The sequence below is a fragment of the Marinobacter sediminicola genome (assembly GCF_031157525.1).
Classification (GTDB): Bacteria; Pseudomonadota; Gammaproteobacteria; order Pseudomonadales; family Oleiphilaceae; genus Marinobacter; species Marinobacter sediminicola.
The window spans coordinates 287852-345522 of record NZ_JAVIXR010000001.1 but is presented as its reverse complement, the minus strand read 5'-3'; the positions used below and the strand labels follow the sequence as shown (position 1 = coordinate 345522).

Here is a 57671-nt window from a genome sequence, read left to right as displayed (position 1 = left end):
TGTCACCAATCATGGTGTCGAGCCCTTCAGGCATTCGGTCGATAAACTCCAATGCATGAGCTTTGGCCGCCGCTTCACGAATTTCTTCCCGACTGCAGTCCCGAAGCGCACCATAGGCAATATTGGCCGCAATAGTATCGTTAAACAGCACCACGTTCTGAGTCACCAGTGCAATCTGGCTTCGCAGTGCTTTAAGGGAGAAGTCTTTGAGGGAGCGCCCATCAATGCGGATATCGCCACCGGTATATTCATAAAACCGGGGCAGCAGGCTCACCAAGGTTGATTTACCGCTGCCAGAGCGCCCGACCAGCGCCACGCTCTGACCCGCAGGGATATCAATGGAAATACCTTCCAATACATTATCGAGCTGATCACGGTAGCGAAACGCGAGATCATCAAATTCAATGTTGCCTTCCACACGGTCAGGCGAAAAGGTACCGGGGTCCTGCTCCGGGGCCTCGTCGATGGTTTCAAACACATCGTAGGCCGCTGCCACACCCTTCTGAATTTGCGCGTGAACCGAGGTCACCTGACGAATCGGCTTGGCCATGGTGGTGGCGGCAGTAATGAAGGCCACCAACTGCCCTGTGCTCATCTCACCTCTAATTTCCGGGGACAACATGGTCCAGACCAACGCAGCTATTGCCACGGCCACCAACGTCTGAATCACCGGCACGCTGATTGCCTGGGTAGAGGCCATCTTCAGGCTTTGCTTCAGATTTCTATCGTTAACCTTTTGAAAACGCTGCTTTTCGTATTCCACACCACCAAACGTTCGGACAACCCGATACCCGGTGATGGACTCAGAGGCCACGTGGGTTATGTCGCCCATAGAGCCTTGAATGCGCTGGCTGATTTTGCGGAATCGCTTACTGGCGTAACTCACAACTGCCCCAATCAGTGGCCCAACCGCCAGAAATATCAGAGTCAACTTCCAGTTGGTATACAGCATAAAACTAAGAAGACCGACAATTGTAAGGCCTTCCCGCAAGGTTATGGTGACGGCATTTGTGGTGGCTTCCGCCACCTGCTCTACGTTAAAAGTCAGTTTGGAAACCAACCTACCGGCAGCATTTTCGTCAAAGTAACGGGATGGCAGAGTCATCAGGCGGTTGAACACATCTGTGCGAAGGGAGTTGATAACCTGTCGGCCGACGTAGCTGATGAAATATTGGCTTAGAAACGTCCCGATTCCACGGAAGGTAAACATGCCTATGATCAAGGCTGTCAGCAAAATCCGGTTTTGTTCAGTGGGGTTTTCGATGGCCGCGATAACATATTCCATCGCAGCGGCCATCCCCGTGGAGGCAGCCGCGTAAATGATGTTACCAACAACTGCAAGCGAGAACGCCAACCAAAACGGTTTTACATACGCAAGTAGGCGCTTGTAGGTCTCCCAGCTTTCGCCGGGTTTAACCGCTTGGGGTTCTGGTGGCGGTACGGCTTGGCTCACTGGGTTTCGGCCTCACGTTCTGTCGTAATACTCAGCTTGGCAAAACCAAGGCGCCCCGCAACATCCATAGCTCTGACCACATATTCATGGGGAGTCCGGGCATCTGCCGTAATCACGAATGGTAAGGCGGTGTCGCCTTCAGCCAGCTCACTCACCCCCCGTTCAAGCGTCTCACGGCGATTATTCACGAGCGCTTTATCGTTAAGGATATACTGGCCTTCAGCATTGATAACAACATCTATCTGCTTCACTTCGGATGCTGCAGACGGCTCGCCGCTGGCTTCTGGCAGCACCACCTGAAGGTGGCTTTCCCGGGTGAAAGTCGTTGAGACCATAAAGAAAATCAGCAGCAGGAACACCACATCGATCAGCGGCGTCAGGTCTACCCCAACTTCCTGGCTTCTCTGGCGTGTGAACTTCACGGCGTTCAGGCCCCTTCTACGTCGATTTCACGATCACCGTGAACAACTTCAACCAATTTGATGGCTTCTTGCTCCATACCTACCACCAGCTCGTCTACTCGCCGGATAAAATAGCGGTGACAAATCAGAGCAGGAATAGCAATGCTCAGTCCCGCTGCGGTGGTTATCAAAGCTTCGGAGATGCCGCCAGCAAGATTGCCGGCATTACCCACACCGGCAAGCTGGATTTCAGCAAACACCTTGATCATGCCGATCACAGTGCCAAGTAGGCCCAACAAGGGTGTTATGGTTGCAACGGTGCCCAGAGGGTTCAAAAAGCGTTCCAGCTCATGAATTACCTGGGTAGCCTCATGCTCAATACTCTCCTTCATAATCTCACGGCCATGCTTGGCATTCATGAGACCCGCCGCAAGAATACGACCCAAAGGTGATGAGCCTTGCAGTGCCTTCAGCTTGCGACTATTAAGCTCTTTTTTCTTGATCCAGCGCCAAAGTTCATTAATGGTCTGAGTCGGTGCAACACGTGACGCACGAAGCGTCCAGAAACGTTCCAGAATAATCGCGAGTGCCAGAATGGAACAGGCAATAATTGGCACCATGAGAATGCCACCAGCTTTCAACAGCTCGAACACGCTTGATCTCCCTGATTGTTAACAAGCCGCGCTACTTTAGCATAGCTGCAGGTCGAGGCCACACCCGCAATGTCACGGTATTTCACACTTGGCTCTGGTAAGGCCCGGGCCGCCAATCCAGAAGGGTACTGAGTGGCGGGCTTCTGTCGTTTTTACAGCGCCATTATCCACGGCCAACACCAGCCCGCCCGAACATGCCGTGTTAAACGCTGTGGCGCCTCCGCTCCGGTAGCGTGCGGTTACATCCCTGTGAGGATGTCCATATCGATGCCGGTAGCCGGCCGTATAGATCACTATGTCAAGCTTCAATTCCTCAACCCAGGCACTGGACGACGACGTTTTACTGCCATGATGCGGCGCAATAACAACGCGCTCACGGGGCTGACTTTCAGCCCGAAGGTTTCTGGACACTTTCAAATATTGAGCCTCGATAGGTGAACTGATATCGCCCGGAAACAGCCATTCCGCGGCGTGGCCCTGCCGGGCAGAAAGAACACAGGATGCATCATTGCCTTCGACCCTGCCCCCGGCACGCCAGAATGAAATCAACAGCTCACCTCCCAGTACCTCCTCGCCCGCACATCCAAGGACACTCACAGCCTCGGCATGCTCCAGCTTGGCACGAACAGCAGCTGGCTCACCGGTTACGACACGACCAACATCAAATTGCTCAAGGATCTGGCTGATCCCGCCGGAATGATCACCATCGGCATGGCTTATAACCAATGTATTGATGCGTTTTATCCCCAAGGCTTTGAGATTGGGTATCAGCACAGATTCCGCAGCTGAAAACACGCCTTTCACTTCAGGCCCTGTGTCATAGAGCAACACCTGGTCGCCCGCCCTCAACATAGCAGAGAGGCCTTGCCCAACATCCCAAACTCTGACTTCAGGCTGTGCAAGGCTTGGATTACCGGGCTTACCCGGAAAACTCGCGGCAACCCCCCAGCTCGCCAAAATAACTATCCCAACCGCCCGAAATGTCCGAATGGGCACCAATACAACCAACAACACCAACAAGGCAAACGCGACAATTTCAAAGGTGCTGCCATGAAGATCGGGCCAACTCATGCTGGCGACCACGCCAAGAAAGCTCCACAGAACTCCAAGCAAGGCATCCATCAACGGAATAACCAGATCGACCAAAGCCGGAAACACCGCGACAGCAATCCCACCTACGAGAAGCACCGGCATAAGTACGAGGGAAACCCAAGGGATAGCAACAATATTCGCGAGTAATCCCGCAACTGGCTGCCCCTGGCCTACCAGCTCAAGTAGCGGCCAAAGCCCGGCAAATACGGCTCCCTGAGCAATAAACAAGCCGGCCAGCCACCCTGTACCACCCAGGCGACCCGCAAACGTACACATGAGAATAGAGACGGCTCCAAACGACAGCCAGAACCCTTGATCCAGCGGAGCAAACGGATCGAACAGAAGCACAAGCCCAAGCGCGATCACAAGCGACTGCCAAACAGGCACCTGCCAGGCGTTCAGCAAAAACCAGCTACCGACCGCCACCATAATCAAGGCTCTGCGTGTTGGCACCGTGAACCCTGCCGCCAATGCATACAACAGACTACAAACAAGCACTACACTAAACACTGATACGCGGACGGATCGCTCACTGAACCGGGTAGAGGACACTGCCAATAGAACACGACGTGTCGCGAACCCTGTGCCCAGAGCAACCAACCCCAGATGAAGACCCGATATAGCAACCAGATGAATGGTTCCTGTCGCTTTTAGAACGCCCCAGTGCTCCGATGACAAATGGCCGCGGTTGCCAATCAGCAATGATGCAATCAACGGGTGGTGGCGGGCCTCGGCAAACTGCCTGTCTACCCATTCCGCCAGCTGGGCGTGAAGGCGATGATACCGGCACTCTAGCGCGCAAACGACGGATGGATCCGGAATCGCACTGCGCACGCTGCCTGTTGCGCGATACCCCTTTCGGAACAACCAGTCTTCGTAGCGAAACCCCTCGGGGTTCAGCGTACCGTGGGGCTGCTTCAGGACTACCTCAAGGCGCAGGCGATGATCCGGGAGCATAACTTCACGCTGACCATACCAAGCCAGACGCAATGTTGTGGGGAGTGAATCGTAGGCCTCTTGGGTTAGTGAAAGCCCGTACCAACGAGTCACGCAAAAGCTGAAGCGGATGCTGTTAAAGCTGCCGGCTGATGGAAGATTGCAGATATAACCTGAAACCTTGGCTCGCTCGCCCTCTAGGCCCTCGGGGAGCCCGTGCCCCAGGCGTTCACTGGCCCACATGGATGCCCAGGCGATACCCAATGCCAGGCCAATCACAAGCGCCCAAACCGATCCAGGCAACAACCTGCGAACGGGCAAAAACCACAATAAAGCCGGGACTATGGCCAGGAGCTGGCACACTTGAGCTGGCAACACCGCCAATCTATAAAGTAAGATGACGCCGCAGGAAAAAGCGAAAACGCCTATTGCTGTAGAGCTTCCGGACAATCCTTGTCCTCCCGATGTCTTTATCCGTCGGCGGCTTCCTTGACGCCGGATGTTTCATTCTACTTGAAGGTAGAGCATTCCCAATGCCGAAGAAGTTCATGAAACGTTATCTGCCAACACCTGAGAAGGTGCAAGCGATGCAATCGCTTGGTTTTCTTGGCGATATCCTGCATGAACCCAACCTGTGGCATATCAACCGTCACAGTGTTTCCCGGGCTTTTCTGATCGGTGTGTTTTTCGCTTTGATCCCCATGCCCTTCCAGATGATTGCCGCTGCCTTCTTTGCCATCTGGCTCAACGCCAACCTGCCGCTATCCGTGGTGCTGGTCTGGATCAGCAACCCGATTACCATGCCCCCCCTGTTCTATTTCAATTACAAGGTGGGCGCCTGGGCGCTAAATCGGCCCGTTCTAAGTTTTGACCTACATCTCTCATGGTCGTGGCTCAGTGAGCGCCTGGTGGATATCGGCATCCCCCTCTACCTGGGATCGCTGATAGTCGCCACGGTTTCCGCATGTATAGCGTATCTGGCGATTCAGTTTATCTGGCGTCGGAAAATTCGCACCGATTGGCAACTGCGCCGCCGGGTCCGCAGAGAGCTCCGGCGTTCCCGCGATCAGACCTCCTGAACCAACCGACCTTGCTCAAGCCTAAGCACCCGCCCCAGACTCCGCGCCATTTTCATATCGTGAGTTACCATGACAAACGCAATCCCCAACTGATCCCTCAAAGATTCTATAAGTGCCCGAACCCCTTCACCCGTGTGCTCATCAAGGTTGCCCGTGGGCTCATCCATCAACACACAATCCGGCTCGTTCACCAGCGCCCGGGCTATAGCAACACGCTGACGCTCACCGCCAGATAGCTCCCCAGGCTTATGTTCAAGACGCTCTGCCAGCCCAACCCTTTGCAAAATTGATTGCGCCCGGGCGCGGGCATCATTAACGGCCATCCCGCCAAGCGCGCAGGGCATCATGACGTTCTCAAGTGCAGTGAACTCTGGCAGCAGATGATGGAACTGATACACAAACCCCAGATGACGATTACGGAAACGGGCCCGACCTGATTCGGACAGGCGATGGATATCCTTGCCACAGATCGAAATCTGCCCGGTAGACGGCTTGTCGAGCCCGCCAAGGAGATTAAGCAGCGTTGTCTTGCCGGCACCACTACTCCCTACAATCGCTACCGTTTCGCCGGCTGTAACTTCCAGCGATATGTCGGAGAAAATTGTCAGCTTTTCCGGCCCCTGTGTGTAGGTGCGGGTAACCTGACGGCAGTCGATCACCAGAGGCGTATCCTTCATGGCTTCAGGTTCCTTATTCATATCGAAGAGCCTCCGCAGGATCCACTCTCGACGCTCTCCACGCCGGGTAGATAGTCGCCAACAAACTCATAGCAAGCCCTGCACCGCTGATTATGGCTACGTCATTCCATTGCAGCTGGGAAGGCAAGTAACTGATGAAATACACATCCGCACTCAGGAACTGCTGCCCAAGGGCGCCTTCAAGCCAGGAAATAAACGCACTGATATTGAGGGCACCCAAGACGCCAAGCGTGGTGCCAATCAGAATGCCAAACACACCGATGACCGCCCCCTGTACGATAAAAATCCGCATGATGTGCCCGGGCGTTGCGCCCATGGTACGGAGAATGGCGATATCCGCGGTTTTATCGGTCACCACCATCACGAGTGTGGACACGATGTTGAACGCCGCCACTGCCACAATAAACATCAGCAGTAAGCCGATCATGGTTTTTTCCATGCGAATGGCCTGGAACAGGTTTCCGTGGGTGCGGGTCCAATCTGAAATGTAATAACGGCCAGAGAGCTCTCTTGCAGCCTCTTCTGCAACCTTGGGGGCAGCAAAAAGATCATCAACCAATAGCCGAACACCCTGCGCCTTACCTCCGGTTCGCATCAGCTTCGCCGCATCATCCATGTGAATCAGCGTGTAATTGCCATCGAGTTCTGCGCCAACACTGAAAACGCCTTTTACGGTAAACCGTTTGAGGCGGGGCAGCACGCCGGCGGGGGTAACTGAAGCCTCAGGCAGCACCACGGTCACTTTATCGCCTAGCTGCAAACGCAAGCTCGCCGCCATGGTACGGCCCACAATAATGCCAAACTCACCGGAAACCAGATCGTCCAATTTGCCTTCAATCATGTGGTTTTCGATGATGGAGACAGAACGCTCTTCCTCCGGAAGTATGCCGTTGAGCATAACGCCCCGCACTTCACCACCGCCGGTAACCATGCCCTGCCCCTGAATGAACGGAGCCGCAGCCAGAACTCTCGGGTGCCGCTGCACCTGAGCATCCACTGATTCCCAGTCTGCAATCGGCCCACTGCCCTGAATGATTGCATGGGGTACCATGCCCAGGATGCGCTGCTTGAGCTCACGATCAAAACCATTCATTACGGACAGCACGATAATAAGTACGGCCACACCAAGCATCAGCCCGATCATGGAGGTGAGGGATATAAAGGAAATAAAATGATTACGCCTTTTGGCCGCGGTGTAACGCAAGCCGATATAAAACGATAAGGGTCTGAACATGGAGAGGTGCCTGTCGCTACCTTCAGATCGGTCGTGGTCTGGAATTCCCCTCGCAGCCTTTCAGTGCGGTGGGAAACTGCTAAACTTTTACTACTGGCTGAAATCCTTGCTCGCGGAGCCCTGAATGCACACCGAAGATACGCCTTTCGAACCGACAGACAATCTACCTGAGCGTCGGGAATTTTTCCGCATCGAAGACCGGATTGGCCTGGAAGTCCGGAAGCTGTCGCACTCAGCCGAGTTTAGCGACAACCCTTTCAACGACGACCATATCGAGACGCTGAAAGCAGACTTCAGACGACTGGATCAGGACATCAAATCTCAGCTCGCCAGTCTTGCCGACCAAGACCGCCTGCTTACCGGTCTGGTAAAGTCCTTGAATGGGAAGCTGGATACGCTAGCGCGCATTATGGCCTTTCAGCAAAATCCCTTGCAACCGGAGGACTGGCAAGACGTAACTCTGAGCGAGGGTGGTCTGGCCTTTTCGGGGAGCCCACAAGCATGGCAAACTGGCGATAAGCTTGCAGTCCGCATGACTTTGCCGCCAGAACTATTCCAGCCCCGAGCCGTGGCACAGGTTTTGGATGTGCAGGCCACCGAAACAGGCAGAGCAAGGGTTCATACGGGCTTTATCCAGATACAAGATGGGGATCGTCAGCAAATCGCCAGACATGTGATGCGTTGGCAGATTCGTCAGCGCCAAAAAGAGTAGACTGGCGAAAACATGTGACTTTTGCCTTTAATTCTCGGATATTACGTTTTATCCATGTCTCCGGAGTGCTTGCCGGAGGCTCAAGTATGAGTGGAGAACGATCAATGACAATGAAGCGAGTCCTGACCAGCACCCTGGTATCGGCACTATTTATTATGGCTTTCGCCCCGGTTACCGGCGCACTTGCGGAAGAACTCCGTGTACCTGTAGGCAGCCAAGCAGACAGAAGCGACCAAAGCGTGCCCCGGGTAGGTACCACACAGGCTTCGGTAAAAGCCTCATGGGGCCAGCCAGCTTCCATTGAGGGTCCTATCGGCCATCCGCCGATCAGCCAGTGGAATTACGGTAATTTTGTGGTCTATTTCGAAAATGATCGTGTCATACACTCGGTCCTGACACCTCAGCGCTGACATTTTTCGACACGGTGTTCTTCCCGCCCACCTGTTCAGGGCACACATTCAGACGACATGCCGCCTTTTTTATAGAATGGCGGCTTTTGCAATTTTAAGGTGACTGTAAAGTGACATCCCTACGCGTGTTGCCCGCTGAGTGGGCACCCCAAAGCGCCGTTGTACTTACCTGGCCTCACCCGGGTACCGACTGGGCAGGGATTATTGATGAGGTAGAGCCCGTATTTCTGGAAATTGCCCGCTCGGTTCTCTATTTCCAACATCTCGTAATCAGCTGTGAGCACGTGGTTCGACTGCAAGACCTTGAGCGCGAGCTAAACGCCTGGGCCAGCCAACAAAACCTGCCCGGACGGGTGCGCGCTGTCCCTGCGCCAGCAAACGACACCTGGGCTCGCGATCACGGCCCGATTACCGTAATAACCGATGGCGAGCCCACCCTGCTGGACTTTCGTTTCAACGCCTGGGGGGGCAAATTCCCCTGGGAGAAAGACGATGCACTCAACCGTCATATTGCGAATTTTGGAGTGTTTGGTACTACCCCCATGCAAGCGGTGGACTTTGTCCTGGAGGGTGGCTCCATCGAATCGGATGGTGAAGGCACCTTACTAGCCACCAGCGAATGCCTTTTGACCCCCTCACGCAATGCCTCCATGGACCGCGGTGCCATTGAGCAGCTGCTGACTGAAATGCTGGGGGCAGATCGGATTCTGTGGCTAAACCATGGTTATCTGGCCGGCGACGATACTGACAGCCATATTGATACTCTGGCCCGCTTTTGCGCCCCGGACCATATCTGCTACGTGGCCTGCCCGGACGTGGCAGATGAGCATTACAGTGCCCTCGCAGCCATGGAAGAAGACCTTCAGGAGTTCCGCCAGCGGGATGGTTCGCCCTACAAGCTCACAGCACTCCCCTGGCCTGACCCGGTATTCGGTGACGAAGGCGAACGCCTGCCAGCCACCTACGCTAACTTTCTGATCATTAATGGCGCGGTGCTATTACCTGTATACGATGTACCTCAGGATGAAGAAGCCACTCGAATTATGAGCGGGATATTTCCTGACCGGGAGATAATCCCGATTAACTGCCGCCCCTTGGTCAAACAGCACGGCAGCCTGCACTGCGTCACCATGCAGATCCCGGAAGGAGTTGTCACGCTATGAGTCATAACCCCGGCAGAACCCGGAATTCAAGCCAGCTTGTAGTAGCTGCAATTCAGCAGGCGTGCAGTGAAAACAAAGCCGCCAGCCTCGCCACCTCCGAAATGCTGATTCGCGAAGCGGCCGCCGGTGGCGCTGAGTTGGTTATTCTGCAAGAGCTTCACGCAACCCAGTATTTTTGCCAAATCGAAGATACAAGCATATTTGACCTGGCCGAACCCATTCCTGGGCCCACCAGCGAAAAGCTTTCAGACCTGGCTCGGGAACTGAACGTCGTTATTGTGGGCTCTGTGTTTGAGCGACGCATGAACGGTGTTTATCATAATACCGCTGTGGTCATCGAGACCGATGGGGCCATTGCTGGCCTGTATCGCAAAATGCACATTCCGGACGACCCGGGGTTCTACGAGAAATTTTACTTCACCCCGGGTGATGCCGAGTTCAACGACGGCCGCAGCGGGTTCTCCCCCATCGAAACCTCGGTAGGTAAGCTTGGGGTTCTCGTTTGCTGGGATCAGTGGTACCCGGAAGCGGCACGCCTGATGGCGCTCGCCGGCGCCGAAATTCTGATTTACCCCACCGCCATCGGCTGGGACATAACAGACACTCCGGATGAGCAAGCCCGTCAACTGGAAGCCTGGGTCACCGTTCAACGGGGCCACGCCGTGGCCAACAACCTCCCGGTAGTTGCGCCCAACCGGGTAGGCACTGAACCGGATCCCACCGGGCATTCCGACGGTATACTCTTCTGGGGCAATAGTTTTATCTGCGGTCCTCAAGGCGAGTTCCTCGCCCGGGCCGACGACAGCAGCGAATGCATATTGAGTGTCACCCTTGATCGCCATCGCACTGAATCTATTCGTCGCATCTGGCCGTACTTCAGAGACCGTCGCATCGACGCCTACGGCGACATTCTAAAAAGAGTGAGGGACTGAACCCGGCATGAAAAACCTGGTGGACAACGTAGTTACCGAACTGAACCAGATCCTGCTTGGCAAGGAGCACCAGGTTCGCTTGGCCCTCTGTGGCCTGCTCGCCAGTGGTCACTTGCTGATTGAAGACATTCCAGGCATGGGCAAAACCACCCTCTCCCATGCACTGGCCAAAGTGATGGGGCTTAGTTACCAGCGCATTCAGTTTACCAACGACTTGTTGCCCGCTGATGTGCTGGGCTATTCCATGTACGACAAACAAGCAGGGAGTCTGGTATTCCACCAGGGCCCTATTTTTGCCCAGGTGGTCCTGGCAGACGAAATCAACCGCGCGTCGCCACGAACACAGAGCGCACTGCTGGAAGCAATGGAAGAGCGCCAAGTATCCATTGAAGGCGAAACCCGACCACTACCCCATCCGTTTTTTGTAATTGCCACCCAGAATCCTACAGAACAAGGCGGCACCTACCCTCTGCCGGAATCCCAGCTTGATCGTTTTCTGATGCGTATTCGGCTTGGCTATCCCGACCCGAGAGCAGAGCGGGAGTTGTTGGAAGGCGAAGATCGCCGAGTAATGACAGACAGGCTCGGCACCCTGCTCTCCGAGACCGAGCTCGCCAAACTTCAGGAAGAGGTAACCCGCATAACCGCCAGCCCGGCACTGCTGGACTACATCCAACGCTTGCTGGAACAAAGCCGCCGCATGCCCGGACTGCTCTATGGTTTGTCACCCAGAGCCGGGCTTGGGTTGCTCAGAGCCACTAAAGCCTGGGCGTTGATGGAAGGCCGCCGCCACGCACTACCTGATGATATACAAGCAGTATTCCCGTCGATTGCCGAACACCGCCTCGAACAAGGCGAATCCGGAAAAAGTTCTGAACGCGTACGCCAACTGCTGGCCAGCGTTTCGGTACTGGAGTAACCGCATAGATAGCATTGCTTTATCGGAGGAATTGAGCAAAACAAATGGAAGCTTGCTGCTTTCGTGATAGCCTTTTGCCCTTCCTCGCAATACAGGCTCCCAATGAGCCCGACACGTACCGAACAAACGAGAGACACCCATGAGCGAAACCAAACATTCCCGGCTAATCATCCTCGGCTCCGGCCCCGCCGGATACACCGCCGCTGTCTACGCAGCCAGGGCAAACCTCAACCCGACCCTGATTACTGGCATTGAAGTCGGCGGCCAGCTCACCACCACCACCGACGTAGACAACTGGCCAGGCGATAACGACGGCGTACAAGGCCCGGAACTCATGCAGCGCATGCTCAAACACGCTGAGCGCTTCGAGACCAACATCGTATACGACACCATCAACGAAGCAGACCTACAGACCCGCCCCTTCCGCCTCAAAGGCGACAGCGGCGAATACACCTGCGATGCCCTCATCATCGCTACCGGTGCGTCTGCCATGTACCTCGGCCTGGAGTCGGAAGAAAAATTCAAAGGCCAGGGCGTATCCGCCTGCGCCACCTGCGATGGTTTTTTCTACAAAAAACAAAAAGTCGCCGTGATCGGTGGTGGCAACACTGCTGTTGAAGAGGCACTGTACCTCTCGAACATCGCCGCAGAAGTCACCCTGGTACACCGCCGCGACAGCCTCCGCGCAGAGAAAATCCTGCAGGACAAACTCTTCGACAAAGCGGAAAACGGCAACATCAACATCGTTTGGGATCACACCCTCGACGAAGTTCTGGGCGACGGCACCGGCGTAACCGGCATGCGTATCAGAAGCATGAAAGACGACTCCAAACAGGATCTCGACCTGGCGGGCGTGTTCATCGCCATCGGCCACAAGCCCAACACCGGCTTGTTCGAAGGCCAGCTGAACATGGAAAACGGCTACATCAAGATCCAGTCCGGCCTCGAAGGTATGGCCACACAAGCCAGCATCCCGGGCGTATTCGCCGCCGGCGACGTAGCCGACCACGTTTACCGCCAGGCCGTAACCTCCGCCGGTTTCGGTTGCATGGCTGCATTAGATGCCGAAAAGTTTCTGGATCAGCAAGCTTAAGAGTTATCGGCAAAAGACAGGATGACTTCACTACCCTGGCTAGACCCCGACCAGCTGTGGTTCCCCTCAGCCGATGAAGCCCTCGACGACCCCGATGGCCTCCTCGCGCTGGGTGGTGATCTCTCCACAGAACGGCTAATCCTCGCCTACCGCAGCGGCATCTTCCCCTGGTACAGCGACGACCAACCCATACTCTGGTGGTCCCCAGACCCCCGTTGCGTGCTCTTCCCCGAAAACATACACATATCCCGAAGCCTGCGCAGAACGCTCAACCAGAGGCGCTTCAGCGTCACTACAGACCAAGCCTTCAGCCGAATCATCCGCTTGTGCGCCTCCACCCGCAGCGAAGGCACCTGGATAACCGACGACATGATCGCAAGTTACTCAGCCCTGCACCGCCAGGGAGTCGCCCACTCCATCGAAGTATGGAACCAGAAAGGCGAGTTGGCGGGCGGCATGTACGGGCTGGCCATTGGGCAATGCTTCTTTGGCGAATCCATGTTTTCCCTGGAAACCAATGCATCCAAAGTGCTCATGGTCCATCTTGCCCACCAACTGCAAGACTGGGGCTATCGAATCATGGACTGCCAGGTAGAAAGCTCTCACCTTCTCAGCATGGGCGCACGCACCCTACCAAGAAACGAGTTCTTATCTATAATCAGTGAGTATGCGGACAAAAAACCGAACCAGAGCAACTGGACATTCGACTGGCAGTGGAACCGGCCGGAGGCGTAAATGAGTAGTCTGAGAACTCTGGTGTTCTACGCAACACCAGCCCACGACTGCAGCTATCTTCCAGATCGCGAAGCGACAACTATGTTTGTCGACCCGCGCGCCCAAATCGACAAAAAACTCTATAGCCAACTGACCGCACTGGGCTTCCGGCGCAGCGGCTCACATTATTATCGCCCGCACTGTGAAGCGTGCAACGCCTGTATCCCGGTGCGACTGAACGTGAATCACTTCCAACCGGATCGCAACCAACGCCGGGTCATGAAAAAGAACAGTGATCTGGAATGCACACTGGTGCCGGCCGCCTTCAATGAGAGCTACTATCGGCTTTATGCCAACTATGTGGAACTGCGCCATAAAGACGGTGACATGTACCCGCCCTCCCGTGAGCAGTTCATTTCCTTTCTGGTGGAAGGAAACTCCGACTCCTGGTTCCTGGAAATGCGCAAAGACGGAGAACTGCTAGCATTGGCCGCAGTCGACGTTCTGGATGACGGGCTCTCCGCCATCTATACCGTATTCGATCCGGCTCAAGAGGGCCGTAGTTTGGGCACCTTTGCCGTTCTCTGGCAAATTGAAGAGACGCAAAGACGCAAACAGCCGCACCTCTATCTTGGATACTGGATAAAGCAGTGCAACAAAATGAGTTATAAAACGCGGTTCAAGCCCCTGGAAGCGCTCCATGATGGTCAGTGGCGAGTCCTGACAACCGAATAACACGGCATGACACGTAAATACCGATATAAACCGGTAATAAGCGGCTTTATTTGCCGCCAATAATGAACTCACTTTGCCAAACGGCTACAAATAAGGCAGAATTGCGCAATTTAAAATTACGGAAAGTATTTTCAACAGAGGTTTTTACTGAATGGCGAAGACAGATGCTATTGAAATGGAAGGGGTTATTCTTGATACCCTTCCGAACACCATGTTTCGCGTTGAGCTGAGCAACGGGCACGTTGTTACCGCTCACATTTCCGGCAAGATGCGTAAAAACTACATCCGCATCCTGACCGGCGACAAGGTCAAGGTTGAATTGACGCCTTACGATCTGAGCAAAGGCCGAATTGTGTACCGCGCCCGTTAATATTACGGCCGACTTCGAAGACGAATAAAAAAACCGCTGCATCACTGCAGCGGTTTTTTTGTTAGTGCCTTTGCTTGGCTGGCCTGCCAGCCGCCTCAGACGGCTTCTGCAGGTTCATCCTCATAATCGAACACCAACTCATCATCCTTGAGGTGGATAAATACATCCCCGCCCTTCTCGGACAGCCTGCCAAACAGTATCTGCTCAGCAAGTGGGCGCTTGATCTTGTCCTGAATCAACCGCGCCATGGGGCGTGCACCCATCGCGACGTCATAACCCTTATCCGCAAGCCACAACTTGGCCGCATCATCCACATGCAGAACCACGTGCTTTTCATCCAGCTGCGCCTGCAACTCGGTGAGGAACTTGTCCACAACGTGAGTGATGGTGTCCCTCTGCAGGTCCCCGAACTGGATAATGCTATCCAGACGGTTGCGGAACTCCGGCGTGAAGGTCTTGCTGATAATTTCCATACCATCACTGCTGTGGTCTTGCTCGCTAAAGCCCATCGAGCGGCGAGCCATGCTTTCAGCTCCGGCGTTGGTGGTCATCACGAGAATCACGTGGCGGAAGTCAGCCTTGCGCCCGTTGTTATCGGTCAAGGTACCGTGGTCCATAACCTGCAGAAGCAGGTTGAACACTTCCGGGTGCGCCTTCTCGATTTCGTCCAGCAGCAGAACACAATGCGGGTGTTTGTTAACAGATTCCGTTAACAAACCGCCCTGGTCGTATCCTACATACCCCGGTGGGGCACCAATCAGACGAGAAACTGTGTGGCGCTCCATGTATTCCGACATATCGAACCGAACCAGTTCGACCCCAAGCGCTTTCGCAAGCTGCTTGGTCACCTCTGTCTTACCAACGCCCGTGGGCCCGGCAAACAGGAAGGAACCCTGGGGTTTCTCTGGCGCTTTCAAACCGGCACGGGCCAGCTTGATTGCCATTGTCAGCGATTCAATGGCGGGATCCTGTCCGAACACCACCATCTTGAGATCACGCTCCAGATTGCGCAGCAGATCCTTGTCGCTGGTAGACACGTTCTTCGGCGGAATACGAGCGATCTTCGCAACCACATCCTCAATCTCCGGGACATCCACCGTTTTCAGGCGTTTATCCTCAGGCATCAGACGCTGCCTTGCGCCAGCCTCATCAATTACGTCAATGGCTTTATCCGGCAGGTGGCGATCAGTGATGTAACGATCCGCCAGCTCTGCAGCGACGCGCAAAGCCCGATCTGTGTATTTCAGATCGTGGTGCTTTTCGAAGTTCGACTTGAGCCCCCTGAGAATCTGGTAGGTATCCTCAACGCTCGGCTCGTTCACATCGATCTTCTGAAAGCGACGGGCCAGCGCACTGTCTTTCTCGAAAATGCCACGGAATTCTTGATACGTCGTGGATCCAATACAACGAATCTCACCTGAGCTCAGCATTGGTTTTAGCAGGTTCGAGGCATCCATTACGCCACCAGATGCAGATCCCGCTCCAATAATGGTGTGAATCTCGTCGATAAACAGAATTGCGTGCTTTTGTTTTTTCAACTCCGCCAGCAGTGCCTTCAGGCGCTTCTCGAAGTCACCGCGATACTTGGTTCCTGCCAAAAGTGCGCCAAGATCCAGCGAATACACGACGCCGTCGGAAATAATATCCGGTACCTGACCATCGACGATGCGCTTGGCAAGTCCTTCTGCAATAGCAGTCTTGCCTACGCCAGCCTCACCGACCAACAAAGGGTTATTTTTGCGCCGGCGCACAAGAATCTGCACCACGCGTTCAACCTCATGTTCACGACCGATCAACGGATCAATCCGTCCTTGACGGGCTTGTTCATTCAGGTTGGTAGCGTATGTCTCCAAAGGTTTGGACTGCCCACCTTCTTCGCCAGAATCTTCAAGTGACGCCTGCTCAGTGCCATCCTGATCTTCAGCGCCTTGAACACGGGATATGCCATGGGACACGAAGTTGACGACATCAATGCGTGCAACGCTCTGTTTCTTGAGCACATACACGGCCTGGCTTTCCTGCTCACTGAAAATGGCGACCAGAACATTGGCACCGGTAACCTCTTTCTTGCCAGAAGATTGCACATGAAATACGGCGCGCTGCAATACTCGCTGAAACCCTAGTGTTGGCTGGGTCTCGCGCTCGTCATCGCTACCCGGAATCAATGGTGTTGTGGAGTCCACAAATTCAACCAGCTCATCATGAAGCTGCTTGAGGTCTGCACCACAGGCTTTGAGAACACCCACTGCAGATTCATTCTCCAGCAGAGCCAACAACAAATGCTCTACGGTCATGAACTCATGGCGCTTGTCGCGGGCACTTTTAAAGGCCGAATTCAGCGTAATTTCAAGATCTTTGCTCAGCATGGGCCACCCCAACTTGTATCAGTCTGCACATTCAATCTCGCAAAGGAGCGGATGGTCGCATTCAGAGGAATACTGGTTCACCTGTGCCGCCTTTGTTTCCGCGATGTCTCGGGTATACACCCCGCATACCGCCTTTCCCTGCGTATGGACGAGCAGCATCACCTGTGTCGCCTTTTCTTCATTCATACCGAAGAAGGTCATCAACACATCCACTACAAAATCCATGGGTGTGTAATCGTCGTTCAGAAGCATCACCTTATATTGTGCCGGACGCTTCAGTGCAGGCTTTTCGGGAGCAACGCTCAGATCGTCATGACGTCCTGGCAGTTCTTCCTCCCCCTGATTTAATACTAGTAGAGAATTTTCGATAGTCCGCATCATTCTTTACCGGTTATCGGTGTCCTTCATTAATGTGGTTGCCTGGTACCGGGTTTTCAAGTCAAATCCAAACCCGAGCGTGAGATAATTAACAATACGAACATGATACCGCTTCCGGACTGCGTTCAACCACACAATACCGCAATACAAGCTATTGACTCGACCCCGGGTTTCACCGACAGTTAACCTACCGTGTAAAATAATGTAAATATATGAGCAGTTCATGTAACTGTCTCGTAGAGCCAAAACCGGAAAAAAATATTCAAAGCTGGTTTTGAAGCTAACAACAACAAGTGACAGCAAAGGAACAAGGGAGTTCATCATGCCAAGAGGCAAGGTAAAGTGGTTCAACAATGCCAAAGGGTACGGTTTCATCATTGAAGATGGCTGCAGTGACGACCTGTTTGCCCACTTTTCATCCGTGCAGATAGATGGGTATAAAACGCTCAAAGCCGGCCAGACGGTCAGTTTCGAGAAGAAACCTAGCGACAAAGGCGTGCATGCCGTAAACATAGTGCCAGATGAGCATCCGGCTTCGTCAAACACAGCCGGGCAAGATACAGCCGAGCACGAGGACCACTCTCCTCGCGCCATGAACGGCTAAGGCGGCTTTGTCACACTAACCGTGCACATAGTGAGCCTTCCTGCCGGAGCAATCCGGCAGGCTCTTGTTTGTTTGTGCGCAGAGCACTCAACCTGCCTAGTGCTTCCAAACTCCGCCTTTTCTCCGTAACCTCCCTTCCTAACCTCATTTCCCCGCCTTGGAGACACCTCTGTGGCTGAACTTATTCTCTTTAACAAGCCCTTCCAAGTACTCTGCCAATTTACCGACGAGCCTATGGCTGATGGGCGAGCATCACGGGCCACCCTGGCCGACTGGATTCGCATTCCAGGCGTCTACCCTGCTGGCAGGCTGGATTACGATTCGGAGGGGCTACTATTACTTACAAGTGATGGGGCTCTTCAGCATCGAATTGCATCGCCCGGGCAAAATATGCCTAAAACCTATTTGGTTCAGGTTGAAGGCACTCTTTCTGCACGCGCCATAGAAAAGCTATCAGCAGGGGTGACACTCAAAGACGGCCCCACCAAGCCTGCAAAAGCACGCATAATCACGGAGCCAGAGCTTTGGCCCAGGACACCACCCGTGCGCCGCCGCGACACGGTACCCACCAGTTGGCTGGAACTGACCATCACCGAAGGGCGCAACCGACAGGTACGGCGCATGACTGCTGCTGTCGGGTTTCCAACGTTGCGACTGATCCGCTATCGTATCGGTGACTGGTCGTTGGATGGGCTTGAGCCGGGCAAATACCGAAAGATAGCCATCAACCTGCCCGCGGCATCACACCCTGGAAAACAACCGTTCCACAGACGTTCTGCCAAGACGCCAAGGAGAGGACGAAGCTCATGACCTGGACCCCACACGCCACCGTAGCAGTGGTTGTTGAAGATGCTCACGGTCGCTTCCTGATGGTTGAAGAGCGCAGCAGCGGCAAAGTTGTATTTAATCAGCCGGCTGGGCATGTTGAGGAAGACGAGGCCATTCTCGACGCGGTACGCCGGGAAGCTCTGGAAGAAACAGGCTGGGACATCGAGCCCGAGCACTTTCTCGGGCTGTATACCTACAAGGCGCCCGCTAACGGGGTGACCTACTACCGTTTCTGCTTCATTGGCAGAGCACGCAAACAGGTAACCCATGAGCTCGACACCGGTATTATTGCGGCCCACTGGTTGTCGCTGGAAGACATCCGGCAGCTGGGCGACAAACTTCGCAGCCCGCTCGTCATCAAAAGCATAGAGGATTACCGAAAGGGTCGGTGCTTTCCATTGGATGTCATCGCAGACTCGCAGACGTAACCAGCACAAAATGGTAAACTCTCGCGTTTTGCACCGGTGCCCAGAGCTGTCATGACAATTCCATCATTCGAAGCAAAGTCTCCCGAGAAAACCCACGTCATCGTTGGCATGTCCGGTGGTGTCGATTCATCGGTTGCTGCCTGGTTGCTCAAAGATCAGGGCTATCAGGTCGAAGGCCTGTTCATGAAGAATTGGGACGAGGACGACGGGACGGAATACTGTACCGCCATGACGGATCTGGCTGACGCCCAAACCGTGGCCGATGCAATCGGCATAAAGCTTCACACTGCAAGCTTTGCAGCCGAATACTGGGACCGCGTATTCGAACACTTCCTTTCCGAGTACAAAGCAGGCCGCACCCCCAATCCGGACATTCTGTGCAACAAAGAGGTGAAATTCCGGGCCTTTCTGGATTATGCGGTTACCCTGGGCGCGGACTACATTGCTACCGGGCACTACACCCGTCAGCGCCCGCTTTCGGATGGCTCAGGTAAAGCACACCTGCTGAAAGGTCTGGATGGCAACAAAGACCAGAGCTACTTCCTGCATGCGGTTTCAGGGGACCGAATCGCTCGCACCCTGTTCCCGGTGGGTGAGTTGGAAAAGCCCGAAGTTCGCCGGATCGCCGAGCAACAGGGGTTTATAACCCATGACAAGAAAGACTCCACCGGCATCTGCTTCATTGGCGAGCGCAAATTTACCGACTTCCTGAAGCAGTATTTACCAGCGCAGCCGGGTGATATCGAAACTCCGGATGGTATAAAAATCGGCCGACACCAAGGCCTGATGTATCACACCATAGGCCAGCGTCAGGGCCTTGGCATTGGTGGCTTGAGCGATTTTAATGACGAGCCCTGGTATGTGGCCGAGAAGGATCTTGAGCGCAATGTACTGCTTGCAGTACAAGGCAAACACCACCCTCTTCTATTTTCTCGCGGCCTGTTATCAGACCCAATTGACTGGGTTGCAGGTAAACCGCCAGCCAGTAGTTTCCGCTGCATGGCGAAAACTCGCTATCGCCAACCGGATCAGGCCTGTGACGTCACGGTTATTGATGGTGGTGTTCAAGTTGTTTTTGATAACGCCCAAAGAGCGGTGACGCCGGGGCAATCCGTGGTTTTCTATGACGGCGACATTTGCCTTGGGGGTGGCGTAATAACCGAAACCTGGCGTGATGGTGAAGCCCTGCCAGATCGTGTCCTGACAACACAGCGTACACAGGATGCACACCCATGAGCCGGTCGCTCCACGACCAGACCCTTGCATTGGCGGGCGTATTTCAAGCCGCCAATCTGGTTCAGCAAATTGCGAACAATGGCACCTGCAACACGGACAGCCTGGAAACCTGCCTGCGCTCTCTGTTTGCAACTGACCCGGCCAGCACCCTCGATGTTTATGGTGGCGAACTCGCCGATGTGCGTGAGGGGCTGGTTACGCTTTCTACAGTTATGAGCGAACAAAAGAAGCAGCAGGATATTGAGGTGCTGCGCTACGTACTGAACCTCATTCATCTGGAATCCAAGCTCAACCGTCACAACGACATGCTGGAAGTGATTGGCAGCCGAATTGATCAGGCCCGGCACACCGCCAGCCATTTTGGCTACGTGCATTCGAACCTGATCAGCAACCTGGCTTCCATTTACACAGACACCATCAGCACCTTCAGCCTGCGCATTCAGGTGAGCGGCAACCCTTCGCTACTACAACGGGATGAGAATGCCGCCAAAGTACGGGCACTTCTGCTGGCAGGCATTCGGTCCGCCGTGCTATGGCGACAGTCCGGCGGACGCCGATGGCAGCTGGTTTTATCCCGTCGGAAGGTGATTCAACATGCGCGAGAGCTCGCCGAGAAAGCGAACCGCTCGTTCGATAACTGATCTGTTGCCACTGATTCACCCGCCATGCTGGTGTATTATGGTCTATCCCTTTTTCTGAACCGATTCTTTGATTATTTGAGAGGTTTTCAATGGAACTCAACGCCCTGACCGCCATATCCCCGGTCGATGGACGCTATGGCAGCCGAGTCAGCGTTTTTCGTGATATTTTCAGTGAGTACGGCCTGATCAAGAACCGCGTGACGGTAGAAATCCGTTGGCTGCAACAATTGGCGGCGCACCCGCAGATCACCGAAGTTCCAGCATTCAGCCCAGAGGCAAACGCCTTTCTTGACGGTATGGTCAGCAACTTCAACCTGCAAAATGCCGAGCGCATCAAGGAAATCGAGCGCACCACGAACCACGACGTGAAAGCCGTTGAGTATTTTATCAAGGAACAAATTGCCGAGGTTCCGGAACTGCACGCAGTCACCGAATTTGTGCACTTTGCCTGCACCTCGGAAGACATCAACAACCTGTCGCACGCTCTGATGCTGCGGGAAGGCCTGGCCAAGGGCCTGCTACCTGCCATGAACCAGGTTGCCAACAAGCTGAGCGATCTTTCCCAAGAGCATGCTGAACAACCCATGTTGTCACGCACCCACGGCCAGACAGCCTCACCAACCACCGTCGGCAAAGAGTTTGCCAACGTGGTGTACCGCCTGCGCCGCCAAATCAAGCAGATCGGCAACATTGAAATTCTGGGTAAGATCAACGGCGCCGTAGGCAACTATAACGCTCACATCTCTGCTTATCCTGCAGTAGATTGGGCAGCCAATGCCAAAACGTTTATTGAAAACCTTGGTCTCGACTTCAATCCGTACACCACACAGATTGAACCCCATGACTACATCGCTGAGCTATACGACGCCGTTGCCCGCTTTAACACCATCGTGATTGATCTCGACCGGGATATCTGGGGTTATATCTCACTCGGTTACTTCAAGCAGAAAACCATTGAAGGCGAAGTGGGTTCGTCCACCATGCCCCACAAGGTTAACCCGATTGATTTCGAAAACTCCGAAGGCAACCTTGGGATTGCTAACGCAGTACTTGGCCACTTGTCTGCCAAGTTGCCGATTTCCCGCTGGCAGCGCGATCTGACCGACTCAACCGTGCTACGCAATCTGGGCGTTGGTTTTGCCCACAGCCTGATTGCCTACGAAGCCACCCTGAAGGGACTGGGCAAACTGGAGATCAACTCTTCGCGCCTGGATGAAGACCTCGACAACGCGTGGGAAGTGCTTGCGGAGCCGATCCAGACGGTGATGCGCCGGTACAACATCGAGAAGCCCTACGAAAAACTCAAGGCACTGACTCGCGGAAAAGCCATGACGCCAGAGGTGATCCAGAACTTTGTGGAAACCCTTGAGATGCCAGACAGTGCCAAAGCGGAACTGATGGCACTGACCCCAGGCAACTACATCGGCAACGCTGTTGATCAGGCCCGCAACATCTAACTTGAGGAAGCACACCATGGATATGCTTGGCGGACTTTCGCCTTCGGAATTTCTGAGGGACTACTGGCAGAAAAAGCCTCTGGTCATCCGCCAGGCATTTCCCGGCTTTCAATGCCCCGTTGACGCCAACGAACTCGCCGGCCTTGCCTGCGAGGAAGGCGTAGAATCCCGCATCATTATCGAAAACGATAACGGCAAGCCCTGGCAGCTGCACAACGGCCCCTTCCAGGAAGACCACTTCAGCAAACTGCCTGCACAAGATTGGACACTGCTGGTCCAGGGCCTGGACCACTGGGTTCCGGAGATCGCAGATCTGCTTGAGCATTTCCGTTTTGTGCCTAACTGGCGCCTGGACGACATCATGGCCAGCTATGCGCCCAAAGGCGGCAGCGTAGGGCCTCACTACGATCAGTATGATGTATTTCTGCTGCAGGCACAGGGGCACCGCCGCTGGACCTTCGGAGGCCGCTGCGATCAGACCTCGCCCCGGGTAGAAGGCACCCCCCTGCGCATACTTAGCAGCTGGGAAGGCGAAGAAACTGTAACACTTGAGCCTGGCGACATGCTGTACTTGCCACCGGGCATAGGTCATCACGGCATAGCCGAAGACGATTGCATCACCCTGTCAGTGGGCTTTCGAGCGCCGACCGTTGACGACCTGCTCACTGGCTTCACAGACTTCCTGTGTAACCAACCGGGGGCCGACGCTCACATGAACGACCCCGACTTGCAGGTTCAGGATAACCCCGGCACCATCGCGCCTGACGTCATCGACCGCTTGCAAACGGTGCTCAGAGAAAAGCTGGATGACAAACGTCAGCTGGCGCTATGGTTTGGCCAATACGCCACCGCACCCAAAAACACGGATGTGGTTGTGCCTGCGGACGAACCTGCTTCAGATGAAGATATCGCTGTGGCTATCCGAGCGGGTGAGCAACTGCGCTGGAACGAAGGCTCTCGCTTTGCGTACCATGAAGAAAGCGGCGAAACCGCTCTGTTTGCAGACGGCGAGCAGTTTCTACTCAAGGGTGATGCGCGCCCCCTGGCACCCTTGCTGTGTGCCGGATCGCGCATTGATATGACCGGGCTGAAGCAGTTCGCTGGCGACCCTGCCCTCCTCGGCTTGCTGACAAATCTCTATAATCAGGGCTCTGTGTATTTCGAGTGATGCCATGACCGTTCGGATTCGGAAATACAGCTGGCAACTTGCCCCAAGGCATATCCGGGATATTCGCCAAAAGGTGTTTGTTGACGAGCAGAACGTACCACCAGAACTCGAGTGGGACGACACCGACGAAATTGCAGATCATTATCTTGCGGTGCTTCCTGACAACACCCCGGTTGGCGTGGCCCGGCTGTTTTCAACCATGGACGAAACCGGCCATATCGGGCGCATGGCCATACTGCCAGCATTCCGTGGTCAAGGTATCGGAGAGGCATTGCTTCAACACTTGATCGCTGAGTCAGCCGGGCAATACCAGGAGCTAAAGCTATCTGCCCAGCAGCACGCCATTGCATTTTATGAACGGGCCGGCTTCCATGTCTGTTCCGAACCATACGACGATGCCGGCATACCTCATCTGGATATGCGCTGCCTGGCCCCAGCTCTACTTGAAGCACAGGCAAACTCTGGAAGGCTCACACCTCTGCAACTGGGCAAAGACGCTCAATCCTGGCTTTTTGAGGGTGAAAGCAGCCTGCTAGGCCTTATGGACTCAATGGTAGGGCAGACGAACCAACGACTGTGGCTGTATGACCGCATACTTGATCACGATCTATATGATCGCAGCAGGTTCCGGGAACTGGTGTCGGATCTTGCTCGCCGCCACAGACTTAGCGAAATCCGCCTGTTGATTCATGACGACCAGCCCTTGATAAAGCGCCGGCATCAACTGGTCGAGCTCATGCGGCGACTGCCTAGTAAAATTGATCTCAGGTTGATCAACAGCGACTACCCTCACGATGACCAGCCTTTCCTTATCTCAGATCGCGAAGGCGTGGTTTATCGAAACGACTTTATCCGACCTTCAGGGTTCGCCAGCTTCGCAGACAGCGGGCGTGTCAGGTTGCTGTCTGAAAACTTCCAACGCATGTGGAACGCCGGGCGCACCTCCCTTGAGCTGCGCGAGCTACCGATCTGACGAGGGCGTCAGCTGCGCGTCTCCCGATTCAAAACGGGCGCCAAAGGGAGCAAACTCCTCGTCTACTTCTTCCGCAACATCTGAAATCAACCTTCGTAGCCACTGATGATCCGAGTTGTGTTGCAATAACGGGCTCCAGGCCATCTTCAGTTCAAAAGGTGGTATCTCGAAAGGCGGAATTTTCACCACCAGATTGGCGTTGTCTTTTTGCAGCCAGGCAGCCCGGGATGGCAGCGTGGCGATCAAATCGTGTTGCTCAGCCAGAAGCATGGCCGACTGATAGTGCCGGGTGAATACTGAAATTTGCCGCTTGCTACCCATACGCGACAAGGCTTCATCAACCCACCCGAGCCGCTGGACGTCCTTTGGGTTTACTCCGACACCGACACCAAATCCAGTTTTACTGACCCATATATGACTGGCCCCCAAGTATGAATCCAGGGTGAAAGGCTCTTTCAGAATCGGGTTTCGGGCATTCATCAGGCAGGCAAAGTACTCAATCCAAAGTGTTTTCTGGTGAAACGACTGAGGAATCTTGTCAAACCGGTTAATCGCCATATCCAGACGACCCTGCTCAACATCGAGAAAACTCACATCACTCGGAGTGAGAACATCAAGCGTCACATAAGGTGCTTCCTGTCGGATTCGACGCAACACCCGTGGCATCAGGCAGGATTCTGCATAGTCACTGGCCATGATGCGAAACACTCGCTGGCTTTCCAGCGCCGCAAACGGCGTTTTTTCCTGCACAGCCTGCTCAATGTCTGAAAGGATACTCCGGACCAAAGGCTGTAATTCCTGCGCGCGCTCAGTAGCGGTCATTCCTTCGCTGGTTCGCACCAGCAAAGGGTCACCAAAAAGATCCCGTAAGCGGCGCAAGCTGTTGCTCATGGCCGGCTGGGTAATACTCAGATGGTTCGCGGCCTTGGTTACATTGCGCTCTCTAAGCAAGACATCCAGATAAACCAGAAGATTAAGATCAATACGGGAAAGATTCATGAACGCCTCCTGAGGATCCAAAACACTATTGACCGGGCGAAACCTTTCAGCCCCATTCACCAGCCTAATATACAGCACATAATCAATTCATAGAATTGATATACAATACGAACTTTCACATTTGATTCCGGTTTCGATGCAATATTTCTGCTAATCTTTCTGATACTTGCCGGATGTTTCAGTACATCGAGTCAGATTTCTGTCGCAGGCATGACTTGCCCAAAAGCTGGAGTCATTACATAACAAATGAATACCATCACAATTGTCCTTGCCCTGGCGGCCATCGTTGTCATATCGATCATCGTAATTGTCGCCACTCAAATGCGCGAAAAAGCCCGCATTGAGCGTGCTCGCAAAATCACAGCACTGGGGGACAGCTACAAGCGATGTGAACGCCTGCTCGCTGAAATTCCCGGTCAATATCTGACATCTGAGCTGAAGCTTTTGTTACTCAAGCGCATGTTGGACATCTGCAATGACTTGGCAGGACTTAAATCCAGCCTGCCCGTGAACCAGTGGCGCGAATCCACAGAGCAACGAAAAACACTGGTGCGAGAAAACCGCGATGAGATGAGTCAGATCAGAATTGACTCAGTAGAAAAGTCGAATGCCGCAAAAGATCTGCTTCAAAATTTGTTCAAGCTGATTGAATCCATGCACAAAAGTGGGCGCATCGATGCGGCAACCGCTAAAAAGAACCTTAAGTATGTGCTTTTTCTGGTGCACAAAACCCACGCAGATCTGCATGTATTTCAGGCGCGTGACCTCATCCGCCAGAACGAGATACGCAAAGCCATTCACGCCTATCATCTGGCCAGCACAGAAATGGGTAAATCACAGGATAATCCGCTTGCCATGAAAGCGGTCAAGAGCTTCCGGATTCGCATAAAGGAACTGGAAGCCATGATGGCAGAGGGTGGCAACGGGAGCCCTGCAGAGTCCGGTTCCAAGCTCGACAAACAATGGGACGACTTTCTTCACGATGAAGAGTGGAAGAAGAAAGCCGACTACGATGACTAAAGGCTTTAAACACCGCCTCTCCTATCGCCTCACCCGTGACACGGTTCTGATTGCGATGGTGTTAGGGGTTATTCTTAACGTTGTACAAATCACCCTCGATTACTTCTCTGCTCGCAAGTCAATGGAAGAGGACATACAGGCGCTGATTGAAATCAGCCACAACCCGGCCTCCCAGATTGCTTACAATATTGACGTGCGCTTGGCCGAGGAGCTTCTCGACGGCCTCCTTCAGCACCCTGCCACCATTGATGCGCGAATCGTAGACAGTGATGGCAGCACCATGGCGGCCGCCAGCAAAAGAAGCTCCGACTCACCCTATCGCTGGATCAGTGACCGATTGTTTGGTCCCAGTAAGGTATTCAGCCGCCAACTGCGCGTTACCCAGCTCAACAACCTCCCACTTGGTCAGCTTGCTGTAACGATTGACACATACCACTACGGCTTGCAGTTCCTGGAGCGCGCCAGTTACACGCTTCTGAGCGGCTTTCTGAAGAGCCTCATACTGTCAGCATCACTGCTCCTGATCTTCTACCTCATATTGACGCGACCCATGCTCAGCGTGATCAATGCTCTCAACGAAGTGAAAGCTGATTCACCGGAAAAAATCCGTCTGCCCGTGCCACCCGGTCACAGGCAAGATGAAATTGGCACAATGGTCGGGATTATCAACCAACATTTGAACACTATGGACACCACTCTTGCGCAGCTACGCAAGGCAGAAAGTGCCATGAAAAACTATTCCAGCGAGCTGGAACACGAAGTTGAAAGCCGCACACGGGAAATATCTGACAAGAACCAGGCGTTACAGCGTGGCAATCGGGCGCTGGTAAAAGCCAAAGAAGATGCCATGCGTCGGGCCAAGGCAAGAGCAAACTTCCTGGCCAGCATGAGCCATGAAATACGCACACCGCTGAATGGTGTGCTCGGGATGCTCGGGCTTGCCCTGGAGGCCGAGCAGGACCCTTCAAAACACCACAGCCTTGAAATTGCTTTGTCGGCAGGCGAAAGCCTGCTTGGCATACTCAACGACATTCTGGATATTTCCAAAGTTGAAGCGGGTAAACTCAACCTCGAAACCATTCCCTTTAGTATGCGCGGCCTGATTGAAGAGTGCGCCACCCTGCACACTCAGCAGGCTGGCAAAAAAGGCATTGAGTTAATCGCAGAAACAGCTCCTGAGTTTCCGGATCAGTTCCTGGGTGACCCAACGCGTGTAAGGCAGATTCTGAACAACCTGCTTAGCAACGCAATCAAGTTCACAGAGACAGGCAGCGTGCGTATAGACGCAACTTACTCCGCAGGTATCATGACCATCGAGGTGTCCGATACCGGCATAGGTATGAGCAAAGAAGGTCTGCGCCGGATATTTTCACCCTTCTCCCAAGCCGATACGCAAACCACACGCCTGTATGGTGGCACTGGGCTGGGCCTGACGCTCTGCCGCCAGTTAATAGAGCGCATGCATGGTGAAATATCAGTCGATTCGAAAGAACAGCATGGAACCCGCTTTACGGTCACTCTACCGCTGCCGATATACAGCAATCCCAACCTGACCAGCACCCCCGAGCCTTCCAAACCGGCCAGTTTAGCCAAGCTCACTGCAGCACCACAACCCGCTCTCCGGGTACTTTTGGTTGAAGATAACGAAGTAAACCAGATGGTGGCTTCTACACTGCTTAAGAAAATGGGGCACCGTGCCGACATCGCAGAAAATGGACAGTTGGCGCTAACAGCCCTGAAACAACAGCAGTACGACCTTGTGCTTATGGATTGCCAGATGCCTGTAATGGATGGCTACGAAACAACCCGGCGCATCCGAAAAAATCCGGACTGGCAGAACTTACCCGTGATTGCTGTTACGGCAAACGTAATGCAGGGTGACAGGGCCGACTGCTTTGCCAGCGGCATGAACGATTACATCACCAAACCATACAACCGTAAGCAGTTAGCCGAAGCAATTACCCGCTGGGCTCCTCCTCAACCTCCTGAGCCTCAATAGCCTTTAGCACCGCATTGAGCTCGTGCCTCAGGGCAAGCAACCGTTCCGGCGAAACATCCAGGCCGCATAGCAGTTTTTGCGGGACTTGCGCCGCCTGTTCCCTCAACCCTGCGCCCTCATCTGTCAGTGATATAGTGACCACTCGCTCGTCATCCTGACGTCGCTCCCTGTGAATCAGCCCCCGTAGAGCCAAGCGTTTCAATAGGGGCGTAAGCGTGCCCGAATCCAGCCGCAACCGTGTACCAAGATCGGAAACGCGGGTTGGCTGATTAGCACTGGCCCGCTCCCAGAGCACTAGCATTACGAGGTATTGGGGATAGGTAAGCCCGAGCTCGGCAAGCAATGGGCGATACCTTGAGGTAATTGCCCGGTTGGCCGCATACAGGCTAAAACAGATCTGGTTATCCAGTGCTAATAATTCGTTCAAAACCTGGCCTACAAGAGCTTTTCAATATCAGCTTTGATATCTTCAGGCTTGGTGGTGGGTGGATAACGGCGCAAAACCTTACCATCACGCCCCACCAGGAATTTCGTAAAGTTCCACTTCACTTTTTCTGAACCGAGAAGGCCTTTTGCCTCAGACTTCAGAAACTGGAACAAAGGATGTGCGCTGTCGCCATTTACATCAATTTTAGAAAACATCGGAAAATCCACACCGTAGTTCAGGCTGCAGAACTCGCTGATAGCCTTGTCATCGGCAGGGTCCTGATTCAAGAACTGGTTACACGGAAACCCGAGCACCTCGAGCCCCTGCGCCCCAAGCTCCTTATGCAATGTCTGCAAGCCTTCAAACTGCGGCGTTAATCCGCATTTACTGGCGGTATTCACAATCAGCAGAACCTGGCCCTGGTAATCGGCCATCGCCTTTTCATTACCTTTGATATCTCGAACAGTGAAGTCATATATAGAGCTGGTAGACACAAATTTCTCCCTGGCAAAATCATGAGCGCCTGCACATGCAGGCATTTTTACGATCAGACATTTATATTGCACACAACTTAATTTGACACTACCTTGAAAAACCTACCCATGCAACGATTCTCGAAGCGGAAATAAAGCCGATATAGTGCTAACCCGCCATAATTCATCACAATTCCCCTGTTGCCGTTGGCCTCGCCTCCGCTAGAATAGGGGTTTGCCTTTACGGCAGATGCCTGTTTTACGTTTATTGACTGAGGAAGCCCGGGTCTTATGCAGAACTACTACAAATCCGCCAAGCTGGATAACGTGTGCTATGAAATACGTGGCGTAGTTATGCGGGAAGCGCGCAGACTCGAGGAAGAAGGACACCGGGTACTCAAGCTCAATATTGGTAACCCTGCCTCTTTTGAACTGGATGTTCCCGAAGAGATCCAGCAAGACGTGATCTACAACATGCAACAGGCTCAGGGTTATGTGGAGTCAAAAGGCCTGTTTTCTGCGCGCAAGGCAGTCATGCACTACTGCCAGCAAAGAGGCATCGACAAGGTCGATATTGACGACATATTTCTGGGTAACGGTGTCAGCGAGCTGATTGTGATGACCATGCAAGCCATGCTCAACACCGGCGATGAAGTTCTGATTCCTGCACCAGACTACCCTTTGTGGACAGCTGCCGTGACACTCTCCAGTGGCAAACCTGTGCACTACCGTTGTGACGAGGAACAAAACTGGTTCCCGGACATCGACGATATCCGCAAAAAGATAACGAACCGCACCCGTGCAATCGTGCTGATTAACCCGAATAACCCTACAGGTGCGGTTTATAGTCAGGAACTGCTGGAACAAGTTATTGAGCTTGCCCGCAAGCACAACCTGATTGTGCTTTCAGACGAGATCTACGACAAGATTCTCTATGACGGTACGCAACACGTTTCTACTGCGTCACTGGCAGATGATGTGCTCTTCTTTACCTACAACGGGCTTTCCAAGAACTATCGGGCTGCCGGTTACCGTTCAGGCTGGATGATCATCAGCGGCGCCAAGCACCTGGCAAAAGACCTGATTGAAGGCATCGATATGCTTTCCAACATGCGCCTGTGCGCTAACGTACCTGCGCAGCTAGCGATACAAACAGCGCTGGGCGGCTATCAATCAATCAATGATCTGGTCGCACCTGGGGGCAGGCTATACGAACAGCGGGAAACTGCCTGGCGGATGCTCAATGACATCCCCGGTGTAAGCTGCGTTAAGCCTCAGGGCGCACTGTACTTGTTCCCGCGACTGGATCCGAAGATACATCCGGTTGTAAATGATGAAAAGCTGGTTCTGGATCTTCTCCTGCAAGAGAAAATCCTTCTGGTCCAGGGTTCAGCGTTCAATATTGATGACAAGCAACATCTCCGGGTCGTGTTCCTGCCCCGGAAAGACACGCTGGAGGATGCCATGACCAGACTGGGCAACTTCCTCAGCAAATACAGACAGTAAAACGGCAGGCAAGCAAGAAGTGATCTATGGCTGACATCCATATCGAAGAATTCTACAAAGACGCAGCTGTTGCCTTGGTGCAGCTTTACAACGCCTTTCCAAGGCGGGTAAACCTGTTTGTGGAAGATATTGCCGGCGCGGACCAGCCGGACGAGTTCGGGCTGCATAGCAAACGCCATATGGCGTGCTTTGGCACGCTATTATGGCTAGCAGAAGAAGGTTTTCTTCGCTATGTGGATACTATTCGGCAGGACGCTCTTGATCAGGCGGTTCTTACCCAAGAAGCCTTCATACGCTTGAGCGCACCTGCACCCGATGCGCTTGTGCAGGCGTTCGGCGACCCTGAAAATCTCACAGGCGCTCCCCTGCCACCGTCTCTAAAAGAAGACCTCTCCAGTCACATTCATCTTGTACGCACTGTGCTGAAAAGCCGTCACTCCTTGCGTATTGGCCAAGTCGTTCGAGCAACACTTTTTACTGAGAAATAAAGCCGTTGGGACTGATAGGGGGCAAATCAGATTTTCAACTTGAACCCAATCGCACGAAAACTGTCCTGAAGGGATTTACTGGTGCCTTTTAGCTGCACTTTCAGGCTGGAGCATTCCCTTCGTGTGGGATAGTCCTTCCGCATGCGGTCAAACGCGGCACCGCGCTCTTCGCTGGTTGGAAGCCCCATGATATGGCGCAGGCGCGCATCGTCCTGCCTCGGGTCGTAGCAGGCCCGCAGCGCTACGCGAATGGCCGCCTGCTCATCGGCTGCACTTGTAAATGACACCTTGCTGAGCGCAGGCTCAGGCAGGAACTGGCCCGCTTGCTTGCGCGCCGGCAGCCCCAGAAACCGGCTAACCGCCTGGTAGATCATCTCGGTGCCCTGAACTTTACCCTCAAGACTGTAGCCGGCAATGTGAGGGGTCGCTAGCCAAGTCTTTCCTACAAGCTCCTGGTCAACCCTAGGCTCTTCCTCCCAAACGTCAAGCGCTACCAGTGGCGCATTAGCCTGGCTCAGGCGCTCATTCAGTGCAGCGCCATCAATTACTTCACCGCGCCCGGTATTGATCAGCAACTGCTCGGAAGACAGCGAATCCAGCTCACGCTTGCCAATCAAATGCAGGGTGGGGTGAGCAGAGTCTCGAGTTAATGGTGTATGGAAGGTGACGACATCGCACGCAAGCACTTCATCCAGGCTCACGAAGGCAAGGTCTCCTTCGCGCTCTGCCCTGGGTGGATCGCAAAGCTTCACACTGAAGCCCAAGCGATCCAGCTTTTCCGCAAGCTCATTGCCAACATTGCCGGCGCCAACAATCCCAACTGTGAGTTGCGACCAATCATTCAGCACCTTGCGCTCTGCGTACAGAGACAAAACACTCAACACATATTCAACGACACTGTTAGCGTTGCAACCAGGTGCTGCTGAAAAACGGATGCCATTCTCTTCCAGCCAACTCAGGTCAATGTGATCGGTTCCAATTGTGGCCGTTCCGACAAAGCGAACAGAACTGCCTTCGAGTAATTCACGGTTAACTCGAGTAACCGACCGAACCAGCAATATGTCTGCATCACGAACATCGTTGGCACTCATCGTTCGGCCAGAGACACGCCGAATCTCACCTATGTCACCGAAAAACGCCTCCAACTGCGGAATGTTTTCATCTGCGACGATCAACATAATAAGCTCATGCCGCCTCAGTTTCTGCGTGGGCGGGGGCCACCACGACCACCCGGCCCGCGTCCGCCCTGTCCTTGCGACGGCCTGCGGCCACGCTTGCGGGTAATGGGCGGATTATCCATGTCAGCCATCAACTCTTCTTCCGGAACGGTTGTTTTGAGCTTTTGACCGATGTACTTCTCAATGGCCGGAAGACCAAATGAGTCGTCCTCTCCTGCAAAACTGACCGACACACCTGTCTTTCCGGCCCTGCCAGTGCGCCCAATGCGATGCACGTAATCTTCAGCGCTGTCCGGCAGATTGTAATTGAACACATGGGTAACGCCATCCACATGGATGCCGCGCCCGGCAACATCCGTAGCCACTAGCACCTGAATGCTTCCGGCCTTGAACTGTTCCAGAGTTTTCAGACGCTTGGCCTGGGCAATCTCTCCAGACATAAGAGCAACTTTAACGCCCTGGTTACGCAAATCCTCTTCGAGGTCCCGGCACTGGTCACGTCGATTGGCAAACACCAAAGCCTTTTCAACCTCAGGACGCTTGAGATAGTTCACCAACACCGGCAGTTTTTCGTCATCGCCAACCATGTAAACCGTCTGTTCGACCCGCTCGGCAGTTTTCTGCTCCGGCTCGATCTCCACAAACTCGGCATTATTGGTCCACATAGACGCCAGGTTCAGAACGTCCTGATTGAAAGTGGCGCTGAACAGCAGTGTTTGACGTTCATCTTTAGGAGTGCACTTGCGGATAATGCGCTTTACATCAGGAATGAATCCCATGTCGAGCATTCGGTCTGCCTCATCCAGAATGAGGATGTCGAGCTGATCAAGGAATACGTCCTGGGAGCCAAGGAAGTCAATCAGGCGACCCGGGGTGGCCACAAGAATATCAACAATGCCGTTGTGCAGCTGTTCGCGCTGCTTGTCATAATGCATACCACCCACTACGGTAACGACGTTGTGGCCCGTGTGTTTGCACAACTCTTCTGCATCCTTGGCAATCTGCATGGCCAGTTCGCGCGTAGGCGCCAGCGCCAGAACCCGAGGCTCAGATGCAAAGCGATCGCCCTCTGGTATTGGCGTTTCGAGCAGGCTCTGAATGGCGGTAATCAGAAACGCCGCTGTTTTCCCGGTTCCTGTTTGCGCCTGGCCTATCAAGTCCTGGCACGCCAGTGTCCAGGGCAGAGTTTCCGCCTGAATCGGCGTGCAGTATTCGAAACCAATGGCGGCAATGGCGTCCAGCAGGCGTTTGTCCAGATTCAGATCGCTGAATCTCAGATCGCCGGTGTGCTTTGAATCAGATGTCATGGAGTCTCAGTTTGCCTCATAATGTTCTTTTGCAGAATATAGCGGAACCACGCGCCGGACATCATCACGCCAGGCTGTACTGAAGTTATCGTCGGTTCCATAAAACGATTTCAACGTATCAAAAAAGGACTGTGCCCGCCGCGGCAGACCAGTCGTCAAATAATTTTCGGCCTGGCCAAGCACCCTGGAACGGAAACCGCATTCGTCAGACGCCCCCCCACCAGACAGGTTATCCACACTGATATGAAAATTCGAGCCAGCGGCCACTGAAAACAACCACTCGATAGCCTGTGGTTTGACCTCAACCTGTTCGAATGCCCGCTGCTGTGAAGGTGTCCGGCCGTCCGGGCAATACCAGTAACCATAGTCGTGAAGTGTGCGCCGGTGCTCACCTGCGACGCACCAGTGACTTATTTCGTGCAGAGCACTGGCATAATAGCCATGAGCAAAAACAATCTGCGCAAGCTCACTGGTGCCACCAGCAGGCAGGTATTCAGGTTCTTTGTCGCCTCTGACCAAAATAGTCCAGAATGCCTCCCGGAACAGGTCATTAAACAACATGATAAGATCGTTTGGGCTGTGATTCATTGGGAAGCTATTGTGCGACTTTAACGCGCCCAATGCCAGAGGGAACTTTCTTGCGGACCCTATGTCCATTCACTCGCAAAATACTACCGGAGCGCAGGCACCTTATTGTATCGCCAGCTCTCTTGTGCGCCATGACACTCACCGGGAAACTGCTTACTCCATGACAGTATTATCTACCACTTCCGGCAACGCTCGCCGCCTCCTCTCTCCAACCAGCTTGCTGTTCGTATTCGCCCTGCTGTTTACAGCTACAAATACGTCCTGGGCATTTGGCGGCGGTAACTCCCTGTTTGGCGGCCAGAGCAACCAGTTTCTTCCGGTAGATGAAGCCCTTCCCTTCAGCCACTCCATAGAAGGTGACGCAGTGCTGCTCCTCTGGGACATCACACCCGGGCACTATCTCTACAAGGATCGCGTCAGCATTAAATCGCTGAGTGAAGGTGTCAGTGCGGGCGTCCCTCAATATTCCAGCCCCGGCACAGAAACAGAAGACGAGTTTTTCGGGAAGACCACTGTCTTCTTTGATCCCGTTGAAGCCCGGGTTCACGTCACTCTGCCAGACAATGCCCGGGAAGCCCGCTTCGAGGTAACCTATCAGGGCTGTGCAGAAGCAGGATTATGCTATCCACCGCAGACCCGCGAAGTGCTCTTTTATCAAAGCAGTGACGCTGCCGGAGCACAAGGGGCCACGGGCTCAGCTGCGCCTACAAAGATAAAAACGGACACCAGCTCGGCAACCGGGCTTGCGGGCTTTCTCTCGGAGCAGTCGACGCTGGTTATAGCTGGCGTATTTCTGCTGCTCGGGCTTGGGCTAACCTTTACCCCTTGCGTACTGCCAATGGTTCCGATCATTTCCTCACTAGTGTCCGGACAAAACACCCGCACGACTGGCCAGGCAATTCTGCTTGCCAGCAGCTACGTGCTGGGCATGGCGCTAACCTATGCTGGCGCCGGAGTGCTTACAGGATTGCTTGGAGCCAGCTTCAACCTGCAGGCGCAGCTCCAGTCGCCCTGGGTGCTCGGTGTGTTTGCGGTGATGTTCGTGGTTTTTGCGCTGTCGATGTTTGATCTGTTTGAAATTCAGCTGCCGCGCGCCATCCGCGATTCATTAAACAATGCCAGCCAGCGCCTCACAGGTGGCCGGGTGATCAGCATTTTCGGCATAGGCGCGCTCTCTGCTCTTATTGTATCGCCCTGCGTGTCTGCACCCCTTGCAGGCAGCCTCCTTTACATCTCAACAACACAGGATGCAGTAATCGGTGGCATTGCTCTTTTTGCTCTAGGGCTGGGCATGGGGATCCCACTCATTCTGGTAGCGGTTGGTGGGCGCAAGCTTCTGCCAAGCACCGGGCACTGGATGACCACCGTCAAACACTTCTATGGTGTGATGCTGATTGCCGTCGCGATCTGGCTGATTGAGCGCCTGGTTCCAGGGTGGGTTGGGCTCACTTTATGGGGAATGCTGATTGCTATAACCGGCGTACAGCTGGGGGCTTTTGACGCCGCAAAGGCTGGCTGGGAACGGACCCGCAAAGGTCTGGGGCTGATCTTTTTCGCTTATGGCCTGGCATTGCTGGCCGGCGCCATTGCCGGTGCCAATAACCCCCTTGCACCACTGGACCCGTTCATCGCCAAAGCGCCTTTCAGCGGGAACCCAGGTGACACAGCTGGCAACGACATTAGCCACGCGGGCTTTACCCGGGTAGAAGCGCCCGCCGATATTGAAGCGATGCTCCTGCAAGCCCAACAGGAAGGTCGCCCTGTAATGCTGGACTTCTACGCCGACTGGTGCATTTCATGCAAAGTAATGGAGCGCAACGTATTTAGCGACGGGACTGTCATTAACTCGCTCAAGCCTTTTACGCTGCTACAAATTGACATGACGGACAACACACCTGCTCAACAGGCCATGCTGGACGAACTAGGGCTGTTCGGGCCACCGGCGATACTGTTTTACGATAGCAGCGGCGGTGAAATGAAACCACAGAGAGTGCTGGGTGAAATGAACCGCAGCCAGTTCCTCGATCACCTCAATGGGCTGACGCCCTCTATTTGACCACTCAAGCACCACAGCAGGATGACGTTACGGGCATTATTCGCCTCGGCGAATGAAGTAAACAAACTGGTCTTCCTGCTCTGTATGACTGATCAGCTCATGTCCTAAAAACTGACAAAACCGCGGTATATCACGGGTCGTTGATGGGTCTGTTGCTATCACCCGCAAAACCTTTCCAGGTTCAACATTATTGATGCCAGTGTGAAGCATCATCACTGGTTCAGGACAAAACAGGCCGCTGGCATCCAGTTCGGCATCAAAATCGGTAGCACTCACAAAATGTCTCCTTCTGGATGATCTGATTTTTCAGAAATACGTGCTAAATTACTGTTTATACCATTAAAACATCTGGAGGTTTGCATGATCCGGGTTCTGATCGAACGCCATATTGCTGAGTCACTTGAAACTGCCTATGAAGAGCGCTCCCGCAAAGTTCTGCAACGTGCTGTGGCAGCACCGGGGTTTATTTCCGGGGAAACACTGGTCGATAAAAACGATCCCAACCACCGGATCACCCTTGCAAACTGGCGCTCTGAAGCGGACTGGAACCGTTGGTATCTTTCAGACGACCGCCGCAACCTGATGGCAGAACTAGTGCCAATGATGGACAAAGATGAAGCTATAACGGTACTTGCACAGAGCGGCGTTTAATCCGTCCGGGCAAAGCCTGTGACGGCTTGCAGAATTTCAAACTGTTTTACAACACTGATTCTGCATTTTCGCTACACTTCCGAGTTCCAAGGCTCTGCCCCAAGCCAAGGCTCTCGGGAAATGCTGATGTCACTCGTAGCGCGCTTTATCGTTTTTCTGCTCTGCAGCCTAGTTCCGGCATTCGCTATTGCGAATATGGCTGCCCATGCCTCCCAGTGCCCAGCGATAGACGCCAACGATGTTTATGCACGCAGCTCGTTGATGCATTATGTTTGCTATTACCAAGCTTCTCCCGGTGAGCCAGCGCACTCCGCAAGGCGCCCTGACGAACTGCCAAAGAACCTTGAGTGGACCCCCTCTCGCGGACACGACCTGACATTTACTCAAACCCGGTCAGTGTACTGGATTCGCCTGAACATTCGAAATAGCGGCAGCGAGCGCGGGCTATGGTATCTCAACCTCAACTATCCTTTGCTTGACGAAGTCACCTACTGGTGGAGCAACAACTCCAGGGACGTCCTGGTCACTGGCGACCAGCACCGATTCGGCTCAAGGGCCATAGACTACCGATATTTCCTTTTTCCTATAAAACTCGACAGGGGTGAAACCCGCACGATTACACTTCGAGTGCACAGCAGTGGCGCGCTGAACATCCCCTTGAGGCTGGAATCTCCGAGAGAGCTCATTGCCTCAAGCAACCACCTATCTGTGACCCACGGGCTGTTTTACGGCGCCATTCTGGTGCTTGCGGCTTTTAACCTTCTGCTCTTTATCAGTTCCCGCACCGCCTATTACTTTCATAACGCACTTTATATGGTCGCCATGGGCCTTTTCCTGTTTACCATGGGTGGTTTTGCCAATCAGTATTTCTGGCCCGAGAGCCCCCAGTTTGCGAGCATATCCATTCCCCTCACGCTGGTACTCTGCGCTTTGGCGATGTCTCTCTTTGGCCGCTCATTCCTCGAAGTAGAGCAAGGCACACGTGCTGACAAAACCCTGAAAGTCATCATCTGGATTTGCGCGGCGTTTACTGGGCTGACACTCATACTCCCATACACCGAAACCATTCTGTACAACACCGCTCTCGGGCTGGCCATCATCTTTGTTCTTTCAATTATTGCTATAAGCCGTTGGCGTCAAGGTTATCAACCAGCAAAGTGGTATGTTCTGGCTTGGGCAATCATGGCAGGCGGTGCTTTGGCTTATGCTGGTGCAGCATTCGGTTATCTTGCAGACTTTTTAGCGCGAGAATCACTGATGCAAATCGCCATCGGTGGTCAGGTCATTTTGCTTAACTACGCCATGGTTCAGCGCTGGCGTCTTCTGAACGATAAACTGCTGAAAGTAGAGCAAGAAGCCCGAACAGACCTGGAGCACAAAGTGCACGAGCGCACTGCCCAGTTGCGTTCCACAATGCGAGAGCTGGAGAAAGCCAACCGAAAACTCGCCGCTCTTAGCCTCAACGACTCCCTTACCGGGCTTTTTAACCGTCGCCATATGGACAACATTCTGGCTGAACTGTGTGCTGAGGCGCGCAGAACCGGGCAACCGCTAACCGTCGCCCTACTCGACGCCGATCACTTCAAATCCATCAACGACACATGGGGCCACGGCTTTGGCGACATATGGCTACAGCAAATAGCCGGCATTTTAAGCCGCCATGTGAAGCGGCCACGGGACATTGCCGTCCGGTTTGGTGGTGAAGAGTTTGCACTACTGTTACCGGGCACCGACACCGAAGGCGCTAAAAGAGTATGCGACGCTATACTTGAAGACTTACGCACCACCGAGATAGAGGCTCCCGGCGGAAACCTCGCCCAACTTACTCTCAGCGCAGGCATTGCGACACTATTACCGGACGAAGATAAGCAGACATTGTTCGCACGGGCCGACCGCGCTTTGTACAAAGCCAAAGCCCGCGGTCGAGACCAGGTAGTGCTAGCTGACGTTTGACGTATTTTATGTCGCTTCACACCGTTTTTTTGTCCTTAGTCAATTTTGACGAGTTCAACTTGCTCGCTTCGGGCGCTATCATATTGAAACGGCAGGCATGAGCGCATGGGAAAGGCGCCATGCTGCTGTTTCGGGTGCATTTGACAGATATCAGGAGTTGACCCGCGTCATTGCAAACAGCTAATGCTTTCTCCATACTTGCGCCCGCATAATTTCCCTCTCTGAACCCATTGGTAAGGCTATGAGCACACAAAATCCGAACCTGACATATAACTATAAGGTGGTGAGACAGTTCGCCATCATGACAGTAGTGTGGGGTATTGTAGGCATGGCGCTGGGCGTGTTGATTGCAGCACAACTGGTCTGGCCATCCCTCAACCTCGATCTGCCATGGACTCACTTCGGTCGCCTGCGACCGCTGCATACTAACGCCGTTATCTTCGGCTTTGGTGGCAGTGCCCTGTTCGCGACATCCTATTACGTTGTGCAGCGCACCTGTCAGGCTCGCCTGATTTCAGACAAACTCGCCGCCTTTACCTTCTGGGGCTGGACCGCAATTATTGTCGCAGCAGCCATCACTTTGCCGATGGGCTACACCAGCACTAAAGAATACGCAGAACTGGAGTGGCCTATTGATATCGCGATTGCGATAGTCTGGGTTACTTACGCCGTAGTGTTTTTTGGTACTATTACAAAGCGCAGCACGCCTCACATTTATGTTGCCAACTGGTTCTACGGTGGGTTTATCCTTACCATCGCCGTACTCCACATTGGAAACAACATGGCGCTGCCTGTCAGTGCATTTAAATCCTACTCAGCATATGCCGGTGTAACCGACGCTATGATGCAGTGGTGGTACGGTCATAACGCAGTAGGCTTTTTCCTGACCGCAGGCTTCCTGGGCATGATGTATTACTTCGTTCCCAAGCAGGCTGGACGTCCCGTTTATTCCTACCGCTTATCCATCGTTCACTTCTGGGCGCTTATTGCGACCTACGTATGGGCCGGCGGCCACCATCTTCACTATTCTGCCCTTCCAGATTGGGCCCAGACTGCCAGCATGGTGATGTCTCTGATCCTGCTTGCTCCGTCCTGGGGTGGCATGATCAACGGCATGATGACCCTATCCGGTGCATGGCACAAACTGCGTACTGACCCTATCCTGCGTTTCCTGGTGGTTTCCCTGTCGTTCTACGGCATGTCCACCTTTGAAGGCCCGATGATGTCTATCAAGACTGTGAACGCACTGTCCCACAACACGGATTGGACCATTGGCCACGTGCACTCCGGTGCCCTCGGCTGGGTTGCCATGATCAGTATTGGTGCAATTTATCACTTGATCCCGAAAGTATGGGGCCTCAAGGAAATGTACAGCACCAGCTTGATTAACGTGCACTTCTGGCTGGCAACTGTTGGCACCGTTCTGTACATCGTTGCTATGTGGGTAAACGGCATCATGCAGGGCCTCATGTGGCGTGCAGTCAACGACGACGGCACTCTTACCTACAGCTTTGTGGAAAGTCTTGAAGCATCCTACCCAGGCTACTTTGTACGCTTCCTCGGTGGCGTCATCTTCCTGAGCGGTATGCTGTTCATGGCCTATAACGTCTACATGACCGTGCGCCAGAAAGATGCGGTTGCTCAGGACAATGCAGCAATTCAGGCGGCGTAACGGAGAGAAACCCGATGAAACACGAAATTGTAGAAAAGAATATTGGCCTGATGATTGTATTCATCATCCTGGTCATCAGTGGTGGTTTTCTTGCGGAAGTGCTCCCGCTGTTTTTTCTGAAAGAAGTAAACGAGCCGATTGAAGGCCTTGAGCCCATATCGGCGCTGGAACTGGAAGGCCGTGACATCTACATCCGTGAGGGCTGTCACGTCTGCCACACCCAGCAAATCCGCCCGTTCCGCGCTGAAACCGAGCGCTACGGCCACTACTCCGTTGCGGGCGAGTTCGTGTACGAGCGCCCGTTCCTGTGGGGTTCCAAGCGCACAGGGCCTGACCTGGCCCGTGTTGGCGGTCGTTATTCAGATGCCTGGCAACGTCAGCACCTGATGGACCCCCGCAGCGTCGTTCCTGAGTCAAACATGCCTGCTTTCCCGTGGCTGTTCGATACGCTGGTGAACCACAAAGGCACCGCAGCCAAGCTGTCCGCTTTGCAGACTCTGGGCGTGCCCTACACTGACGAGCAAATCGCCAGTGCAGCCGACGAGCTTGAAGGCAAGTTCGAAATTGAAGCGCTGGTCGCATACCTGCAGCAGCTTGGCACCGTACTCTCAGACAAGCGGTAATCTGATGGATATTAACGAGTTACGCGGCGTTCACACCCTTGTACTGATGGCGGTCTTTATCGGCATCATCTGGTGGGCTTTCAGTGCCCACCGAAAAAAGGCGAACGAAGAAGCGGCCCACCTGCCGTTCGATGATGACGAGGTGGAAAAGCGTACTCTTGAACAGGAAAAAACGGAGAAAAAACAATGAGTACCTTCTGGAGCATCTGGGTCACAGTGATCGTGCTCGGTACAGTTTTTGGCTGCTGGTGGCTATTACTTGCAACACGTAAGAGCCAGGTATCCGATTCAGAAACCGAACGCACTACCGGCCACTCTTTCGATGGCATCGAAGAATATGATAACCCGCTGCCAAAATGGTGGTTCTATCTGTATGTGGCCACATGCATCTTCGCACTGGGCTATCTCGCACTCTATCCGGGTCTGGGTAACTTCAAGGGTTTGCTAGGCTGGACAGCTGTTAATCAGTGGGAGGCCGAAGTTGCGAGTGCTGATGAAAAATACGGCGAAATCTATGCCCAATATGGTCAAACCCCGGTAATAGAGCTGGCGAAAGACGAAGACGCACTAAAAATTGGTCAGCGCCTGTTTGCCAACAACTGTGCTGTCTGCCACGGCTCCGCCGCTCGAGGCCAGGTTGGCTTTCCAAACCTGACTGATGACGACTGGCTGTGGGGTGGCACACCTGACGCCATTCTGGAGACTTTGCGCAACGGCCGCATGGGTAACATGCCAGCGAAAGGCGTCATGCCGAACATGAACGCGGCTCAGGTTGACCAAGTGGTTAACTATGTACTGAGCTTCAGTGGTCGTGAAAAGGATGCAGCCGCTGCAGAGGCGGGTGAAGCTGTATTTGCACAAGCCTGCGCTGCCTGCCACGGAGCAGACGGAAAGGGCATGCAAGCCCTGGGCGCGCCGAATCTGACAGATAACATCTGGCTGTACGGCTCCAACTACGAGTGGATCAAAGAGACGGTTCTGCACGGTCGCCAAAACGAGATGCCCGCCCAAAGCGGTCGCTTGTCCAGCGATCAGATCCAGATCCTGGCTGCTTACGTTTACAGCCTTTCAAATTGACGTTCCTGCCGGGTCTTTGACCCGGCTTGGTCTGTTCAACCCTGTGTCTGCTCTTGCGGGCACAGGCTTGAAAAGATCAGCACCAGCCCCTGAAAAGGCATTGCGCCCGCTTTACGACTCCATCTGGAGGTACTCATGAGTAACGAAATCCCGGTCAAACAGATCGACCCCTCCTCAGAACCTTCGGGCGACACACAAAACACAAAAACAGTAGAGCTCTACGCCAGTCGCAAGAAAATCTACGTCAAAGAAGTAACCGGTCTGTTCCAGCGCATCCGCACTGTCAGTCTGCTGCTACTCATGAGTATGTACTTCCTGTTCGTATGGTTAACTTTGGACGGCAACCCGCTTATCCACTTCGACCTGCCGGCCCGGGAATTCCATCTCTACGGCGCGACGTTCTACCCTAAAGACTTCTTTTTACTTTCAGGCATGCTGATTATCAGTGCCTTTGGTCTGTTCTTCATAACCACGCTCTTTGGCCGAGTCTGGTGTGGTTACACCTGCCCGCAAACGGTGTGGACGTTCATCTTTATGTGGGTTGAGGAGCGTATAGAGGGCAGCCGCAACAAGCGCATGAAGCTCGACAAAGCACCCAACTCACGGGAAAAAATGTTCAAAAAATCAGCAAAACATACTGTTTGGCTGATTATTGCCTTGCTGACCGGGCTAACATTTGTCGGTTACTTCTACCCGATTCGCGAACTCATTTCCGATATTTTCACCCTTCAGGCGAATGGCTGGGCGTACTTCTGGGTGGCCTTCTTCACCGCGGCCACGTACATCAACGCCGGTTGGATGCGGGAGCAAGTTTGCCTGTACATGTGCCCGTACGCTCGCTTCCAGTCCGTTATGTTCGACCCAAATACCCGCATCGTTTCCTACGATCCAAATCGCGGCGAGCCTCGCGGCGGCCGCAAAAAGGACGCAAAGCCAGACGAAGTTGGTCTTGGAGACTGTATTGATTGTGGGCAGTGTGTGCACGTGTGCCCCACAGGAATTGATATTCGTGATGGCCTTCAATACGAGTGCATCGGCTGTGCTCTCTGCATCGACGCCTGTGATGAAATCATGGACAAGATGGACTACCCTCGCGGGCTGATTCGTTACACCACTGAGAATGAACTTGAAGGAAAGCCTTCAAAACTGCTTCGGCCCCGTACGTTTGGTTACGGTGCAGTTTTGACCGCGATGATCGGAGCGATCGTGTTCGTCATCGCCACTCGTGTACCTGCACAGATGGATGTGCTGCGGGATCGGGGTGCACTATTCAGTTTTAATGGTGAAGGCCGAATTGAAAACTCCTACACGCTGAAAATAGTAAATATGTCGGAATTGCCCCAGACATTCAGCCTGTCGGTACAAGGCATGGACGGCATTCGTATTCTCACACAAACCCAGGTAACCGTAGACAGCGGAGAAAACCGATCGTTGCCGACGGTTGTCGATGTGCCACCAGAGTCGATTCCACAATCGAATAATGAAATCATCTTCCATGCACAGTCTGAAACGGATGCTTCACTGAAGCTGGAAACCGAAAGCCGATTTGTCGGTCCAACCCAGTGATCCACAGTGATCACCGTTGGCAACCTGTAAACAGACGAGACTGAGCACTATGAATCAAGAAGTATCCGTAGCACCCTGGTATCGCCAGCCCTGGTTCTGGTTTCTGACCATTGCACCATTATGTGCTATTACCGTTAGCATGATCATGCTCGCTGTAGCGTCGAACATGAAAGATACGATGGTGTCTGACGACTACTCTAAAGAGGGGCGCGGCATTAACCTCGAGATTGCCCGTGACCAAGCAGCGGCAGATATGGGGCTCAACGCTGATATTTCGTTCGAAGATCGCAGTATCCTGATGCATGTAAACACGCTACAAGGTCCTGCAGACTTCCCTTATCTGATACTCAACCTGTTTCACCCAACGCTTTCCGAAAAAGACCGTACGATCCAGTTCCGTAGTGACGGTAATGGCCACTATACGGGCAATATGCTGGATGACATTAACGGCCGTTGGTACTACGAGCTACGCGGCCCGAATAACCACTGGCGCCTTAAAGGCGAGGCCTGGTTACCGACCGACAGCAACTTGCATATGGGCCCGAAAGGATCCGCCCAAGGGTGACCCCTGTGGATTGCTTCCATTGTGGCGAGCCGGCTGACGGCGAGCCGCGTATTACTCTTGAGCTTGATGGCCAAACACGTTTTTTCTGTTGCCACGGTTGCAAGGCGGTGTGTGAAACCATTCACACTGAAGGCCTCACAGGCTTTTATCAGCTCCGCACGCACACCGCTATTACACCGCGCCAATTAACAGCCGCCGAACTCGACAGACTCAGAGAGCTGGACCACCCGCTGGTTCAGCAAGCCTTTGTATCTCCCGTTAAGGGTGGGCAGGAGGCCCAGCTTTTAATCGGTGGCATCACTTGTGCCGCGTGCATATGGCTGCTTGAAAACCACATGAAAAAGCAGCCTGGTGTGATTTCTTTCTCCGTAAACCACACCACGCAAAGAGCACGCCTCAACTGGGCTCAGAACCAAGCCGCACTGAGCGATCTGTTGATCGCTATACATGAGCTCGGCTACACCGCCCGCCCCTATCAATCAGATGAAGTAGAGGATCAACTCAAAGCAGAAAATCGCTCCATGCTGATTCGCTTGGCTGTCGCGGGCATGGGCACCTTCCAAAGCATGATGCTCGCTTTCCCACTCTACTTTGAGCTGGTCAGCGACCTGTCACCTGAGCTTGTGTCCTTTTTCCGGTGGTTTGGTTTATTGGTGGCGACGCCCGTTGTTTTCTACAGCGCCGATTCGTTTTTCCGCAATGCGTTCAGGGATATAAAGACCCGACATCTGACCATGGATGTACCTGTGGCCATTGCTATAGGCCTTGCATACCTGGCGAGTGCCTGGGTAACCGTAATGGGCGGTGAAGAGGTCTATTTTGAATCTGTCTGTATGTTTACCTTTTTCCTGCTGCTCGGACGCTACATTGAAGCTCAGGCAAGATACCGCGCGGGACTTACTGGTAATGCCTTGGCGGGCTTCAACCCAACAGTAGCAACCAAGGTGACCGGCGAGGAAACGGAAGTTGTACCCGCCCACCAGGTAAAACCCGGCGACGTGGTTCGTATCCGGCCTGGAGAAACACTGCCAGTAGATGGGGTAATTCTGCGCGGCCAGTCCACGCTCAATGAGTCCGCACTCACTGGTGAGTATTTGCCGGAAACCCGGGTTCCTGGCAACAGAGTGCATGCGGGTAGCGTGAATGGCGAAAACCCGCTGGATATTCAAGTTGAGAAGTCCGGAGCTCAAACACGACTATCCGGCATTCTTCGGATACTCGACCGGGTGCAATCCGAAAAGCCACCTGTCGCCCGTATGGCAGACCGCATAGCAGGCAAGTTTGTTGGGCGCGTGCTAATTCTTGCCCCTGTAGTCTGGATCGGATGGTGGTGGGCAGGAGCAGACAATGCTTTCGATATCACTCTCTCCGTACTTGTAGTGACTTGCCCCTGCGCACTGTCGCTGGCAACGCCGACTGCGATTACCTCTGCCACGGTCAAACTGCGGCGGCTGGGCTTCCTTCCCACCCGCGGCCATGCACTTGAGTCCATGAATACCATAGACACGGTAATCTTCGACAAAACCGGCACGCTGACCCGAGGCAGATTGAGCCTGATTGATACCCGCATTACAGGAAGCAAAAGCAAAGATACATGCCTGCGCCTGGCTTCCGGTCTTGAGCAACATTCTGAACACCCTATTGCACAGGTATTTCACAACCGGCCATCTGCAGCCATCGAAGAGGTCACCAACCATTTGGGTGGTGGCCTAACCGGGCGTTTGGGTGATCACACGTTTTTTATTGGGCACAAGGCCTTCGTGGCGGAACATCTGAACGCGCCAGAACCGGAATCAGAGCCCCACACAGGCATGGAAATCTGGCTGGCCTCCGATACCGAATGGCTTGCAAGCTTCTGGCTTGATGACCAGCCCCGGGAGGACGCGGCCCAAGCTGTCAAAGCGTTGCAGAATGCAGGTATTCGCACGTTATTGTTGAGCGGAGATCGATCCGGCCATGTGCGCGAGATAGCGGACATGTTGGGAATCGATGAGGCAATTGGCCAGGCATCGCCAGAACAAAAGCTTGAGATTCTGCAAAAGCTCAAAGCAGAAGGCCATCAGGTGATGATGGTTGGTGACGGCCTCAACGACCTACCCTCTATGGCTGGCGCAGGTATATCGGTTGCCATGGGCACTGCAGCGGATCTTACGCAACTGAAAGCAGATGCTGTCTTGCTCAATGGCCAACTAATGCAACTTGTAGAGGCGCTGGATACCAGCCGCCGCACCCGAAAGATCATTCGGCAAAATATGGCATGGGCACTCATCTACAACGTCAGTGCGTTGCCTCTGGCAGCAGCAGGCCTGGTTCCACCCTGGCTGGCAGCAATTGGAATGTCGATTAGCTCCCTGATTGTCGTATTGAACGCATTACGCCTCGGCAAACAGACTCGGGCCAAAACTCGTCCCGGAACATTACAAGTTGGCGCACAGGTTGCGCCCTGATACCGTGAACATCTGGTTTTAATATGAGGTTTATCCCGTGGAAGTCGTAGTGTTCCTGATTCCGATCATGCTGATTCTCGTGGTGATGGGCATTTTTCTATTTTCCTGGGCCGTCAAAAATGGTCAATACGATGATCTGGAGGGGCCTGCACACCGCATTCTGTACGATGACGATATAGATATGATCCCGGAGGAAGCCCGCACGGACAAACAGCAAAAAGCGGCTGACTCACCAAGCAATGAAGTTCAGGTTGAAGATGGCGAATCCGAGACCAAGCCTGACCGAACATGAGCCCGGAATTGTATCTCAGTTATCCCAGTGCGTTTCTCATCGGCCTGCTTGGCAGCACTCACTGCATTGCCATGTGCGGCGGAATCAGCGCTTCTCTCTCCATGGCGCTGCCGGTTGGCAAGGGGTTCCGCTTTCGGCAATCAATGTTATTGCTTGCGTACAACTTTGGGCGCATAGGAAGCTACGCACTGATCGCGGCACTGATCGCACTTCTAAGTACCTCAGCTGCAAATCAGTGGGCGCAGATGGGTATCTTGCTGCGCTCGGCGGCGGGCCTGCTGCTGATTGCCATGGGGCTTTCCATGGGACAATGGTGGCAAGGCATTCGTTATGTAGAGCGCGTTGGTGCCCCCCTCTGGAAGCGTCTATCGCCTCTTGCCAGCAAGATTCTCCCGATCAATCATGCGGGGCAGGCTCTCGCTCTCGGGGCTCTCTGGGGCTGGTTGCCGTGTGGATTAGTCTATAGCACGCTTGGCTGGGCAGCCTTGCAACCGACAATAGGTTCGGCAGCACTTACCATGGTGTTTTTTGGGCTGGGCACCCTGCCCTCGATGCTCGGGGCAGGTTATGCGGCTACCTGGATCAACGGTTTGAAAAGCAATCAGACATTCCGGAAATTCACCGGCGCTCTGTTGATTATTTTTGGGCTTTGGACCCTGCCCCTGCTGGCACTGACCGGCCACTGAACCAGGCCTGCGTTGTGCCTCTCCAAGCAATCATCCCGCCATACCTAAATATTCAGAACGTCCAGCCGTCCAAAGCTCTGCTCCGGGCCTTGTTCCGGCATAGCCGTCTGGACAGCCTGGCGCTTGCCCCCCAAGCGTTTACCCTCGCGAAAATCATAGAGGTTAGGGTCAGCGAGGTGTGATGGCTCAACATTGCATAAGGCCCGGAACATCGACTCAAGCCGGCCAGGATGTTGCTTGTCCCAGTGCTGGAACATTTCCTTGATGACCTGACGCTGCAGATTTTCCTGAGAACCGCAGAGGTTGCAGGGAATAATCGGGTACTCCCTAAGCTCCGCGTACCGGGCAATATCTTTCTCGCGGCAGTATGCCAGGGGGCGAATCACTGTATTCCGGCCATCGTCACTGTGCAGCACCGGCGGCATGGTTTTAAGCTTGCCGCCATAAAACATATTCAGAAACAGGGTCTCGAGAAGATCATCGCGGTGATGGCCCAGGGCAATCTTGGTGACCCCCTGCTCCTCAGCGAAGTTGTAGAGAATGCCTCGCCTTAGTCGTGAACATAGGCCGCACGTTGTTTTGCCCTCTGCTACCTTGTCAGTGACAATACTGAAGGTATCTCGTTCAATGATGTGATATTCGATGCCCATTTCGGCCAGATAGCGCGGTAAAACCTCTTCCGGGAACCCCGGCTGCTTCTGATCCAGGTTGACAGCAATCAGCTCAAACGACACTGGCGCGCTTTTCTTCAAATTGAGAAGTATGTCCAGCATGGCATAAGAGTCCTTGCCACCTGAAAGGCAACACATTACCTTGTCGCCTGCTTCGATCATCGAGAAGTCTGAAATGGCCTGACCAACATCCCGGCGCAGGCGTTTCTGCAGTTTATTCTGCTCCAGTTTAATAGTACGTTCGTATACTGAACTATAATTCTGTTCGGGGCTGTCACTCATCGCTTCGGGCATATCAATTGTGTTCAGTGGGAAAATGATCGTGAGATTATACGCATCCACTTCTACCAGGGACAGGCTACTAACATGGATATGTTGAGCTCGGGTAAAGAAACACCAGGCAAGCGAGAGCGTAACCGCTTGCGCAACCATTCAGCAATACTGAATTCTGCTCGCATCTGCTTTCAAGAAAAAGGTTATGAGAACACAACCATTCGGGACCTTATCAAGAAAACGGATCTGGCTTCCGGCACCTTCTACAACTACTTTCGCAACAAGCAGGATATCTTTGCCGCACTTCTTACAGATTTCCTGAGTGGCTTGAACGAGAATCTGACTCGCTCACGCCGATCCGCTGTGACTACTGAAGAATTTATTCACCGCTCCTACCATGCGCTTTTCAGCGCCACCGCAAAGGACCCCCTTGTTTACGAATTGGCTCACCGTAACGATCGCGCCATCAGAGAGCTGTTTGGTTCGGGCATACTTGAGCTCATCATGATGTCGCTGGAAGATGATGTGCGTAGCGCCGTCACCCGGGGGATCTTGCCAAACGTTGACCAGGAATATCTCTGTGCTTCGTTCTTCGGCGTCGCCTATGAGACCAGCCTGGTGGTAGCTCGGCGGGTACACCTGGCCCCGGAACAAGCGGATACTGAAGTAGACCGGGCGACTAACCTCACTACCGCACTATTCCAAGGTGGGCTTCGCGGACTAGCTGCCCTTCCCTGAGTGCGGCTGCTGGCCTAACATTGGGACCATGAAAAACATATCCGCTTCTACGAAGCTGTCGGAAAGAACGTTTGCAAATGCACCGGATACATTGCTTGAGCAGCAGGTTGAGCATCTATTGGTGGCTGTTGAGCATGAACTCCGCAACGCGCCAGCCGGCACAGACGAACTCAGCCTGATCAAAAAGCTTCAAGGCCCACCTTGGAATTTGATTGGCGCCCTGGAGTTTCATGACATTCAAAAGCTCTACCCGGTGCACTTTTTACTATTCCATGTACTTTACCGCTTGAGGGATACCCTCGCAGAAGCCGGAGAAAATCTGTACATATCTCCTTTGCGTATCGGTATTGAGTCTCAAGATATTATCGGTGGTAAGGGACTACCCGGGGCAGTGGACAGCCTTCGCAGCTTCTATCTGGATCTATCGCAATATGAGCTACCGGAAGAAACGGTTCAGCAAATGATGGATAACTTCTGGGAGGGCCGAAGCGGTTGCAAACCCGGCAACACGGAGATTCTACAAGCCGCCCAAGTTCTCGGGTTTGATTCTGTTCCCGACCGATTTCACACGGTAAAACAAGCGTTTCGGCGGGCGGTGATGCAAGCTCACCCCGACCGTGGTGGCGAGACAGAAGCAATACAGTCACTAAACGAAGCGTTTGCCATTCTGAAGGCACACTTCAGTCAGATTTTGGAGCACGCATGATCGCACGAAAATCCTGGATATCAGCAGCCCTGATCTCACTCTTTCTGACAAGTTTTGGCGTAAAAGCCGATCTCGTCGTACTTCAATATCACCACATCAGCGAGTCTACACCGCCATCAACCAGCACCTCTACCTCACTGTTCAATGCACAATTGGACATGATCAGCGAGCTGGGGCTTGAGGTTGTTGATTTGCATAAGGCCACAAAGGACATTTTTTCCGACAAACCGTCGACGGACCAACGCATCGCTATCACCTTTGATGATGCCTATGAGTCGGTATACAGCACAGGCGCAGGCATCCTCCAGGAACGGGGTTTGCCATACACGATTTTCGTCGACACGGCCGCCATCGGAAAACACGGCTACATGACCTGGGCACAACTGCGGGAACTGGCGAAACAGGACGGCGTAAGCATTGCCAACCACACTGCAGGGCACGGCCACCTGGCACGAAAGCCGGACGAGGCGGAGTCAGATTGGAAAAAGCGGATAACTCACAGCCTGGATACCGCACAAGCTGAATTAAAACGGAAACTGGGAACCGGACTGCCTGTATTTGCTTATCCCTATGGTGAGTTCGATGAAGCTCTTGAAGCAGCTGTCGCAGAACGAGGCTGGTACGGTTTCGGGCAACAATCAGGTGCTATCGGCCCCCTTACAGGAAAAACCCGCTTGCCCCGATTTCCCATGGCCAATGCCTACGGGCAGCTCAACGGGCTGAAAGATAAATTAAACAGTAAAGCCTTCCCCATAGACACAAACAAGCTGCCTGACGGAATCGTGCGCGCCAACCCTCCGACCCTTACTTTGCCGTTGGTCGATGACATTAAGCCCACCAAGCTCACCTGCTTTGCTTCGGGCATGGGGCGGATCGATTTTAACGTGTCTGGCGACAGTATGGCGATTAAGGCACCCAAGCCCTTCAATAGCCGACGATTCCGCTATAACTGTACCCACCCGGCTAAAGAGGGTGGCTTTTACTGGCTTTCACAGCAATGGCTGGATTTGAGCAAACCGGAAGACTGATCGGTTTTATTGTAGAGCGTCTACCATGTCCAGTCCCATTTCACCGGTGCTGACATGGGGTATTTTTCGGGGGCCACGGCGGGTTTCAATTACCGTTTGGCCTTCGAGGTCCTCACTGCGGGTGAAGACAAGCATCCAGCGCTCCGCTCCGGTGCTGGAAAATGCAATACGAGCTTCCAGATAACCTCGGCGGTGCCAGTTCTCCGGCACAAAATCCGACACCAGATCCGTTACCAATCGCACTGGACTCAAGTTGCCATCAAGAAACAGCACCGAAGGCGCAACCACGCCCGCACTGGCATAGGACCGCAAACGAAGCAGCTGCCCTTCAGTTTGATCTCCTTGTGGCAATGAAATCAGCTGATAGGGGCTCAAGCCTGTTAGGAACATGTGCTTAGGGGAACTGTCCTTCAGGTGTACGCCAAATTCCCGGTTTTCCTGCCAGCGTTCATGATCTTCGGTGTCCAGCGTCTCGCAGCAGGTTTCGGAAAATCGGCTCAGGTAGTCTTCGCCAGTGTCCTTGATGCCAAGAATGGCAAAGGCATCAGGATCGTGCCCGGCCACCGGTTCAGCTTCAATAAGAGTGTCGCCGGCGCGATAGACTTTTGCAGGGGTTGCCCCGAGCGGAGGAGCGATAAACCCTTTTTCCTTATCGGTTCGGGTATCTGGCTGGTAATAGGTATTTCGAACGGTGCCATCGGCGTCGCGCCAGGTAAAATAAGGTTGTTCATCCCCTTCACGCACATAGCCCCGGCGCCGCAACTCTTCTGCATCTGGATAATTGGCCGTTGTAAACTCGTCAGCGTCGGCAGACTGGCTGACCGGCATTTCCTTGGCGGGCTCCTCCACTATGGGCGAGTAACGCACGCGCCCCTGCTCATCAACCCAGGAAAAATAGCCTTCCCTGTTTGATACGGTTGAGCCACCAATCTGGCAGGCAGACAACATCGCACCAAGAATCAGACAAACAGCAGCATGCAGGAATCTATGTCTGTTCACTGATACGCCCTTTTGAGCACGAAACAGCGTGCCGTCAGAATTTTTTCCGGAAACTGATACCCGCCATAACAACGCGGAGAGATGTTTTCACATCCAGCCCTGCGTAGGGGTTATAGATAATATTGGTTATGTTATCGCAGTTAATATTACAACTGGTGTTTGCCGGAATCGTTTCGATTGAATGCAGGTAACTGAGATTCATATCGATTTCTGTATTCTTGTCCCATTTGTATCCCATTCCAACACTGTACAGGTTTGCGCCACCAAACGGAGCCATAACCGAGCGCTGGTCATCAGGAATCACCGAGTCACGAATCTCAACACCCGCCCTCAAATCGAGCCGCGAGGAAGCATGAAATTCCGCACCGAAGGCCCAGTTCCACTGGCTGGTGAAACCCAACGGTAATTTGAGTGTGTTCGGCGTGGCATTGTCCGGAGACAGAATTCGCGCAGCGTTCAGAAACTCAAGATTACGATCAAAACGGAACAGGAATGCATCCCACTGTGCGTAATCAGTCCAGCCTATGTCGGCGTTTAATGTGAGTTTCGGATGTACATCCACACTGATGCCGGTTTGAAAATGCTGCGGATACACAAGATCCATACTGACGTTGCCGGCCTCTCGTGGCGCCCCGGACGGCAGGCTGAGAATGGCTGAGGTAATAGCACCCAAAACTGATCCGTTAACACTCTGCCAAAACCCGGACCAGTCGTCCGTGTACTGAATCTCGAAGGTGCCTTTCATGTTCATTTCAGCTTCGGAGGTGTAGCTTGCGCCCCAAGCAAACCAATCTACAGGCTCCCACATGACCCCAAGTGTGTAGGTAGGTGAAAGGCTGTCCTGAACATTAAGCGACAAAGCACCTATATCGTCCCAAGGGCCCACGTTACCGCCACAAAGGGCCAACCAAGGCTGCAATGGCTCATCGCCACTTTCGCAATTAAATGCATCCTGAAGAATCTCCGCAACACCCAACAGCATGTTCGGCGCCCGCATATACTGATCGGCCGCAATCCCCATGTGCGACAAGTGAATACCTGCACCCACAGACCACTCATCATTAACTTTGTAACCTACAGTCGGCGAAAGGTAGGTCGTGCGCTGCAATGCAGCGGCTTGGGGCTGATAGCGGCCCGGATCATCTTTATCACGGTAGAAACCAGCCGCCATGGGTAGGTAGAACGCATTGGCAAACGTCAGTTTTGAACCAGGTGGTGTGATGCTAAAACCCGCAGAAGGCGCAATCGCAGGCCCGGGCGGCGTGCGCACAATTCCAAAGCCGGGGACGTAGAGCGCTACGTTGTTGGAGTGACTGTGGGTGTTGGCAACCGGATCCCGCTGTTGGCCAGTATTCGGGTCTATTTCCGTGCCATCAATGCCGAATATTTCATAGCCTTCCGGAGCGGTAAAATCAGCGTCAACATCCAGATAGACACCCAGCAGGTTGATTTCAAACTGGCGACCTTCCAACTTGGTCAAACCGGCCGGATTGAAGTGAACAGCCATGATCCCCGGGGGGTCGGCTGTAACAGCATTACCCAGAGCCAGAGCTTTCGGGTGAATAGTCAGGTTCTGCGCCAACTGGGCCTGTGCACCACAAGAAAGTGTCGTGGCTATCATGGCCGCGAGAAGCTGGCGCTTGTGGCTGTTATGTCCCATGAAATCCTTCCCTTCCCTTTAAATCGTCAGCGGCGCCAATCACTCTTTGAGGCCGGAGAAGTTAATGGGTAGGGACACGCCCAGGGAGAAATCCGGGGCATCCTCAGTCAGACCAATGCCAAGGCTTGTGTTCACTATTGTGGTATCGCTGACCCGGGTTCCCAGAGACATACTCAAGAAGCCGCTCATCTGGTCCTGGGCCATTGCCTGGTCACCATTGGAGAATATAAGGATGGTCTCGTCGCTGTAGCTCAGCTGCGCTGAGATACTCAGGGAGATATCGTAAGAGAGCGAATAGGCAAAGCCGGCGGAACCGGAAAGACTGAAACCTGGCTCAACTTCTTTCAGCAATCGCGCACCACGAACCTGCTGTAAATCTTCTGCAGGCAGGTTGTAGGTGACACTGACAGACCCGAATACGACAACCGGATCAAGTACCTTCGACAGGCTTGCGCCACCGCCAATAGAGTAATAACCACTGCCGGTTGATAGCTGTTCGTTTATATCGATCTCGTATGGGCTCACACCCGTTTTGGTGCTAAATGTACCGAACAGGGTCGTCGACATTTTGCCGGGCACATAAGCAAAAGGCTGCCAACGCCCAGTAAAGGAGATGTCACCGAAATCGTAGGTGTTCAGTTCATCCTGGGTGTCGTACTTTACGACCAGGGGAATCCGTGTGCCCACCGTGAAGTTGTCCAATAACCCATAATCGTAGGAGAACGAGTTGGTGAAGCTGTGGGTCGCCGAAGGAACCACATCCAGATTGCGCACCGAGCCGTTTGTAATCGCAAGATCCAGACGTTGATCAGCTGTATAGGTATAGTCAAACGAGTAATTAAGTGAGTGACTGCCTTTCTTCTGCAAGGAGTAGTTTTTCTCCGCAGCCTGAAACACTTCTTCAAGCTGACGCGACGAATCTTCATCACCATCCTGTTTTGCGAGCGCATCCCTCGCCTGGCCTACATTGTCATCCTGCGCCAGGGCTGTGCCCGGAAGCAAACCTGCCGCGGAAACAAGGATAAGACCTCGCACAAACCAACGATTCATCCTGACTCCCTTAATTTTTATTGGTAGTAGTCCTGCGCCGGGCTCAGTACCCGACAATTTTTAGTTGCGACGGTAGTGCAATTGTTTTCTTGTATTCTCAACACTGCCGTCCGGATTGTTTTTCTGCCTTTCAAGCATGTTCTGAATGCGCCTGGCTGTCGCCTCATGGAACTCAGGCATGCGCTCTAGTGCCAGCAACGTCATGGTTTGATCGTCTACAAAACGTAGATCCTCTTCCTTGAGCTCAAGGTTATCCAGTGGTTTGTCACTACCCGGAAATACGATGAAGAGCACGTTGTCGTCCCATTTCTCTTCGAACTGGGCGAGCGTGAAGGACAGGTTGCCCACCGCAGGATCTGCCATATACACACGGCCGTCACGAATGGTTCTGAGCACAACAAAATGCTTGAAACCGGCATGGTGGATAGGAACGATAGCCGGGTGATCAAGGTCTATCAGATCGTCAATCGTGGCGCGAAAACCGCCAGACGGATAACCCAAGGCTGTTACAAGGCGTTTCATGTCGAGCATGGAGAAGGCGCGACGCGATACAATGCGTTCGCTTTCGCCATAATGCAGCAGGCCTTCCATAACTTGGCGCTCCGACAGAGTGCGCCCAAGATAGAAGTTCAGAATGGTGGTCAAGGCCGCGCTGCCACAGCTGTAGTCATAAGCCTGACGAACAATATTGCGGAACTTCTGCTCAACCAGCGGCTCAACCCGAAACCCCGTGAGTAACTCCACTGGGCTGGAATCGACCTTTTGCTCGATAACCACAGCACCCTTCTCAAAGGGCTCGACCACAGTAGCTTCCTGCACTATGGCGAATGTAAGAATGGATCCAGCGAGCACCAGCAGCATGTCAGACGAAATCCCTGTTTTTGTTATCCATGAGATTTTTTGGATTACATATTGTTACGGCAAGATACCGAAATAGCGGAGAGTTTAAAGATAACTGTGCCTCAAATCTGGTGCTGCGAACGCGCGGGTGCAATACAAGCTACACCCGCATGTCAGTCAGAGGAGGGGAATAAAATCCATAATCAGGTAAGAGTGGGAAGTTATGTGCGACTGAAAGCCGCAGCAGAAAGCTTCTAACTTGACAGCAACTCAATCGGATAACGAATCGTTGTTCTGTCTACCCCAGGCCTGGATCCGAAATCCACCAGCAACAAGCGGTTGCAGATTTTGTTCTCCAAACCAGGCTCGCCCAGCGTTGATTCAACCACAGAGCACCGGGACACGCTGCCACTGGATTCAATAACCAATTCGGGCGTAATACTGCCCTGCAACGAAGGCTTACGACGAAGCTCACGGTTGTAGATGCTATAGATGGCGGATTTATTCGCATCCATAGTGCGCCTGAGCTCTTCTTTGCTACGTGTCCGGGAAGCGGTTTCCTGCTTTTCGCGCCGCACAGCTTCTTTGGCTTCGGCAACACGGGTTGCGTCCGCCACTTCTGCCCTCTCACGCTCTACCAAGGCAACCTGACGGCTCTCACGCTCAAGCGCGGCATCGTTCACACCGGCACTGCGTGAATTGGCCGTGGCTCTCGCGGCCAGGGTGTCTTCTGTTTTCCGCGCAATGGGTTCAGCGGTCCGGGTAACCGGAGCATCAAGTTTGATGGAGCTGGCCAGTGTGTTGAGCTTTGCAAGCTCATTACCCATGGCCAGAATGCCCGTGTTCTTTGCTTTTTCGCGGGCCTTGGCTACGGCTTCAGGCTTCGGTGTTTCCACTACCTCAGGCTTGGGCGGCAGCAGCTGGGGCTTTGGCTCAGGCTTGGGTTCCGGCTTAGCCACTTCAACCGGCTTTTCCTCGGGCTTTATTTCAGCTTTTGGTTCGGGCTCCGGCTTTGGCTCGGGCACAGCCGGCTTGGGTGGTTCTTTTTTCTCAATAACCAGCTTCGCCAGCTGGGGCGGCAGAGCTTCACGCTCCTGCCGATCCTTCTCTGGCAACTCGATCCAGCTCACATAACCGGCAAACACCACAAACAGAGGCACTACAACCAGCGCAATGGAAAGCAGTCGCCTGCGTTCCCCGCGCTCACCACTCCACGGTAATCCGTACCGATTTTCTGACACGCTCTGGGTCGACTGCTGGGTCATGCTCCGGCTCCCTCTTTTGTCTGCTGGTTAACCGCCAGAGATATGCTGGCGTATCCCGCATCCACACAGGTAGACATGATTTTTTTGAGCAAATCGTAAGGCAGTTCGCGGTCAGCCAAAATGGTAATCGCTCGCCCTTCTTCAGGTGCCGGCTGACCGGACCGACTGGCCTGATAGTCCAACTCCTGCTTGAGA

59 protein-coding genes (2 of these 59 running past the window's edge) are annotated in these 57671 nt (G+C 53.6%); 37 read left to right on the top strand and 22 right to left on the bottom strand.

Annotated elements, in window-relative coordinates; translation table 11 throughout:
- From msbA to RG807_RS01525, 4 genes are all read right to left on the bottom strand, one after another.
- Nucleotides 1-1453, bottom strand: the 5' portion of a protein-coding gene (gene msbA / locus RG807_RS01540; RefSeq protein ID WP_309043271.1) for a lipid A export permease/ATP-binding protein MsbA. Its footprint begins 326 nt before the window's first position; only the first 1453 of its 1779 coding nucleotides appear in the window; it begins with the start codon at nt 1451-1453; its stop codon lies beyond the left edge, outside the window.
- Nucleotides 1450-1875: an ExbD/TolR family protein gene (locus tag RG807_RS01535; protein ID WP_309043270.1), complete on the bottom strand. Its 426-nt coding sequence runs from the start codon at nt 1873-1875 to the stop codon at nt 1450-1452. The genes msbA and RG807_RS01535 overlap by 4 nt, the downstream gene beginning before the upstream one ends.
- Before the next feature lie 5 nt (nt 1876-1880).
- Nucleotides 1881-2507 carry a MotA/TolQ/ExbB proton channel family protein gene (locus RG807_RS01530; RefSeq protein WP_309043269.1) on the bottom strand — a complete coding sequence of 209 codons (627 nt, stop codon included), beginning with the start codon at nt 2505-2507 and terminating at the stop codon, nt 1881-1883.
- Nucleotides 2508-2579: 72 nt separating this feature from the next.
- Nucleotides 2580-4985 (bottom strand): DNA internalization-related competence protein ComEC/Rec2, encoded by a 2406-nt coding sequence (locus tag RG807_RS01525; RefSeq protein ID WP_309043268.1) that lies wholly within the window; start codon nt 4983-4985, stop codon nt 2580-2582.
- An 83-nt stretch (nt 4986-5068) separates the two neighbouring features.
- Between RG807_RS01525 and RG807_RS01520 the strand changes: the two genes are divergently transcribed.
- A complete protein-coding gene (locus RG807_RS01520; RefSeq protein ID WP_309043267.1) occupies nt 5069-5614 on the top strand; it encodes a DUF2062 domain-containing protein in 546 nt (181 codons plus the stop codon).
- On the opposite strand, the gene lolD is transcribed toward RG807_RS01520, so the two are convergent.
- Both lolD and RG807_RS01510 read right to left on the bottom strand, forming a co-directional pair.
- On the bottom strand, nt 5602-6291 hold the full coding sequence (gene lolD, locus RG807_RS01515) for a lipoprotein-releasing ABC transporter ATP-binding protein LolD (protein ID WP_309043483.1): 690 nt from the start codon (nt 6289-6291) through the stop codon (nt 5602-5604). The two genes, RG807_RS01520 and lolD, sit on opposite strands and share 13 nt — an antisense overlap.
- A gap of 13 nt (nt 6292-6304) precedes the next feature.
- Nucleotides 6305-7546 (bottom strand): lipoprotein-releasing ABC transporter permease subunit, encoded by a 1242-nt coding sequence (locus tag RG807_RS01510; protein WP_298447601.1) that lies wholly within the window; start codon nt 7544-7546, stop codon nt 6305-6307.
- Between the two features lie 124 nt (nt 7547-7670).
- Between RG807_RS01510 and RG807_RS01505 the strand changes: the two genes are divergently transcribed.
- The 9 genes from RG807_RS01505 (at nt 7671) to infA (ending at nt 14594) form a co-directional block, all read left to right on the top strand.
- Nucleotides 7671-8258: a PilZ domain-containing protein gene (locus tag RG807_RS01505; RefSeq protein ID WP_309043266.1), complete on the top strand. Its 588-nt coding sequence runs from the start codon at nt 7671-7673 to the stop codon at nt 8256-8258.
- Nucleotides 8259-8344: 86 nt separating this feature from the next.
- A complete protein-coding gene (locus RG807_RS01500) occupies nt 8345-8668 on the top strand; it encodes a hypothetical protein (protein WP_309043265.1) in 324 nt (107 codons plus the stop codon).
- Nucleotides 8669-8778: 110 nt separating this feature from the next.
- The gene (locus RG807_RS01495; RefSeq protein ID WP_309043264.1) at nt 8779-9831 is read left to right on the top strand and encodes an agmatine deiminase family protein; all 1053 of its coding nucleotides are present in this window, start codon (nt 8779-8781) and stop codon (nt 9829-9831) included.
- Nucleotides 9828-10763: a carbon-nitrogen hydrolase gene (locus RG807_RS01490; RefSeq protein WP_298447609.1), complete on the top strand. Its 936-nt coding sequence runs from the start codon at nt 9828-9830 to the stop codon at nt 10761-10763. The genes RG807_RS01495 and RG807_RS01490 overlap by 4 nt, the downstream gene beginning before the upstream one ends.
- A 7-nt stretch (nt 10764-10770) precedes the next feature.
- The gene (locus RG807_RS01485) at nt 10771-11682 is read left to right on the top strand and encodes an AAA family ATPase (protein ID WP_298447611.1); all 912 of its coding nucleotides are present in this window, start codon (nt 10771-10773) and stop codon (nt 11680-11682) included.
- A 139-nt stretch (nt 11683-11821) separates the two neighbouring features.
- A complete protein-coding gene (gene trxB / locus RG807_RS01480) occupies nt 11822-12775 on the top strand; it encodes a thioredoxin-disulfide reductase (RefSeq protein ID WP_309043263.1) in 954 nt (317 codons plus the stop codon).
- Between the two features lie 21 nt (nt 12776-12796).
- The gene (aat, locus tag RG807_RS01475) at nt 12797-13510 is read left to right on the top strand and encodes a leucyl/phenylalanyl-tRNA--protein transferase (RefSeq protein WP_298447614.1); all 714 of its coding nucleotides are present in this window, start codon (nt 12797-12799) and stop codon (nt 13508-13510) included.
- Nucleotides 13511-14224 (top strand): arginyltransferase, encoded by a 714-nt coding sequence (locus RG807_RS01470; RefSeq protein ID WP_309043262.1) that lies wholly within the window; start codon nt 13511-13513, stop codon nt 14222-14224.
- A gap of 151 nt (nt 14225-14375) precedes the next feature.
- A complete protein-coding gene (gene infA, locus RG807_RS01465; RefSeq protein ID WP_071263575.1) occupies nt 14376-14594 on the top strand; it encodes a translation initiation factor IF-1 in 219 nt (72 codons plus the stop codon).
- Nucleotides 14595-14689: 95 nt separating this feature from the next.
- Here the strand turns inward: infA and clpA are convergent, their stop codons facing one another.
- Both clpA and clpS read right to left on the bottom strand, forming a co-directional pair.
- A complete protein-coding gene (gene clpA, locus RG807_RS01460; protein ID WP_309043261.1) occupies nt 14690-16960 on the bottom strand; it encodes an ATP-dependent Clp protease ATP-binding subunit ClpA in 2271 nt (756 codons plus the stop codon).
- Nucleotides 16961-16978: 18 nt separating this feature from the next.
- A complete protein-coding gene (clpS, locus tag RG807_RS01455) occupies nt 16979-17338 on the bottom strand; it encodes an ATP-dependent Clp protease adapter ClpS (protein WP_298449510.1) in 360 nt (119 codons plus the stop codon).
- 322 nt (nt 17339-17660) lie between these two features.
- On the opposite strand from clpS, the gene RG807_RS01450 reads away from it, so the two are divergent.
- From RG807_RS01450 to RG807_RS01415, 8 genes are all read left to right on the top strand, one after another.
- Nucleotides 17661-17942 carry a cold shock domain-containing protein gene (locus RG807_RS01450; RefSeq protein WP_309043260.1) on the top strand — a complete coding sequence of 94 codons (282 nt, stop codon included), beginning with the start codon at nt 17661-17663 and terminating at the stop codon, nt 17940-17942.
- Nucleotides 17943-18113: 171 nt separating this feature from the next.
- Nucleotides 18114-18752, top strand: coding sequence for a pseudouridine synthase (locus RG807_RS01445; protein WP_309043259.1), 639 nt, complete (start codon nt 18114-18116; stop codon nt 18750-18752).
- Nucleotides 18749-19198, top strand: coding sequence for an NUDIX hydrolase (locus RG807_RS01440; RefSeq protein WP_309043258.1), 450 nt, complete (start codon nt 18749-18751; stop codon nt 19196-19198). Before RG807_RS01445 ends, RG807_RS01440 begins: the two co-directional genes overlap by 4 nt.
- Nucleotides 19199-19249: 51 nt before the next feature.
- Nucleotides 19250-20434 carry a tRNA 2-thiouridine(34) synthase MnmA gene (gene mnmA / locus RG807_RS01435; protein WP_309043257.1) on the top strand — a complete coding sequence of 395 codons (1185 nt, stop codon included), beginning with the start codon at nt 19250-19252 and terminating at the stop codon, nt 20432-20434.
- Entirely contained in the window at nt 20431-21075 is a 645-nt protein-coding gene (hflD, locus tag RG807_RS01430; protein ID WP_298447626.1) for a high frequency lysogenization protein HflD, read from the top strand. Before mnmA ends, hflD begins: the two co-directional genes overlap by 4 nt.
- Before the next feature lie 89 nt (nt 21076-21164).
- Nucleotides 21165-22532 carry an adenylosuccinate lyase gene (purB, locus tag RG807_RS01425; protein WP_309043256.1) on the top strand — a complete coding sequence of 456 codons (1368 nt, stop codon included), beginning with the start codon at nt 21165-21167 and terminating at the stop codon, nt 22530-22532.
- Nucleotides 22533-22548: 16 nt separating this feature from the next.
- Complete coding sequence (locus RG807_RS01420) at nt 22549-23700, top strand: ribosomal protein uL16 3-hydroxylase (protein WP_309043255.1); 1152 nt, start codon at nt 22549-22551, stop codon at nt 23698-23700.
- Between the two features lie 4 nt (nt 23701-23704).
- Complete coding sequence (locus RG807_RS01415) at nt 23705-24673, top strand: GNAT family N-acetyltransferase (protein WP_309043254.1); 969 nt, start codon at nt 23705-23707, stop codon at nt 24671-24673.
- Here the strand turns inward: RG807_RS01415 and RG807_RS01410 are convergent.
- Entirely contained in the window at nt 24662-25672 is a 1011-nt protein-coding gene (locus tag RG807_RS01410) for a LysR family transcriptional regulator (protein ID WP_309043253.1), read from the bottom strand. The two genes, RG807_RS01415 and RG807_RS01410, sit on opposite strands and share 12 nt — an antisense overlap.
- Nucleotides 25673-25918: 246 nt before the next feature.
- Here RG807_RS01410 and RG807_RS01405 point away from each other — a divergent pair, with 246 nt between their 5' ends.
- Both RG807_RS01405 and RG807_RS01400 read left to right on the top strand, forming a co-directional pair.
- The gene (locus RG807_RS01405; RefSeq protein WP_309043252.1) at nt 25919-26692 is read left to right on the top strand and encodes a hypothetical protein; all 774 of its coding nucleotides are present in this window, start codon (nt 25919-25921) and stop codon (nt 26690-26692) included.
- On the top strand, nt 26685-28691 hold the full coding sequence (locus RG807_RS01400) for an ATP-binding protein (protein WP_309043251.1): 2007 nt from the start codon (nt 26685-26687) through the stop codon (nt 28689-28691). Before RG807_RS01405 ends, RG807_RS01400 begins: the two co-directional genes overlap by 8 nt.
- Here RG807_RS01400 and RG807_RS01395 read toward each other — a convergent pair.
- Together RG807_RS01395 and RG807_RS01390 are read right to left on the bottom strand one after the other, a co-directional pair.
- Nucleotides 28651-29118: a MarR family winged helix-turn-helix transcriptional regulator gene (locus RG807_RS01395; RefSeq protein WP_309043250.1), complete on the bottom strand. Its 468-nt coding sequence runs from the start codon at nt 29116-29118 to the stop codon at nt 28651-28653. The genes RG807_RS01400 and RG807_RS01395 overlap by 41 nt on opposite strands.
- Before the next feature lie 8 nt (nt 29119-29126).
- Nucleotides 29127-29657, bottom strand: coding sequence for a glutathione peroxidase (locus tag RG807_RS01390; protein ID WP_353962116.1), 531 nt, complete (start codon nt 29655-29657; stop codon nt 29127-29129).
- Between the two features lie 225 nt (nt 29658-29882).
- On the opposite strand from RG807_RS01390, the gene RG807_RS01385 reads away from it, so the two are divergent.
- Together RG807_RS01385 and RG807_RS01380 are read left to right on the top strand one after the other, a co-directional pair.
- Entirely contained in the window at nt 29883-31097 is a 1215-nt protein-coding gene (locus RG807_RS01385) for a pyridoxal phosphate-dependent aminotransferase (protein ID WP_309043248.1), read from the top strand.
- 26 nt (nt 31098-31123) lie between these two features.
- Nucleotides 31124-31585, top strand: a complete 462-nt coding sequence (locus tag RG807_RS01380; RefSeq protein ID WP_309043247.1) for a hypothetical protein — start codon at nt 31124-31126, stop codon at nt 31583-31585.
- A gap of 26 nt (nt 31586-31611) precedes the next feature.
- Here RG807_RS01380 and pdxB read toward each other — a convergent pair whose 3' ends face one another.
- Genes pdxB through RG807_RS01365 form a run of 3 tightly spaced genes read right to left on the bottom strand, consistent with a single transcriptional unit; the run spans nt 31612 to nt 34658 of the window.
- Nucleotides 31612-32763: a 4-phosphoerythronate dehydrogenase PdxB gene (gene pdxB / locus RG807_RS01375; protein ID WP_309043246.1), complete on the bottom strand. Its 1152-nt coding sequence runs from the start codon at nt 32761-32763 to the stop codon at nt 31612-31614.
- A 17-nt stretch (nt 32764-32780) separates the two neighbouring features.
- On the bottom strand, nt 32781-34070 hold the full coding sequence (locus RG807_RS01370) for a DEAD/DEAH box helicase (protein ID WP_309043245.1): 1290 nt from the start codon (nt 34068-34070) through the stop codon (nt 32781-32783).
- Nucleotides 34071-34076: 6 nt separating this feature from the next.
- Nucleotides 34077-34658: an elongation factor P hydroxylase gene (locus tag RG807_RS01365; protein WP_309043244.1), complete on the bottom strand. Its 582-nt coding sequence runs from the start codon at nt 34656-34658 to the stop codon at nt 34077-34079.
- Nucleotides 34659-34818: 160 nt separating this feature from the next.
- On the opposite strand from RG807_RS01365, the gene dsbD reads away from it, so the two are divergent.
- Nucleotides 34819-36714, top strand: a complete 1896-nt coding sequence (dsbD, locus tag RG807_RS01360; protein WP_309043243.1) for a protein-disulfide reductase DsbD — start codon at nt 34819-34821, stop codon at nt 36712-36714.
- 36 nt (nt 36715-36750) lie between these two features.
- On the opposite strand, the gene tusA is transcribed toward dsbD, so the two are convergent.
- Nucleotides 36751-36990, bottom strand: coding sequence for a sulfurtransferase TusA (gene tusA, locus RG807_RS01355; protein WP_309043242.1), 240 nt, complete (start codon nt 36988-36990; stop codon nt 36751-36753).
- Between the two features lie 84 nt (nt 36991-37074).
- On the opposite strand from tusA, the gene RG807_RS01350 reads away from it, so the two are divergent.
- The 11 genes from RG807_RS01350 to RG807_RS01300 all read left to right on the top strand — a co-directional run bounded on the left by RG807_RS01350 (nt 37075) and on the right by RG807_RS01300 (nt 48246).
- On the top strand, nt 37075-37365 hold the full coding sequence (locus tag RG807_RS01350) for an antibiotic biosynthesis monooxygenase family protein (protein WP_298447655.1): 291 nt from the start codon (nt 37075-37077) through the stop codon (nt 37363-37365).
- 126 nt (nt 37366-37491) lie between these two features.
- Entirely contained in the window at nt 37492-39318 is a 1827-nt protein-coding gene (locus tag RG807_RS01345) for a sensor domain-containing diguanylate cyclase (RefSeq protein ID WP_309043241.1), read from the top strand.
- A gap of 241 nt (nt 39319-39559) precedes the next feature.
- Nucleotides 39560-40990 carry a cytochrome-c oxidase, cbb3-type subunit I gene (ccoN, locus tag RG807_RS01340; RefSeq protein ID WP_298447659.1) on the top strand — a complete coding sequence of 477 codons (1431 nt, stop codon included), beginning with the start codon at nt 39560-39562 and terminating at the stop codon, nt 40988-40990.
- Nucleotides 40991-41004: 14 nt separating this feature from the next.
- Nucleotides 41005-41613 (top strand): cytochrome-c oxidase, cbb3-type subunit II, encoded by a 609-nt coding sequence (gene ccoO, locus RG807_RS01335; RefSeq protein ID WP_309043240.1) that lies wholly within the window; start codon nt 41005-41007, stop codon nt 41611-41613.
- A gap of 4 nt (nt 41614-41617) precedes the next feature.
- A complete protein-coding gene (locus RG807_RS01330) occupies nt 41618-41803 on the top strand; it encodes a cbb3-type cytochrome oxidase subunit 3 (RefSeq protein ID WP_298447662.1) in 186 nt (61 codons plus the stop codon).
- On the top strand, nt 41800-42690 hold the full coding sequence (ccoP, locus tag RG807_RS01325; RefSeq protein WP_309043239.1) for a cytochrome-c oxidase, cbb3-type subunit III: 891 nt from the start codon (nt 41800-41802) through the stop codon (nt 42688-42690). The genes RG807_RS01330 and ccoP overlap by 4 nt, the downstream gene beginning before the upstream one ends.
- A gap of 135 nt (nt 42691-42825) precedes the next feature.
- Nucleotides 42826-44256: a cytochrome c oxidase accessory protein CcoG gene (ccoG, locus tag RG807_RS01320; RefSeq protein ID WP_309043238.1), complete on the top strand. Its 1431-nt coding sequence runs from the start codon at nt 42826-42828 to the stop codon at nt 44254-44256.
- Nucleotides 44257-44305: 49 nt separating this feature from the next.
- Nucleotides 44306-44821, top strand: a complete 516-nt coding sequence (locus RG807_RS01315) for a FixH family protein (RefSeq protein WP_309043237.1) — start codon at nt 44306-44308, stop codon at nt 44819-44821.
- The gene (locus RG807_RS01310) at nt 44818-47268 is read left to right on the top strand and encodes a heavy metal translocating P-type ATPase (protein WP_309043236.1); all 2451 of its coding nucleotides are present in this window, start codon (nt 44818-44820) and stop codon (nt 47266-47268) included. The genes RG807_RS01315 and RG807_RS01310 overlap by 4 nt, the downstream gene beginning before the upstream one ends.
- A gap of 37 nt (nt 47269-47305) precedes the next feature.
- Complete coding sequence (ccoS, locus tag RG807_RS01305; RefSeq protein ID WP_309043235.1) at nt 47306-47560, top strand: cbb3-type cytochrome oxidase assembly protein CcoS; 255 nt, start codon at nt 47306-47308, stop codon at nt 47558-47560.
- Complete coding sequence (locus RG807_RS01300; protein ID WP_309043234.1) at nt 47557-48246, top strand: sulfite exporter TauE/SafE family protein; 690 nt, start codon at nt 47557-47559, stop codon at nt 48244-48246. Before ccoS ends, RG807_RS01300 begins: the two co-directional genes overlap by 4 nt.
- A gap of 44 nt (nt 48247-48290) precedes the next feature.
- Here RG807_RS01300 and ttcA read toward each other — a convergent pair whose 3' ends face one another.
- Entirely contained in the window at nt 48291-49211 is a 921-nt protein-coding gene (gene ttcA, locus RG807_RS01295) for a tRNA 2-thiocytidine(32) synthetase TtcA (RefSeq protein WP_309043233.1), read from the bottom strand.
- 72 nt (nt 49212-49283) lie between these two features.
- On the opposite strand from ttcA, the gene RG807_RS01290 reads away from it, so the two are divergent.
- From RG807_RS01290 to RG807_RS01280, 3 genes are read left to right on the top strand one after another with little or no spacing between them, the layout of a single operon-like run.
- Nucleotides 49284-49928, top strand: a complete 645-nt coding sequence (locus RG807_RS01290) for a TetR/AcrR family transcriptional regulator (protein WP_309043232.1) — start codon at nt 49284-49286, stop codon at nt 49926-49928.
- Nucleotides 49929-49956: 28 nt separating this feature from the next.
- A complete protein-coding gene (locus RG807_RS01285; RefSeq protein ID WP_309043231.1) occupies nt 49957-50634 on the top strand; it encodes a DNA-J related domain-containing protein in 678 nt (225 codons plus the stop codon).
- Nucleotides 50631-51662, top strand: coding sequence for a polysaccharide deacetylase family protein (locus RG807_RS01280; protein ID WP_309043230.1), 1032 nt, complete (start codon nt 50631-50633; stop codon nt 51660-51662). The genes RG807_RS01285 and RG807_RS01280 overlap by 4 nt, the downstream gene beginning before the upstream one ends.
- 6 nt (nt 51663-51668) lie before the next feature.
- Here the strand turns inward: RG807_RS01280 and RG807_RS01275 are convergent, their stop codons facing one another.
- From RG807_RS01275 to RG807_RS01250, 6 genes are all read right to left on the bottom strand, one after another.
- Nucleotides 51669-52661 (bottom strand): MalM family protein, encoded by a 993-nt coding sequence (locus RG807_RS01275; protein WP_309043229.1) that lies wholly within the window; start codon nt 52659-52661, stop codon nt 51669-51671.
- 34 nt (nt 52662-52695) lie between these two features.
- The gene (locus RG807_RS01270; RefSeq protein WP_309043228.1) at nt 52696-54321 is read right to left on the bottom strand and encodes an OmpP1/FadL family transporter; all 1626 of its coding nucleotides are present in this window, start codon (nt 54319-54321) and stop codon (nt 52696-52698) included.
- Between the two features lie 39 nt (nt 54322-54360).
- Nucleotides 54361-55371, bottom strand: a complete 1011-nt coding sequence (locus RG807_RS01265) for a transporter (protein WP_309043227.1) — start codon at nt 55369-55371, stop codon at nt 54361-54363.
- Nucleotides 55372-55431: 60 nt separating this feature from the next.
- Entirely contained in the window at nt 55432-56232 is an 801-nt protein-coding gene (locus RG807_RS01260; RefSeq protein ID WP_298447687.1) for a C39 family peptidase, read from the bottom strand.
- A 233-nt stretch (nt 56233-56465) separates the two neighbouring features.
- A complete protein-coding gene (locus RG807_RS01255; protein ID WP_309043226.1) occupies nt 56466-57476 on the bottom strand; it encodes an AgmX/PglI C-terminal domain-containing protein in 1011 nt (336 codons plus the stop codon).
- A protein-coding gene (locus RG807_RS01250) for an ExbD/TolR family protein (RefSeq protein ID WP_309043225.1) crosses the window boundary here: on the bottom strand, nt 57473-57671 show its 3' portion. It continues 308 nt past the right edge of the window; only the last 199 of its 507 coding nucleotides appear in the window; the start codon falls outside the window, past its right edge — the gene reads right to left on this strand; it ends in the stop codon at nt 57473-57475. The genes RG807_RS01255 and RG807_RS01250 overlap by 4 nt, the downstream gene beginning before the upstream one ends.

Bases quoted from the DNA above. Each gene is read 5' to 3' on its own strand.
- RG807_RS01520 (WP_309043267.1), top strand. From the start codon at position 5,069: ATGCCGAAGAAGTTCATGAAACGTTATCTGCCAACACCTGAGAAGGTG.
- lolD (WP_309043483.1), bottom strand. From the start codon at position 6,291: ATGAAGGATACGCCTCTGGTGATCGACTGCCGTCAGGTTACCCGCACC.
- RG807_RS01510 (WP_298447601.1), bottom strand. From the start codon at position 7,546: ATGTTCAGACCCTTATCGTTTTATATCGGCTTGCGTTACACCGCGGCC.
- RG807_RS01505 (WP_309043266.1), top strand. From the start codon at position 7,671: ATGCACACCGAAGATACGCCTTTCGAACCGACAGACAATCTACCTGAG.
- RG807_RS01500 (WP_309043265.1), top strand. From the start codon at position 8,345: ATGAGTGGAGAACGATCAATGACAATGAAGCGAGTCCTGACCAGCACC.
- RG807_RS01490 (WP_298447609.1), top strand. From the start codon at position 9,828: ATGAGTCATAACCCCGGCAGAACCCGGAATTCAAGCCAGCTTGTAGTA.
- RG807_RS01485 (WP_298447611.1), top strand. From the start codon at position 10,771: ATGAAAAACCTGGTGGACAACGTAGTTACCGAACTGAACCAGATCCTG.
- trxB (WP_309043263.1), top strand. From the start codon at position 11,822: ATGAGCGAAACCAAACATTCCCGGCTAATCATCCTCGGCTCCGGCCCC.
- aat (WP_298447614.1), top strand. From the start codon at position 12,797: ATGACTTCACTACCCTGGCTAGACCCCGACCAGCTGTGGTTCCCCTCA.
- RG807_RS01470 (WP_309043262.1), top strand. From the start codon at position 13,511: ATGAGTAGTCTGAGAACTCTGGTGTTCTACGCAACACCAGCCCACGAC.
- infA (WP_071263575.1), top strand. From the start codon at position 14,376: ATGGCGAAGACAGATGCTATTGAAATGGAAGGGGTTATTCTTGATACC.
- clpA (WP_309043261.1), bottom strand. From the start codon at position 16,960: ATGCTGAGCAAAGATCTTGAAATTACGCTGAATTCGGCCTTTAAAAGT.
- clpS (WP_298449510.1), bottom strand. From the start codon at position 17,338: ATGCGGACTATCGAAAATTCTCTACTAGTATTAAATCAGGGGGAGGAA.
- RG807_RS01450 (WP_309043260.1), top strand. From the start codon at position 17,661: ATGCCAAGAGGCAAGGTAAAGTGGTTCAACAATGCCAAAGGGTACGGT.
- RG807_RS01440 (WP_309043258.1), top strand. From the start codon at position 18,749: ATGACCTGGACCCCACACGCCACCGTAGCAGTGGTTGTTGAAGATGCT.
- mnmA (WP_309043257.1), top strand. From the start codon at position 19,250: ATGACAATTCCATCATTCGAAGCAAAGTCTCCCGAGAAAACCCACGTC.
- hflD (WP_298447626.1), top strand. From the start codon at position 20,431: ATGAGCCGGTCGCTCCACGACCAGACCCTTGCATTGGCGGGCGTATTT.
- purB (WP_309043256.1), top strand. From the start codon at position 21,165: ATGGAACTCAACGCCCTGACCGCCATATCCCCGGTCGATGGACGCTAT.
- RG807_RS01420 (WP_309043255.1), top strand. From the start codon at position 22,549: ATGGATATGCTTGGCGGACTTTCGCCTTCGGAATTTCTGAGGGACTAC.
- RG807_RS01415 (WP_309043254.1), top strand. From the start codon at position 23,705: ATGACCGTTCGGATTCGGAAATACAGCTGGCAACTTGCCCCAAGGCAT.
- RG807_RS01410 (WP_309043253.1), bottom strand. From the start codon at position 25,672: ATGAATCTTTCCCGTATTGATCTTAATCTTCTGGTTTATCTGGATGTC.
- RG807_RS01405 (WP_309043252.1), top strand. From the start codon at position 25,919: ATGAATACCATCACAATTGTCCTTGCCCTGGCGGCCATCGTTGTCATA.
- RG807_RS01400 (WP_309043251.1), top strand. From the start codon at position 26,685: ATGACTAAAGGCTTTAAACACCGCCTCTCCTATCGCCTCACCCGTGAC.
- RG807_RS01390 (WP_353962116.1), bottom strand. From the start codon at position 29,657: ATGCCTGCATGTGCAGGCGCTCATGATTTTGCCAGGGAGAAATTTGTG.
- RG807_RS01385 (WP_309043248.1), top strand. From the start codon at position 29,883: ATGCAGAACTACTACAAATCCGCCAAGCTGGATAACGTGTGCTATGAA.
- RG807_RS01380 (WP_309043247.1), top strand. From the start codon at position 31,124: ATGGCTGACATCCATATCGAAGAATTCTACAAAGACGCAGCTGTTGCC.
- pdxB (WP_309043246.1), bottom strand. From the start codon at position 32,763: ATGTTGATCGTCGCAGATGAAAACATTCCGCAGTTGGAGGCGTTTTTC.
- RG807_RS01370 (WP_309043245.1), bottom strand. From the start codon at position 34,070: ATGACATCTGATTCAAAGCACACCGGCGATCTGAGATTCAGCGATCTG.
- RG807_RS01365 (WP_309043244.1), bottom strand. From the start codon at position 34,658: ATGAATCACAGCCCAAACGATCTTATCATGTTGTTTAATGACCTGTTC.
- dsbD (WP_309043243.1), top strand. From the start codon at position 34,819: ATGACAGTATTATCTACCACTTCCGGCAACGCTCGCCGCCTCCTCTCT.
- RG807_RS01350 (WP_298447655.1), top strand. From the start codon at position 37,075: ATGATCCGGGTTCTGATCGAACGCCATATTGCTGAGTCACTTGAAACT.
- RG807_RS01345 (WP_309043241.1), top strand. From the start codon at position 37,492: ATGTCACTCGTAGCGCGCTTTATCGTTTTTCTGCTCTGCAGCCTAGTT.
- ccoN (WP_298447659.1), top strand. From the start codon at position 39,560: ATGAGCACACAAAATCCGAACCTGACATATAACTATAAGGTGGTGAGA.
- ccoO (WP_309043240.1), top strand. From the start codon at position 41,005: ATGAAACACGAAATTGTAGAAAAGAATATTGGCCTGATGATTGTATTC.
- RG807_RS01330 (WP_298447662.1), top strand. From the start codon at position 41,618: ATGGATATTAACGAGTTACGCGGCGTTCACACCCTTGTACTGATGGCG.
- ccoP (WP_309043239.1), top strand. From the start codon at position 41,800: ATGAGTACCTTCTGGAGCATCTGGGTCACAGTGATCGTGCTCGGTACA.
- ccoG (WP_309043238.1), top strand. From the start codon at position 42,826: ATGAGTAACGAAATCCCGGTCAAACAGATCGACCCCTCCTCAGAACCT.
- RG807_RS01315 (WP_309043237.1), top strand. From the start codon at position 44,306: ATGAATCAAGAAGTATCCGTAGCACCCTGGTATCGCCAGCCCTGGTTC.
- RG807_RS01300 (WP_309043234.1), top strand. From the start codon at position 47,557: ATGAGCCCGGAATTGTATCTCAGTTATCCCAGTGCGTTTCTCATCGGC.
- ttcA (WP_309043233.1), bottom strand. From the start codon at position 49,211: ATGCCCGAAGCGATGAGTGACAGCCCCGAACAGAATTATAGTTCAGTA.
- RG807_RS01290 (WP_309043232.1), top strand. From the start codon at position 49,284: ATGGATATGTTGAGCTCGGGTAAAGAAACACCAGGCAAGCGAGAGCGT.
- RG807_RS01285 (WP_309043231.1), top strand. From the start codon at position 49,957: ATGAAAAACATATCCGCTTCTACGAAGCTGTCGGAAAGAACGTTTGCA.
- RG807_RS01280 (WP_309043230.1), top strand. From the start codon at position 50,631: ATGATCGCACGAAAATCCTGGATATCAGCAGCCCTGATCTCACTCTTT.
- RG807_RS01270 (WP_309043228.1), bottom strand. From the start codon at position 54,321: ATGGGACATAACAGCCACAAGCGCCAGCTTCTCGCGGCCATGATAGCC.
- RG807_RS01265 (WP_309043227.1), bottom strand. From the start codon at position 55,371: ATGAATCGTTGGTTTGTGCGAGGTCTTATCCTTGTTTCCGCGGCAGGT.
- RG807_RS01260 (WP_298447687.1), bottom strand. From the start codon at position 56,232: ATGCTGCTGGTGCTCGCTGGATCCATTCTTACATTCGCCATAGTGCAG.
- RG807_RS01255 (WP_309043226.1), bottom strand. From the start codon at position 57,476: ATGACCCAGCAGTCGACCCAGAGCGTGTCAGAAAATCGGTACGGATTA.